The sequence below is a fragment of the Pseudomonas ekonensis genome (assembly GCF_019145435.1).
GTDB lineage: Bacteria > Pseudomonadota > Gammaproteobacteria > Pseudomonadales > Pseudomonadaceae > Aquipseudomonas > Aquipseudomonas ekonensis.
Map to the genome: position 1 here is coordinate 2,058,358 of NZ_JAHSTS010000002.1, position 57,035 is coordinate 2,115,392.

At 66.1% G+C, this 57,035-nt stretch carries 52 protein-coding genes (2 of these 52 only partly in view); 34 read left to right on the top strand and 18 right to left on the bottom strand.

Annotated elements, in window-relative coordinates; all coding sequences use genetic code 11:
- Window positions 1-431, top strand: partial view of a protein adenylyltransferase SelO gene (selO, locus tag KVG96_RS22315; protein ID WP_217893964.1) — the end only. Its footprint begins 1,033 nt before the window's first position; 431 of the gene's 1,464 nt are visible here — the last part of the coding sequence; its start codon lies off the left edge, out of view; its stop codon occupies window positions 429-431.
- 6 nt (window positions 432-437) lie between these two features.
- Here the strand turns inward: selO and mazF are convergent, their stop codons facing one another.
- Window positions 438-800 (bottom strand): type II toxin-antitoxin system toxin MazF, encoded by a 363-nt coding sequence (gene mazF, locus KVG96_RS22320; RefSeq protein WP_217893965.1) that lies wholly within the window; start codon window positions 798-800, stop codon window positions 438-440.
- Window positions 800-1,069, bottom strand: a complete 270-nt coding sequence (gene mazE / locus KVG96_RS22325) for a type II toxin-antitoxin system antitoxin MazE (RefSeq protein ID WP_217893966.1) — start codon at window positions 1,067-1,069, stop codon at window positions 800-802. Before mazE ends, mazF begins: the two co-directional genes overlap by 1 nt.
- Window positions 1,070-1,306: 237 nt before the next feature.
- Here mazE and trxC point away from each other — a divergent pair, with 237 nt between their 5' ends.
- Window positions 1,307-1,741: a thioredoxin TrxC gene (gene trxC / locus KVG96_RS22330; protein WP_217893967.1), complete on the top strand. Its 435-nt coding sequence runs from the start codon at window positions 1,307-1,309 to the stop codon at window positions 1,739-1,741.
- Between the two features lie 46 nt (window positions 1,742-1,787).
- On the opposite strand, the gene KVG96_RS22335 is transcribed toward trxC, so the two are convergent.
- Window positions 1,788-2,558 (bottom strand): ParA family protein, encoded by a 771-nt coding sequence (locus tag KVG96_RS22335; RefSeq protein WP_085585361.1) that lies wholly within the window; start codon window positions 2,556-2,558, stop codon window positions 1,788-1,790.
- 364 nt (window positions 2,559-2,922) lie between these two features.
- On the opposite strand from KVG96_RS22335, the gene KVG96_RS22340 reads away from it, so the two are divergent.
- The 21 genes from KVG96_RS22340 (at window position 2,923) to KVG96_RS22440 (ending at window position 21,915) form a co-directional block, all read left to right on the top strand.
- Window positions 2,923-3,648: a beta-ketoacyl synthase chain length factor gene (locus KVG96_RS22340; protein ID WP_217893968.1), complete on the top strand. Its 726-nt coding sequence runs from the start codon at window positions 2,923-2,925 to the stop codon at window positions 3,646-3,648.
- The gene (locus KVG96_RS22345) at window positions 3,624-4,433 is read left to right on the top strand and encodes a lysophospholipid acyltransferase family protein (protein WP_217893969.1); all 810 of its coding nucleotides are present in this window, start codon (window positions 3,624-3,626) and stop codon (window positions 4,431-4,433) included. The genes KVG96_RS22340 and KVG96_RS22345 overlap by 25 nt, the downstream gene beginning before the upstream one ends.
- Entirely contained in the window at window positions 4,414-4,674 is a 261-nt protein-coding gene (locus KVG96_RS22350; protein ID WP_217893970.1) for a phosphopantetheine-binding protein, read from the top strand. Before KVG96_RS22345 ends, KVG96_RS22350 begins: the two co-directional genes overlap by 20 nt.
- An 8-nt stretch (window positions 4,675-4,682) precedes the next feature.
- The gene (locus tag KVG96_RS22355) at window positions 4,683-4,937 is read left to right on the top strand and encodes an acyl carrier protein (protein ID WP_007947135.1); all 255 of its coding nucleotides are present in this window, start codon (window positions 4,683-4,685) and stop codon (window positions 4,935-4,937) included.
- Window positions 4,934-5,479: a COG4648 family protein gene (locus KVG96_RS22360; protein ID WP_085585369.1), complete on the top strand. Its 546-nt coding sequence runs from the start codon at window positions 4,934-4,936 to the stop codon at window positions 5,477-5,479. Before KVG96_RS22355 ends, KVG96_RS22360 begins: the two co-directional genes overlap by 4 nt.
- Complete coding sequence (locus KVG96_RS22365) at window positions 5,476-7,179, top strand: acyl-CoA synthetase family protein (protein WP_217893971.1); 1,704 nt, start codon at window positions 5,476-5,478, stop codon at window positions 7,177-7,179. Before KVG96_RS22360 ends, KVG96_RS22365 begins: the two co-directional genes overlap by 4 nt.
- Window positions 7,172-7,906 (top strand): glycosyltransferase family 2 protein, encoded by a 735-nt coding sequence (locus tag KVG96_RS22370; RefSeq protein WP_217893972.1) that lies wholly within the window; start codon window positions 7,172-7,174, stop codon window positions 7,904-7,906. Before KVG96_RS22365 ends, KVG96_RS22370 begins: the two co-directional genes overlap by 8 nt.
- Complete coding sequence (locus KVG96_RS22375) at window positions 7,903-8,850, top strand: lysophospholipid acyltransferase family protein (RefSeq protein WP_217893973.1); 948 nt, start codon at window positions 7,903-7,905, stop codon at window positions 8,848-8,850. Before KVG96_RS22370 ends, KVG96_RS22375 begins: the two co-directional genes overlap by 4 nt.
- Entirely contained in the window at window positions 8,831-10,375 is a 1,545-nt protein-coding gene (locus KVG96_RS22380) for an HAL/PAL/TAL family ammonia-lyase (RefSeq protein ID WP_217893974.1), read from the top strand. Before KVG96_RS22375 ends, KVG96_RS22380 begins: the two co-directional genes overlap by 20 nt.
- Window positions 10,368-10,793 carry an acyl-CoA thioesterase gene (locus KVG96_RS22385; RefSeq protein WP_217893975.1) on the top strand — a complete coding sequence of 142 codons (426 nt, stop codon included), beginning with the start codon at window positions 10,368-10,370 and terminating at the stop codon, window positions 10,791-10,793. Before KVG96_RS22380 ends, KVG96_RS22385 begins: the two co-directional genes overlap by 8 nt.
- On the top strand, window positions 10,790-11,392 hold the full coding sequence (locus KVG96_RS22390; RefSeq protein WP_217893976.1) for an outer membrane lipoprotein carrier protein LolA: 603 nt from the start codon (window positions 10,790-10,792) through the stop codon (window positions 11,390-11,392). The genes KVG96_RS22385 and KVG96_RS22390 overlap by 4 nt, the downstream gene beginning before the upstream one ends.
- Window positions 11,376-13,733: an MMPL family transporter gene (locus KVG96_RS22395; protein WP_217893977.1), complete on the top strand. Its 2,358-nt coding sequence runs from the start codon at window positions 11,376-11,378 to the stop codon at window positions 13,731-13,733. The genes KVG96_RS22390 and KVG96_RS22395 overlap by 17 nt, the downstream gene beginning before the upstream one ends.
- A complete protein-coding gene (locus KVG96_RS22400) occupies window positions 13,730-14,893 on the top strand; it encodes a cation:proton antiporter (RefSeq protein WP_217893978.1) in 1,164 nt (387 codons plus the stop codon). The genes KVG96_RS22395 and KVG96_RS22400 overlap by 4 nt, the downstream gene beginning before the upstream one ends.
- On the top strand, window positions 14,880-16,127 hold the full coding sequence (locus tag KVG96_RS22405) for an NAD(P)/FAD-dependent oxidoreductase (protein ID WP_217893979.1): 1,248 nt from the start codon (window positions 14,880-14,882) through the stop codon (window positions 16,125-16,127). Before KVG96_RS22400 ends, KVG96_RS22405 begins: the two co-directional genes overlap by 14 nt.
- On the top strand, window positions 16,124-16,849 hold the full coding sequence (locus tag KVG96_RS22410; protein ID WP_217893980.1) for a class I SAM-dependent methyltransferase: 726 nt from the start codon (window positions 16,124-16,126) through the stop codon (window positions 16,847-16,849). The genes KVG96_RS22405 and KVG96_RS22410 overlap by 4 nt, the downstream gene beginning before the upstream one ends.
- An 89-nt stretch (window positions 16,850-16,938) precedes the next feature.
- On the top strand, window positions 16,939-17,421 hold the full coding sequence (locus KVG96_RS22415; protein WP_217894266.1) for a hypothetical protein: 483 nt from the start codon (window positions 16,939-16,941) through the stop codon (window positions 17,419-17,421).
- Complete coding sequence (locus KVG96_RS22420) at window positions 17,418-18,614, top strand: beta-ketoacyl-[acyl-carrier-protein] synthase family protein (protein WP_217893981.1); 1,197 nt, start codon at window positions 17,418-17,420, stop codon at window positions 18,612-18,614. The genes KVG96_RS22415 and KVG96_RS22420 overlap by 4 nt, the downstream gene beginning before the upstream one ends.
- Window positions 18,611-19,090 (top strand): hotdog family protein, encoded by a 480-nt coding sequence (locus tag KVG96_RS22425; RefSeq protein WP_217893982.1) that lies wholly within the window; start codon window positions 18,611-18,613, stop codon window positions 19,088-19,090. The genes KVG96_RS22420 and KVG96_RS22425 overlap by 4 nt, the downstream gene beginning before the upstream one ends.
- Complete coding sequence (fabG, locus tag KVG96_RS22430) at window positions 19,083-19,811, top strand: 3-oxoacyl-ACP reductase FabG (protein ID WP_217893983.1); 729 nt, start codon at window positions 19,083-19,085, stop codon at window positions 19,809-19,811. Before KVG96_RS22425 ends, fabG begins: the two co-directional genes overlap by 8 nt.
- Complete coding sequence (locus tag KVG96_RS22435) at window positions 19,811-21,037, top strand: beta-ketoacyl-ACP synthase (protein WP_217893984.1); 1,227 nt, start codon at window positions 19,811-19,813, stop codon at window positions 21,035-21,037. The genes fabG and KVG96_RS22435 overlap by 1 nt, the downstream gene beginning before the upstream one ends.
- Before the next feature lie 440 nt (window positions 21,038-21,477).
- Window positions 21,478-21,915 (top strand): excinuclease, encoded by a 438-nt coding sequence (locus tag KVG96_RS22440; protein WP_217893985.1) that lies wholly within the window; start codon window positions 21,478-21,480, stop codon window positions 21,913-21,915.
- A 53-nt stretch (window positions 21,916-21,968) separates the two neighbouring features.
- Here the strand turns inward: KVG96_RS22440 and KVG96_RS22445 are convergent, their stop codons facing one another.
- Window positions 21,969-22,874: a LysR family transcriptional regulator gene (locus KVG96_RS22445; RefSeq protein WP_217893986.1), complete on the bottom strand. Its 906-nt coding sequence runs from the start codon at window positions 22,872-22,874 to the stop codon at window positions 21,969-21,971.
- A gap of 118 nt (window positions 22,875-22,992) precedes the next feature.
- Here KVG96_RS22445 and KVG96_RS22450 point away from each other — a divergent pair, with 118 nt between their 5' ends.
- A complete protein-coding gene (locus KVG96_RS22450) occupies window positions 22,993-24,267 on the top strand; it encodes an MFS transporter (RefSeq protein WP_217893987.1) in 1,275 nt (424 codons plus the stop codon).
- 125 nt (window positions 24,268-24,392) lie between these two features.
- Here KVG96_RS22450 and hemE read toward each other — a convergent pair whose 3' ends face one another.
- From hemE to KVG96_RS22505, 11 genes are all read right to left on the bottom strand, one after another.
- Window positions 24,393-25,460 (bottom strand): uroporphyrinogen decarboxylase, encoded by a 1,068-nt coding sequence (gene hemE, locus KVG96_RS22455; protein WP_217893988.1) that lies wholly within the window; start codon window positions 25,458-25,460, stop codon window positions 24,393-24,395.
- Between the two features lie 180 nt (window positions 25,461-25,640).
- Window positions 25,641-27,059 carry an FAD-dependent oxidoreductase gene (locus tag KVG96_RS22460; RefSeq protein ID WP_217893989.1) on the bottom strand — a complete coding sequence of 473 codons (1,419 nt, stop codon included), beginning with the start codon at window positions 27,057-27,059 and terminating at the stop codon, window positions 25,641-25,643.
- A gap of 127 nt (window positions 27,060-27,186) precedes the next feature.
- A complete protein-coding gene (gene gltB, locus KVG96_RS22465) occupies window positions 27,187-31,632 on the bottom strand; it encodes a glutamate synthase large subunit (protein WP_217893990.1) in 4,446 nt (1,481 codons plus the stop codon).
- A gap of 350 nt (window positions 31,633-31,982) precedes the next feature.
- Window positions 31,983-33,596 (bottom strand): AAA family ATPase, encoded by a 1,614-nt coding sequence (locus KVG96_RS22470; protein ID WP_217893991.1) that lies wholly within the window; start codon window positions 33,594-33,596, stop codon window positions 31,983-31,985.
- A 10-nt stretch (window positions 33,597-33,606) separates the two neighbouring features.
- Window positions 33,607-34,707, bottom strand: coding sequence for a 3-dehydroquinate synthase (gene aroB / locus KVG96_RS22475; protein WP_217893992.1), 1,101 nt, complete (start codon window positions 34,705-34,707; stop codon window positions 33,607-33,609).
- 131 nt (window positions 34,708-34,838) lie between these two features.
- Window positions 34,839-35,357, bottom strand: a complete 519-nt coding sequence (gene aroK / locus KVG96_RS22480; RefSeq protein ID WP_085585417.1) for a shikimate kinase AroK — start codon at window positions 35,355-35,357, stop codon at window positions 34,839-34,841.
- Between the two features lie 4 nt (window positions 35,358-35,361).
- Window positions 35,362-37,428, bottom strand: coding sequence for a type IV pilus secretin PilQ (locus KVG96_RS22485; RefSeq protein WP_217893993.1), 2,067 nt, complete (start codon window positions 37,426-37,428; stop codon window positions 35,362-35,364).
- A 13-nt stretch (window positions 37,429-37,441) separates the two neighbouring features.
- On the bottom strand, window positions 37,442-37,966 hold the full coding sequence (locus tag KVG96_RS22490; RefSeq protein ID WP_217893994.1) for a pilus assembly protein PilP: 525 nt from the start codon (window positions 37,964-37,966) through the stop codon (window positions 37,442-37,444).
- Entirely contained in the window at window positions 37,963-38,604 is a 642-nt protein-coding gene (gene pilO, locus KVG96_RS22495) for a type 4a pilus biogenesis protein PilO (RefSeq protein WP_217893995.1), read from the bottom strand. Before pilO ends, KVG96_RS22490 begins: the two co-directional genes overlap by 4 nt.
- Complete coding sequence (locus tag KVG96_RS22500) at window positions 38,601-39,167, bottom strand: PilN domain-containing protein (RefSeq protein WP_217893996.1); 567 nt, start codon at window positions 39,165-39,167, stop codon at window positions 38,601-38,603. The genes pilO and KVG96_RS22500 overlap by 4 nt, the downstream gene beginning before the upstream one ends.
- On the bottom strand, window positions 39,167-40,231 hold the full coding sequence (locus tag KVG96_RS22505; RefSeq protein ID WP_217893997.1) for a pilus assembly protein PilM: 1,065 nt from the start codon (window positions 40,229-40,231) through the stop codon (window positions 39,167-39,169). The genes KVG96_RS22500 and KVG96_RS22505 overlap by 1 nt, the downstream gene beginning before the upstream one ends.
- A gap of 219 nt (window positions 40,232-40,450) precedes the next feature.
- Here KVG96_RS22505 and KVG96_RS22510 point away from each other — a divergent pair, with 219 nt between their 5' ends.
- Window positions 40,451-42,889 (top strand): penicillin-binding protein 1A, encoded by a 2,439-nt coding sequence (locus KVG96_RS22510; protein ID WP_437180525.1) that lies wholly within the window; start codon window positions 40,451-40,453, stop codon window positions 42,887-42,889.
- 237 nt (window positions 42,890-43,126) lie between these two features.
- Here the strand turns inward: KVG96_RS22510 and KVG96_RS22515 are convergent, their stop codons facing one another.
- The 3 genes from KVG96_RS22515 to rpmE form a co-directional block, all read right to left on the bottom strand.
- The gene (locus KVG96_RS22515) at window positions 43,127-44,395 is read right to left on the bottom strand and encodes a malic enzyme-like NAD(P)-binding protein (protein ID WP_217893999.1); all 1,269 of its coding nucleotides are present in this window, start codon (window positions 44,393-44,395) and stop codon (window positions 43,127-43,129) included.
- Between the two features lie 182 nt (window positions 44,396-44,577).
- The gene (locus tag KVG96_RS22520; RefSeq protein ID WP_217894000.1) at window positions 44,578-45,360 is read right to left on the bottom strand and encodes a thermonuclease family protein; all 783 of its coding nucleotides are present in this window, start codon (window positions 45,358-45,360) and stop codon (window positions 44,578-44,580) included.
- 41 nt (window positions 45,361-45,401) lie between these two features.
- Window positions 45,402-45,620 (bottom strand): 50S ribosomal protein L31, encoded by a 219-nt coding sequence (gene rpmE, locus KVG96_RS22525; RefSeq protein WP_085585435.1) that lies wholly within the window; start codon window positions 45,618-45,620, stop codon window positions 45,402-45,404.
- Between the two features lie 203 nt (window positions 45,621-45,823).
- Here rpmE and KVG96_RS22530 point away from each other — a divergent pair, with 203 nt between their 5' ends.
- The 9 genes from KVG96_RS22530 to phaC (KVG96_RS22570) all read left to right on the top strand — a co-directional run.
- Complete coding sequence (locus KVG96_RS22530) at window positions 45,824-48,043, top strand: primosomal protein N' (protein WP_217894001.1); 2,220 nt, start codon at window positions 45,824-45,826, stop codon at window positions 48,041-48,043.
- A 176-nt stretch (window positions 48,044-48,219) separates the two neighbouring features.
- Window positions 48,220-49,956 (top strand): arginine--tRNA ligase, encoded by a 1,737-nt coding sequence (gene argS / locus KVG96_RS22535; RefSeq protein ID WP_217894002.1) that lies wholly within the window; start codon window positions 48,220-48,222, stop codon window positions 49,954-49,956.
- 1 nt (window position 49,957) lies between these two features.
- Window positions 49,958-50,674 (top strand): SPOR domain-containing protein, encoded by a 717-nt coding sequence (locus KVG96_RS22540; RefSeq protein WP_217894003.1) that lies wholly within the window; start codon window positions 49,958-49,960, stop codon window positions 50,672-50,674.
- Between the two features lie 267 nt (window positions 50,675-50,941).
- Complete coding sequence (gene hslV / locus KVG96_RS22545) at window positions 50,942-51,472, top strand: ATP-dependent protease subunit HslV (protein ID WP_007968352.1); 531 nt, start codon at window positions 50,942-50,944, stop codon at window positions 51,470-51,472.
- Window positions 51,473-51,525: 53 nt separating this feature from the next.
- Window positions 51,526-52,863 carry an ATP-dependent protease ATPase subunit HslU gene (gene hslU / locus KVG96_RS22550; RefSeq protein WP_217894004.1) on the top strand — a complete coding sequence of 446 codons (1,338 nt, stop codon included), beginning with the start codon at window positions 51,526-51,528 and terminating at the stop codon, window positions 52,861-52,863.
- 188 nt (window positions 52,864-53,051) lie between these two features.
- Entirely contained in the window at window positions 53,052-53,423 is a 372-nt protein-coding gene (locus KVG96_RS22555) for a gamma-butyrobetaine hydroxylase family protein (RefSeq protein ID WP_217894005.1), read from the top strand.
- Between the two features lie 258 nt (window positions 53,424-53,681).
- Entirely contained in the window at window positions 53,682-55,361 is a 1,680-nt protein-coding gene (phaC, locus tag KVG96_RS22560) for a class II poly(R)-hydroxyalkanoic acid synthase (RefSeq protein ID WP_217894006.1), read from the top strand.
- A 99-nt stretch (window positions 55,362-55,460) separates the two neighbouring features.
- Window positions 55,461-56,315, top strand: coding sequence for a poly(3-hydroxyalkanoate) depolymerase (gene phaZ / locus KVG96_RS22565; protein ID WP_085585449.1), 855 nt, complete (start codon window positions 55,461-55,463; stop codon window positions 56,313-56,315).
- Between the two features lie 126 nt (window positions 56,316-56,441).
- Window positions 56,442-57,035 carry the 5' portion of a class II poly(R)-hydroxyalkanoic acid synthase gene (gene phaC / locus KVG96_RS22570; protein WP_217894007.1) on the top strand. 1,089 nt of this gene lie beyond the right edge of the window, so only the first 594 of its 1,683 coding nucleotides appear in the window; the start codon lies at window positions 56,442-56,444; the stop codon falls past the right edge of the window.

Below are 57,035 nucleotides of genomic sequence, written 5' to 3' on the forward strand. Positions count from 1 at the left end.
AGGACGGGGACCAGGCATTGCTCGAACAGTTGCTGCAACTGATGCAGAACAGCGGCGTCGACTACACCCTGTTCTTCCGCCGCCTGGGCGAAGAGCCGGCGGAACAGGCCGTCGCCCGGCTGCGCGACGACTTCGTCGACATCAAGGGTTTCGATGCCTGGGGCGAACGCTATGTCGCCCGCGCTGCGCGGGACGGCGACACCGGCCAGGAACAGCGCCGGGCGCGCATGCACGCGGTCAATCCGCTGTATACCTTGCGCAACTACCTGGCCCAGCGGGCCATCGAAGCGGCCGAGGCCGGCGACTATTCAGAGGTTCGCCGGCTGCACGCGGTGCTGAGCAAGCCGTTCGAGGAACAGCCGGGTATGGAAAGCTACGCCGAGCGGCCGCCGGAGTGGGGCAAGCATCTGGAGATCAGTTGTTCGTCGTGAGCCGTTTCATTCCAGAGGGTCGATGGCGCTCACGACACGAGCGACGATGTCCGCCATCGTCACGTCGTCCAACCGCTCGATGAACCTGGCCGACCCTTCACGCACACGCTGCTCGATATCGAAACTTCGCACCTGGTTGCACACCGCCACACCATTGGTCTCATGGCCGTTGACGGTCACGGTCAGGCCAGTGCTGCGGGCAAAGTTGCCGCCGCTGGTCACCGGGACGGTCATGCTGACGCCCAATGCGTTGATCTCGCGCGGCGTGATAACGACAAAGCGGTGGCGGTTCATCATTTCCCTTCCGGCCACGGGATTGGGATCGATCCAGTACACATCCCCCCGCTGCGGGGGCTGCCTGCGCACCATCAACCCAATTCCCGCCCGATCGGACTGCCTTCCCGGGCTTCGGCCGTCTGAGCATTCAACTCTTGAAGCTGCTCGCCCCCCTCAAGCAGCTCAGACAACCGGTAGCGTTTACGTGCGGGTGGATCCACCGGACGGGCAATCAGTTCGCCATCCACCACATTCAGTTCAAGCTGCGCACCCACTTCAAGGTGCATGAGCTTGAGCAGTGTCGGCGGTATCGTGATGATCGCCGCCCCACCTTGGCGACGGATCCTGGAAGTTACGGACATGGCGTCACTCCGTTCCGAGAAGAAGGAGTCATTGGACTCCCAAAAAGTGCAACAAAAGTAGCACGCTGATTCAGGCAAAGCGATCTCCTGGCGATAGACGCACAAAACGTTCAGGTACCTTGCAGCGTAGTTTTGATCCGAGCCGGGAACCGGTTGAAACTGTGAGCAGTTGCGACATTGATAATTCGCACTCGCGACACCAGTTAATGCTCACCGAACGCCTATCGAAGAATTCCCATGACTGAAGCACTCCTCATCCCCTGCCCCACCTGCAACGGCCTCAACCGCATCCCCGCCGAACGCTTGGGCGACCGGCCCAAATGCGGGCGCTGCAAGGCCGATGTCCTGCTGGACAAGCCTTTCGAGCTGAATCAGGGCGACTACGCCAGCCAGATCAAGGGCGACCTGCCGCTGCTGGTGGACGTGTGGGCGGACTGGTGCGGGCCGTGCAAATCGTTTGCGCCGGTGTTCGAGCAGGCCGCCGCGCAACTGGCGGGCAAGTGCCGGCTGGCCAAACTCGACAGCGAGGCCAACCAACAGTTGGCGGCGCAGTTGGGGATCCGTTCGATCCCGAGCCTGATCCTGTTCAGGAACGGCAAGGAAGTGGCGCGCCAGAGCGGCGCGTTTCCGCTGCCGCAACTGATGGCCTGGCTGCGCAGCCAGGGCATCTGACACCCGTCCCGACCATGCAGGAGCGAGCAGGCTCGCTCCTGCCGTTTCAGGCGTCGGTCAGCAGGTTGTGCAGCTCGACGAACTGCTGGGTCAGCTTGTGCCGCGGGTCCAGGTGGATCAACGGGATGCTGGCCTGGTGCGATTCACGCATCTTGACCGAACTGGCCAGGTACACCGGCAGCACCGGCAGGCCCTCGGCAATCAGCTCGTCGAGCATCTGCTGGGGCAGGCTGGCCCGGGCCTGGAACTGGTTGACCACGATGCCTTCCACCTCCAGCGCTTCGTTGTGGTCGTCCTTCAGTTCTTCGATCTCCGCCATCAGGCCGTACAGCGCCTGGCGCGAGAAGCTGTCGCAATCGAAGGGGATCAGCACGCGGTCAGCGGCGATCAACGCCGATACGGCATAGAAGTTCAAGGCCGGCGGGGTGTCGAGGTAGATCCGGTCGTACTCGCCGTCCAGTTCTTCCAGCAATTTTCGCAGCTTGTTGATCTTGTGCTTGGCCTCAAGCTTGGGCTGCAGGTCGGCAAGCTCCGCGGTGGCGGTGATGACGTGCAGGTTGTCGAAGGGAGTCTCGTAGATGTCCACCTGGTTCTTCTTCGAGAACGGCCCCGACGAGAGCGTCTGCTTGAAGAAGTCGGCGATGCCCATCGGGATGTCTTCCCCGGTGAGCCCGGTCAGGTACTGGGTCGAGTTGGCCTGGGCGTCGAGATCCACCAACAGCGTGCGATAGCCTTCGCTGGCGCTGACCGCCGCCAGATTGCAGGCAATGCTGGATTTGCCCACGCCACCTTTCTGATTGAACACCACGCGCCGCATGACTAGACCTCCGTCCATCAAAGAATGACCGAGTGTAGATGCGCCTGCCCCTGCTTCGCTACCTTCGCCGAAGCGGACTACAAGGTCATACGCAAATAGCCGACAACATTCCCGCAGACTCTGCCCGCTCACGCTGACTTGGCTGACAGACACGGCTTGCGCAATCTGGAAAATAACCACCGACAGTCTGCAATGCGCACCATTCGGTACGTTGTGCTGTACAAAATGTAACCAACATTTGCTACACACTCGTCGCACCGGGATAATGCGCGCCACCCGGCGCCAGGCGCCGCGCCTACGGCACCCCAAGCCCGGCCGCGGCATCGGTCGAACCGCGTCAATGAAGCCCGCAGGGGCGGGATGAATGTCCGTGATCAACTTCAACATCGCCCAATGGCGCGCATGGGCTCCGGGGCTCGACAGCGAGCAGGCCTGGCTGGACTGGAGCCGGCGGCCGGTCGTGCCCGAGGCCAGCGACGCCGCGCCCGATGTGTCGTTCCTGCCGGCCATGCAGCGCCGCCGGCTCAGCCGTCTGGCACGGATGGCGTTCAGCGTCGGCTGGCCCCTGGCCGAAGGCCGGGACGAGCTGCCGCTGGTGTTCGTGTCGCGGCACGGCGAAACCCCTCGCACCTTCGACATCCTCAGCGACCTGGCCACGGAACAGCCGCTTTCGCCGACCCAGTTCAGCCTGTCGGTGCACAACGCGATCATCGGCCTGTGGTCGATCATGCGCGGCGAAACCAGCGAGATGACCGCGCTTGCCGCCGCCGGCGACGGGCTGGAGCACGGCATGCTCGAAGCCTGCGCCCTGCTTGACGAAGGCGCTCCGGCCGTCCTGCTGGTGATCGCCGAAGAGCAGCCGCCCCAGGCCTATTCGGCGTGGATCGACGACGTGCCGTTTCCCTACGCCCTCGGCCTGCTGCTGACGCCGGGCACCGGCTGGCGGCTGACGCTGAACAGCGCCCCGCAAGCGCTGTCCAAAGCGCACTGGCCCCACGCGCTGAACCTCGTGCAGACCCTGCTCGGCCAGCAAACCCTCTGCCAACATGCCTGGAAAAATCGAGTATGGACCTGGCAACGCAACCTGTGACCGGAAAACACCGCGACGCCTACCTCTGGCGCCTGCTGGCCACTGCCGCAAGCTTCGCGTTGTTCGGGCTCGGCGGCCTGTGCCTGCGCCTGCTGGTGTTTCCGTTGCTGGCCTGCCTGCCGGGCGACGCCCAGGCCCATCGCCGGCGCGCGCGCCAGACCGTCAGCCGGCTGTTCTGGTTTTTCGTGCGGTTCATGGCCCGCACCGGCGTGCTGACCTACGACATCCAGGGCGCCGAACGCCTCGGCCGGCCCGGCCAGATGATCATCGCCAACCACCCGTCGCTGATCGACGTGGTGTTCCTGATCGGCCTGGTGCCCCACGCCAACTGTGTGGTGAAACAGAGCCTGTGGACAAACCCCTTCACCCGCGGCCCGCTGCGCCGCACCGGCTACATCAGCAACGACGGCAGCCTGGAAATGCTCGATGCCGCCGCCGACGCCCTGAAGGACGGCCAGCCCCTGATCATTTTCCCCGAAGGCACCCGCACCCGCCCGGGGCAGCCGCCGGCCTTTCATCGGGGGGCCGCGGCCATCGCGCTGCGCGGTGCCAGACTTCTCACACCGGTGATCATCAAGGTCAGCCCCACCACGCTGACCAAGGCCGAACCCTGGTATCGGATCCCCAGCCGCCGCGTGCATTTCAGTTTTCGCGTCGGCGCCGATATAGACCCACAGACCTTTGCCGCGCAGGGGCCCGCACCCCAGGCCTCGCGCAAGCTAAACGATCATTTGCACCAATTTTTCATTAAGGAGCTCGCCGAAGATGAGCGATCTGCACCGTGAGATAAAACGGCTGATCATCGATGCCCTGGGCCTCGAAGACATCAGCGTCGACGACATCGACGACGACATGACGCTGTTCGGCGAGGGCCTGGGCCTGGATTCCGTCGACGCCCTGGAACTGGGCCTGGCCATCCAGAAGAAGTACGGCATCAAGATCGACGCCGATGCCAAGGACAACCGCAACCATTTCGCCAACGTGACCAGCCTCGCGGCTTTCGTCACGGCCAAACAGGCAGCTTGAGACCCACCATGCAAACTCGTGACGACATCTTCAACACCCTGCGCGACGCCCTGGTCGAACTGTTCGAACTGGATCCGGCCCGCGTGAGCCTGGAGTCGAACCTGTACCAGGACCTGGAAATCGACAGCATCGACGCCGTCGACCTGATCGATCACATCAAGCGCCAGACCGGCAAGAAAATCGCCGCCGAGGAATTCAAGTCGGTGCGCACCGTCAGCGACGTGGTCGAGGCGGTCTACCGTCTGGTTCAGCCGGCCGCATGAGCCGACTGATCGGCCTCGGCCTGCTGCTGGCGGGTCTGCTGTACCCCTTTGCGGTGTATTTCGGCATGGAGCACTTTGCGCCGTGGCAGTTCGGGTTGCTGCTGGGCGGCCTGTGGCTGGCCCGGGCGCTGACCGGCCGGCGCAAGCCCGGCAGCCTGTGGATGGCCGCCACGGCCATCGGCTTCTGTCTGGTGCTGGCGGTGTTCGACAGCCCGCGCCTGCTGCGCTGGTATCCGGTGCTGATCAGCGGCTTCATGCTGGCGCTGTTCGGCCTGAGCCTGAAGTACGGCCCGCCGATGGCCGAGCGCCTGGCGCGCCTGCGCGAACCGCACCTGCCGCCCGCCGCGGTGCGCTACACCCGCCGGGTCACCGTGGCCTGGAGCGTGTTCTTCTTCTGCAACGGTTTGTGCGCCGCCCTCCTGACCCTGTGGGCGCCGCTGCATTGGTGGATGTTGTACACCGGCCTGATCTCCTACGGGCTGATCGGCCTGATGTTTGCCATTGAATGGCTGATACGACAACGGGTAAGAGGCCGTACATGAACTGGACTAGACTTGAGCAACTGTTGCTCAAGGAACTGCCGGCCCGCGCAGTCGCCTGCGCACCGGCGCTGAACCACGCACAACTGTGCCGGCAGGCCCTGAGCCTGGCCGCCGGCCTGCAGGCCCGGGGCGTGCGGCAGATCGCCGTGCACCTGGAGGACGCCGCCGAACTGGCCGTTGCGCTGCTCGGCGCCTGGCGCGCAGGCGTCGGCGTGCTGCTGCCTTCGGACCTGCAGGCCCAGACCCGCCAGCGCTGGTCGGACGACGTCGACCTGTGGCTGACCGACCAGGCCGGCGACCCGCACCTGAACGATTTCGACCATTCGCCCCTGAGCGCCACCGAGCTCGACCTCGACCGGTGCCGGCTGAGCCTGTGCACCTCCGGCTCCAGCGGCGAACCCAAGCGCATCGACAAGACCCTGCGCCAACTGGCCAACGAGGTCGAAGCCCTCGAACGGCTCTGGGGCACGGACCTGGGTGACGCCTGCATCATCGGCAGCGTGGCCACCCAGCACATCTACGGCCTGCTGTTCCGCGTGCTTTGGCCGCTGTGCGCCGGACGCCCGTTCGTGCGCCGGCAACTGCCGTTCCCCGAAGACCTGCAGCGCACCAGCCGCGAACACCCGTCCTACGCCTGGGTCGCCAGCCCGGCCCTGCTCAAGCGCATGGGCGACAACCTCGACTGGCCGGCCCTGAGCGCGGTGCGCCGGGTGTTTTCCTCCGGCGGTGCATTGCCGCCGGACGCCGCGCAGGACCTGCACCGGCGCCTGGGGCAGTGGCCGACGGAAATCCTCGGCAGCTCTGAGACCGGCGGCATCGCCTGGCGTCAGGGCGAACCGCTCTGGCAGCCGTTCCAGGGCGTCAAGCTGAGCCAGGACAACGACGGCGCCTTGCTGATCGCCTCGCCTTACCTGCCCGCCGGCCACATCGAACACACCGCCGACGCCGCGCGCATGGCGGCCGATGGCCGGTTCGAGCTGCTGGGCCGGCTGGACCGGATCGTGAAACTGGAAGAGAAGCGCATCTCCCTGCCGATGCTGGAACAGGCACTCACGGCCCACGACTGGGTCGCCGAAGCGCGTCTGGGCGTGGTGCAGGAGAACCGCGCCTCCCTCGGCGCCCTGCTGGTGCTCAGCGAGCAGGGATTGCACACCCTGCGCGAGCACGGCCGGCGCCACCTGACCGACACCCTGCGCCGACACCTGAGCCCGCACTGCGAGGCTTTGGCCCTGCCCCGGCGCTGGCGGTTGCTGCGGCAATTGCCCCTGAACACCCAGGGCAAACTGCCCCAGACCGACGTCGACGCGCTGCTGCTGGCGCCCCGGCCAAAGGCGCCGGAGGTGCTTGAGCAACTCGAAAGCGACGGCGAATGGAGCCTGCAACTGGCGGTGCCGCCGGACCTGGCCCACTTCAGCGGCCACTTCCCCATGGCCCCGGTGCTGCCCGGCGTGGTGCAGGTGGAATGGGCGTTCAACCTCGCCCGCCACTGCATGAACCTCGGCGGAACGTTCGCCGGCATGGAAGTGCTCAAGTTCCAGCAACTGGTGCGCCCCGGCGACGAGATCCAGCTGCACCTGCGCTTCGATCCCGAGCGCGGCAAGGTCTACTTCGCCTACCGCAACGAGACCGCCACCTGCTCCAGCGGCCGGATCCTGCTGGGCGCCGCCCGCCCTTCCCCAGCGGAGGACCGGCATGCATAACCCCTGCGCGGTCATCCCCGTCTACAACCACGAAACCGCCGTCACCACGGTGGTCGACGCCCTGCTCGCCCACGGCCTGCCGTGCATCCTGGTGGACGACGCCAGCCACCGCGCCTGCGCCCGGGTGCTCGACGCGCTGGCCGGGCGCGAGCGGGTTCACCTGGTGCGCCTGACCGCCAACCAGGGCAAGGGCGGCGCGGTGATGACCGGCCTGCGCGAAGCGGCGCGGCTGGGGTTCACCCACGCCTTGCAGGTGGACGCCGACGGCCAGCACGACCTGCAAGACGTCGCCCGGTTCATCGAAGCCTCCCGCGCGCTGCCCGGCGCAGTCATCTGCGGCTATCCGCTGTACGACGCCAGCGTGCCCAAGGGCCGTCTGTACGCACGCTACCTGACCCACGCGATGGTGTGGATCAACACCCTGTCGCTGCAGATCCGCGATTCGATGTGCGGCTTTCGCGTGTACCCGCTGGAACCGACGCTGGCGGTGATCGACTCGGCGCGGATCGGCAAGCGCATGGACTTCGATTCGGACATCCTCGTGCGCCTGGCGTGGCGCAACCGGCCGATGCACTGGCTGCAGACCCGCGTGCACTACCCGCTGGACGGCGTGTCGCACTTCCGGCTGTTCCACGACAACCTGCTGATCTCGGGCATGCACACGCGGCTGTTCTTCGGCATGCTCCTGCGTGCGCCGGCGATCCTCTGGCGACGGTGGCGGACATGAGCGCCGAGACCGAAAACAAGCACTGGGCCGACCGCCAGGAGCGCGGCAGCTTCCTGCTGATGAAATTCACCGCGTTCGCCGCACGGCTGCTGGGCCGGCGCCTGCTGAGCCCGCTGCTCTACGGCATCGTCCTGTATTTTTTCCTGTTCGGCCGCAGTGCCCGGCAGAGCGCCTGGCAGTACCAGCGGCGCCTCGCCGACTGGAGCGGGCGCAGCGAGCTGCGCCCCGGTCTGTGGCGGGTGTTCAGCCAGTTCATGGCGTTCGCCGATGCGATGCTCGACAAGCTCGACGTGTGGCACGGCAAGATCGGCCTCGAACAGATCGAGATCGTCGACCCGGCGCTGCTGCGCCACCAGATGCGCGGCAAGCGCGGACAACTGCTGGTCGGCTCGCACCTGGGCAACCTGGAAGTGTGCCGGGCGCTGGCGGAGATCGGCGAGAAGGTCACCATGAACGTGCTGGTGCACACCAAGCACGCCGAACAGTTCAACCGCCTGCTGGGCGAAGCCGGGGCCACCAACCTGCGGCTGATCCAGGTCAGCGAGCTGGATCCTGTGATCATGCTGCAGCTGCACGAACGCCTTGAGCGCGGCGAATGGCTGGCGATCGCCGGCGACCGCGTGCCGCTGCACGGCGGGCGCAGCGTGACCGTGGACTTCCTCGGCCACCCGGCTGCGTTCCCCCAGGGGCCGTGGCTGCTGGCCGGGCTGCTCAAGTGCCCGGTCAATCTTCTGATGTGCCTGAAGCGGCCCGACGGCCGCTACCGCCTGACCCTCGAACCCTTCGCCGACAGCGTGGAATGGAAGCGCAGCGAACGCGAACAGGTCATTCATCAGTGGGCATCCCGCTATGCCCGGCGACTGAGTCACTATTGCCTCGAAGCACCGCTGCAATGGTTCAATTTCTACCCATTCTGGAAAACCGATGACCACGCCAACCCCTGAGCCGGTAACCTTCGGCGAACGCCCCTTGCGCATCGAAGACGTGCTGGCCCTGGCCGAACGCCGGGCGCCCGCGCAGTTGCAGAGCGACGCCGACTACCGCCGGCGCATCGCCAAGGGCGCGCAGTTCCTCGACTCGCTGCTGGACAAGGAAGGCGTGATCTACGGCGTGACCACCGGCTACGGCGACTCCTGCGTGGTCGCGGTGCCTCTGCACCACGTCGAGGCGCTGCCGCAGCACCTGTTCACCTTCCACGGCTGCGGGCTGGGCAAGCTGCTCGACGCCCAGGCCACCCGTGCGGTGCTGGCGGCGCGCTTGCAGTCGCTGTGCCACGGCGTGTCCGGGGTGCGGGTCGAACTGCTGGAGCGGCTGCAGGCGTTTCTTGAGCGCGACATCCTGCCGCTGATCCCGGAAGAGGGCTCGGTGGGCGCCAGCGGCGACCTGACGCCGCTGTCCTACGTCGCGGCGACCCTCTCCGGCGAGCGCGAAGTGATGTTCCGCGGCGAACGCCGCCAGGCGGCCGACGTGCACCGGGAACTGGGCTGGACGCCGCTGGTGCTGCGGCCCAAGGAAGCCCTGGCCCTGATGAACGGCACCGCCGTGATGACCGGCCTGGCGTGCCTGGCCTTCGCCCGCGCCGATTACCTGCTGCAACTGGCCACCCGCATCACCGCGCTCAACGTGGTGGCGCTGCAAGGCAATCCGGAGCACTTCGACGAGCGCCTGTTCGCCGCCAAGCCGCATCCGGGGCAGATGCAGGTCGCCGCGTGGCTGCGCCAGGATCTGGCCATCGACGCGCCGACCGCGCCGCTGCACCGTCTGCAGGACCGCTACTCCCTGCGTTGCGCGCCCCACGTGCTCGGTGTGCTGGCCGACAGCCTGGGCTGGCTGCGCGGGTTCATCGAGACCGAACTCAACAGCGCCAACGACAACCCGATCATCGACGCCGAGGCCGAGCGGGTGCTGCACGGCGGGCACTTCTACGGCGGCCACATCGCGTTCGCCATGGATAGCCTGAAGAACCTCGTGGCCAACGTCGCCGACCTGCTCGACCGCCAGCTCGCCCTGCTGGTGGACGAGCGCTACAACCACGGCCTGCCGAGCAACCTGTCCGGCGCCGACGCCGAACGGGCGATGCTCAACCACGGTTTCAAGGCCGTGCAGATCGGCGCCAGCGCCTGGACCGCCGAAGCCTTGAAGAACACGATGCCGGCCAGCGTGTTCTCGCGTTCCACCGAATGCCACAACCAGGACAAGGTGAGCATGGGCACCATCGCCGCCCGGGATGCGATCCGCGTGCTGGAGCTGACCGAACAGGTGGCCGCCGCCACGCTGCTCGCCGCCCAGCAGGGCGTGTGGCTGCGCGGCCGGGCCGAGGACGCGCGGCCGTTGCCGCCGGCGCTGGCCGCGATGCACGAAGCGCTGGCCGAAGACTTTGCCCCGGTGATCGAAGACCGTGCCCTGGAAGGCGAACTGCGCCTGTGCCTGCAACGCATCGGCGAACGCCGCTGGAGGCTGCATGCGTAGCGCCGGGGTGCTTCATGCCGATGCGGAAGTGGTCGTGCCGTTCTTCGACGTCGATTCCATGCACGTGGTCTGGCACGGCCATTACGTCAAATACCTGGAAGTGGCGCGCTGCGCGCTGCTGGACAAGATCGGCCACAACTACAATCAGATGTCCGACTCGGGCTACGCCTGGCCGGTGATCGACCTGCAGCTGCGCTACGTGCGCGGCGCGGTGTTCGGCCAGCGGCTGAACGTGCGCGCCAGCCTGGTGGAATGGGAAAACCGGTTGAAGATCCATTACCTGATCACCGACGCCGTGACCGGCGAACGCCTGACCCGCGCAAGCTCGGTGCAGGTGGCGGTGGAGATCGGCAGCCGCGAGATGCAACTGGCGTCACCGAAAATCTTCACCCAAGCCGTGGAAAGGATGCTGCGATGACCGTTCCCTTCAAATGGCTCGGCGCTTTGGCGCTGCTGGCCGTGACGACGCTGGCCAATGCCTTCGACCTGGAACAGCTGCGCGATCAGCTGGCCAAACCTGACGTGATCCATGGCCGCTTCATCCAGGAGAAGCACCTGCGCGCGCTGCCCAAGCCGCTGGTCAGCCAGGGCAGTTTCGTCCTGGCCAGGGACCACGGCCTGCTCTGGCTGCTGAAGACCCCGCTGCAGCAGGACTACCGCATCACCGCCCAGGGCATTGCCCGGCGCGATGGCGGCGGCTGGCAGATGCTGCCGGACAAGAGCGCCGGCGCCGAGCAGAACCGGCTGTTCCTCGCCGTGCTGCAAGGCGACAGCAGCGGCCTGCAACGGGATTTCGAACTGGCCCTGAGCGGCGACGCCGACCAGTGGAAACTGACCCTGACCCCCCGTTCGGTGCTGCTCAAGCAGGTGTTCGACCGGATCGACATCGGTGGCGGCGCCTTGGTGCAGACCATCGAACTGCAGGAAACCCAGGGCGACAGCACCGTGCTGCGCATGCAGGACAGCACCGCCGGCCAACCGCTGAGCGACGCGGAGCGCCATGACTTTGCCCCGTGAACGCACGCCGGGCGAACGCCGGCTGCCCTGGCTGTTCCTGATCCTGCTGCTGGCGGTCGTCGCCCTGGGCGCCTGGCAATGGCGCAACGGCGCGCCGCTGTCGGCCAACCTGATGGAACTGGTGCCGGGCACCCACCCCGACGCGCTGGAGCTGCAGGCCGAACAGCGCATGCAGGAGCCGCTCAACCGCGAGATCCTGGTGCTGGTGGGCCACGCCGACCGCCGGCAAGCCGTCGCCATGGCCCAGGCCCTGGGCGAGCGCTGGCAGGCCAGTGGCCTGTTCGACAAGGTGCAGTGGAACCTTCAGGCCGACCTGCCCGCCCTGCGCGCACAATTGCTGCAAGGGCGGCTGGCGATGCTGTCGGCGGACGACCGGCAACTGCTGACCGAGCACCCGGATGCGTTCATCCAGCAACGGGTGCAGGCGCTGTTCGACCCCTTCGCCGGCTTCAGCCTGGTGCCCAGCCAGGACGACTGGCTGGGCCTGACCGGGCGAATCCAGAACAGCCAGCCCAAGCACGGCGCCGTGCAGCTGGACATCGGCAGCGGCGCGCTGGTCGCCGAGGCCGACGGCAAACAGTGGGTGCTGCTGCGCGCCCGCAGCACCGGCAACGCCTTCGACATGAACCTGCCGCCGCAGGTCGCCGCATTGCTGCAGCACAGCCGCGAACAGGCCGCGACGGCGGACGTGCAACTGCTGGCCGCCAGCGGCCTGCTGTACGCCGCCAGCGGCCAGCGGCAAGCCACACAGGAGATGACCTGGGTCGGCGGCGGCGCCACCCTCGGCATCCTGTTGCTGCTGCTGTTCGCCTTCCGCCGCTGGCGGGTGCTGCTGGCGTTCGTTCCGGTGCTGGCGGGCATGCTGTTCGGCGCAGTCGCCTGCGTGGCGCTGTTCGGCCATCTCCATGTGATGACCCTGGTGCTCGGCTCCAGCCTGATCGGCGTGGCGGTGGACTACCCGCTGCATTACCTGTCCAAGGGCTGGAGCCTCAAGCCCTGGCGCAGCTGGCCGGCCCTGCGCTTGACCCTGCCGGGGCTGACCCTGAGCCTGGTCACCAGCGCCATCGGCTACCTGGCCCTCGCCTGGACGCCGTTCCCGGCCCTGACCCAGATCGCCGTGTTCTCCGCCGCCGGGCTGCTCGGCGCGTACCTGTCGGCGGTGTGCCTGCTGCCGGCGCTGCTGGACAACGTCGAGCTGCGGCCGGCGCAATGGCCGCTGCGCCTGGCCGAACGGATGGTGGCGCTGCGCGAACGCCTGCTGGCGCACGCCAAGACACCTCTGCTGCTGGCGCTGCTGATCGCCTTCTGCACCGGCGGCCTGTTGCAGCTGGAGACCCGCAACGACATCCGCCAGTGGATCGGCGCACCGAAACGGCTGACCGACGAAGCCCAGGCCATCGCCCGCATCACCGGCTTCCAGCCCACCAGCCAGTTCTTCCTGGTGCGCGCCGCCAACCAGCAGGAACTGCTGGAGCGCCAGGCGGCGTTGAGCGAGCGCCTGCAGCAACTGGTCAACCTCGACAAACTGCAAGGCTATCTGGCCCTCGACCAGTTGCTCGGGCCGCCGGACCAACAGCAGCAGGTGCGCGAGGCCTTGGGCAGGCTGCCGCAGTTCTGGCAGCCGCTGATCGACCTCGGCGTGCCGCCCGAAGCGCTGCAGGCCGAGCTCGCCCGGTTGCAGGCCCTGCCCGCCGAGGACATTGACACCGCCCTGGCAGGCCCGCTCGGCGAGCCGTACCGCACCCTGTGGCTGGGCCCCACCGAAGACGGCGGCGTGGCGGCGATGACCAGCCTGCAAGGCCTGAACAACCCGGCGCTGCTGCGGGTGCAGGCGCGGGACCTGCCGGGCGTGGCGCTGGTGGATCGCCTCGGCGAACTGAACGACGTGTTCGCCGCCACCCAGATCAGCGCCGCCGAACTGAAGCTGGCCTCCTGCGTGCTGATCGTGCTGGTGCTGATCTTGCCGTTCGGCCTCGGCGGTGCGCTGCGCATCGTGTCCCTGCCGCTGCTGGCGGCGCTGTGCAGCCTGGCCAGCCTCGGCTGGCTCGGCCAGCCGCTGACCCTGTTCAGCCTGTTCGGCCTGTTGCTGGTGACGGCGATCAGCGTCGACTACGCGATCCTCATGCGCGAGCAGGTCGGCGGCGCCGCCGTCAGCCTGCTCGGCACCCTGCTGGCGGCGGCCACGACCTGGCTGTCGTTCGGCCTGCTGGCGGTGTCGAGCACCCCGGCGGTGAGCAACTTCGGCCTGTCGGTGAGCCTGGGGCTGGCGTTCAGCTTCCTGCTCGCCCCCTGGGCCGGCCGTCATGCCGCTGACGCCATCGCTGCGGAGCCGGCAGCATGACGGTCGCCGCGTTCTGGCTGACGGCCCTGGCGCTGTTCGCCGCGGCGACCCGTGCCGGCCGCTGCCTGGGCCTGATCCCGATCGTCAGCCAGTTGCTGCTGGCCAGCTTCGCCCTGCCGGTGCTGATGTACTTCTGGGTCGAACCGCAGTGGCACCTGAGCGGTGCGCAACTGATCGCGCCGGACTGGCTGAAACAACTCTACAGCCTGAGCTTCGCCCTGTTGCTGGGGCACATCCTCAGCGACGTGATCGACCTGCGCCTGGACCGCCAGAGCGTGAAGATCGCCGCGCCGAGCTTCGCCGTGCCGTTCGCCTGCGGCCTGGCGACCGCGCACTGGCTGCTGCCGGCGCAGCCGTGGATCAGCTCGCTGGCCATCGGCCTGGTGTTCGCCATCACCGCGATCCCGGTGCTGTACCTGTACCTGCGCCACATCGGTTACCCGCCGGCCGCCACCCGGCGCCTGGTGCAGACCGCCATCCTGATCGACCTGACCTGCTGGACGCTGTTCGGCCTGGCCCAGGGCAGCCTGCACCTGAGCAGCCTGCTGCTGCCGCTCGGGCTGGCCTGCGTGCCGGTGCTGCTGCGCCTGTTGCGCGTGCGCCGGCCGCTGCCCTACAGCCTCGGCTTCTTCGGGCTGCTGGTGGCGGCCGAACACTTCAAGCTCAACGCCCTGATCTTCGGCATCGGCTATCTGCTGTGCATGACCGCGCTCAAGATGCCGCTGGTGCTGCCGTTGCCGACACGCTGGATGAACCGCTTGCAGACGTGGTTCGCCATTCCGCTGATCCTCACCTTCGGCATCGTCCAGATCGACGTGCACAGCGCCTTCGCCAGCCTCGGGCCCGCGCAATGGGCGGCGCTGCTGGCGCTGCCGGTCGCCAGCAAACTGCTGGGCAACTGGCTCGGCCTGGGCTGGGCCGGCGCCTCGTTCGCGGGCGCCAGCCGCTGGCGCGAAAGCGTGCTGCTGAACATCCGCGGCCTGAGCGAGATCGTCTTTCTCAACCTGCTGCTGCAACAAGGCCTGATCAGCCCGGCACTGTACTTCGCGCTGATGCTGATGGGGCTGTTCGCCACATTGATGCCGGCCCTGACCGGCCTGCACCGCGCGTCCCTGAACCCCACCGCCGACCCGGCCAGGAGCCCACGTGCCGACCGTTGAAATGGAATCCCGTCAGGTGGCGGTGATCGGCGCCGGCCCGTCCGGCGCCATCGCCGCCGCGCTGCTCAAGCGCCAGGGACACGATGTGCTGGTGATCGAACGCCAACACTTCCCGCGCTTCTCCATCGGCGAGAGCCTGCTGTGCCATTGCCTGGACTTCGTCGAGGAGGCCGGCATGCTCGATGCCGTGAACGCCGCCGGGTTCCAGCGCAAGACCGGTGCCGCGTTCGCCTGGGGCGAGCGTTACAGTGCCTTCGACTTCAGTGACACCTTCACCGCCGGCAAACCGACCACCTTCCAGGTGCAGCGCGCCGGTTTCGACAAGCTGCTGGCCGACCAGGCCGCCCTGCAAGGGGTGGAGATCCGCTACGGCGAAGCCATCGCCGGCGTCGACTTCGACCGCCCGCGGCCGCAATTGACCGTGCAACGGGAGGACGGCGGCGAGTACCGCATCGAGGCGGATTTCGTGCTCGACGCCAGCGGCTACGGCCGGGTGCTGTCGCGCTTGCTGGCGCTGGAGGCGCCGTCGGACTTCCCGCTGCGCCAGGCGGTGTTCACCCACGTCGAAGACCGCATCGCCCACCCGGGCTTCGACCGCGAGAAGATCCTCGTCACCGTCCATCCAAGGCAACCGGACATCTGGTTCTGGACCATCCCGTTCAGCGACGGCCGCTGCTCGGTGGGCGTGGTGGCGGGCGCCGAACACTTCCAGGGGCACGAGGGCGACCTCGACGCCTGCCTGCGCGGCTTCATCGCGCAAACGCCGAGCCTGGCCGGCGTGCTGGAGCATGCCGTATGGGACACCCCCGCGCGCGCGCTGGGCGGCTACGCGGCCAACGTCAAGGCCCTGCACGGCCCGGGTTTCGCCCTGTTGGGCAACGCGGCGGAATTCCTCGATCCGGTGTTTTCCTCCGGGGTGACCATCGCGATGCGCTCGGCGAGCATGGCCGCCGGCCTGCTGCACCGCCAGCTGCTGGGCGAAACGGTCGATTGGCACAGCGAATTCGCCGTCCCCCTCCAACGCGGCGTCGACACGTTCCGCGCCTACGTTGAAGGCTGGTACGCCGGCACCTTCCAGGACGTGATCTTCCATGAGCACGCCTCCCCCGACATCCGCCGGATGATCTGCTCGATCCTCGCCGGTTACGCCTGGGACGGGCGCAACCCGTTCGTCAGCGAAGCGCGGCGCCGGCTGAAAACGATTTCCGAACTCTGCGCAAAGGACGCCCCATGAACTACTTGAGCGACAGTTACGTCGAGGAAACCCGTTTCGGCTTCTGGTTCCTGCGCAGCCACACCTGGCAGCACCATGTGCTGCGCGTGGCGATCAACGACCTGCGCGGGCTGTTCGAAGGCCCGCTGCCGGAGCGCCCGGTGCTGCTGGACGCCGGCTGCGGCCAGGGCAAGTCGTTCCGCCACCTGCACCAGACCTTCGCGCCGAAGCACCTGATCGGCCTCGACGCCGACCCGCACAGCCTCGCCCTGAGCGCCGAGGAGGCCGCCAGCCTGAACCTGGACGTCGAGCTGATCGGCAGCGACTGCGCCAGCCTCAAGGTGGCCGACAACAGCGTCGATCTGCTGTTCTGCCACCAGACCTTCCATCACCTGGTGGAACAGGAAAAGGCTCTCGCCGAGTTCTACCGGGTGCTCAAGCCCGGCGGTCACCTGCTGTTCGCCGAGTCCACCGAGGCCTACATTGATACATGGGTGATCCGCTGGCTGTTCCGCCACCCGATGCAGGTGCAGAAGAGCGCGGCGCAGTATCTGGAGATGATCCGCGGGCAGGGCTTCGAGTTCACCGGGCGCAACGTCTCGTACCCCTACCTGTGGTGGAGCCGGGCGAAGGATTTCGGCCTGCTCGAACGCTTCGGCCTGTGCCGACCCAAACCGTTCGGCCAGCGTGAGGAAACCTTGGTCAACGTCGTCGCCCGCAAACCGCTGGAGGTCGCCGACTGATGCTGTGCGTACCGTGTGGGCGCGGGCTCGCCCGCGAAGGCCGTGTGCCGGCCACCTCCGTTGCCGGGCTTTGGCGCGCCGTGTCCGCGCTGCTGCGCCTGTCCGCGCTCGCCGGCCTGGCCTTGCTGGGCGCCTGCGCCAGCCAGGCGCCGCTGCCGGCGGCCGAGCCGACGCTGCCTTTGCCGCTGCAACTGCACATCGAGCGGCAACTGGCCGGCCAACGCCAGGACTGGCTGCTGGTGATCCAGCGCGAAGGCGCCGCGGTCCGCTGGTCGATGATGGATCCCCTGGGCATTCCCCAGGCCCGTCAACGGCTGGTCGACGGGCACTGGCAGGCCGACGGCCTGCTGCCGCCCAACCCGGAAGCCCGGGAGCTGTTCGCCGCGCTGCTGTTCGCCCTGACCCCGTCCGCCGAACTGGCGCACAATTACCCCGCCGCCCGGCAGGACGGCGGGCAACGTTCCCTGCCGCCGCGCTGGGACATCCGTTACGCACAACCGTTGAGCTTCGAATTGAATCTGCCCCAAGGCCCGCACTACCGCGTGTCTCCGCTCGGTGAACCGACGCCATGACCGCCTACCTCAATGCCCTCGGCGTGGTCTGCGCCCTGGGCCGCGACAAGCCTGAAGTCGCCCGCAACCTGTTCGCCGGCGACTGCTCGGGCATGCGCCGCGAGGCCGGCTGGGTGCCGGACCGGGAACTGCCGGTGGCGGGCGTCCACGGCGACCTGCCCCCCGTCCCGCCGGCGCTGGCGGCGCACAGCAGCCGCAACAACCGGCTGCTGCTCGAAGCCGCCCTGCAGATCCGCGACGACATCGAGCAGGCGATCCGCACCTACGGCCCCGACCGCGTCGGCGTGGTGCTCGGCACCAGCACCTCGGGCATCGACGAGGCCAGCCAGGGCCTGGCCCGCTACATCCGCGAGCAGCGCTTTCCCGCCGACTACGACTACCGGCAACAGGAGCTCGGCGCTCCGGCGAACTTCCTGGTCGACTGGCTGCAACTGAGCGGCCCGGCCTATGTGATTTCCACCGCCTGCACCTCCAGCGCCCGCGCGCTGATGAGCGCCCGCCGCCTGCTCGATCTGGGCGTGTGCGATGCGGTGCTGTGCGGCGGCGTCGACAGCCTGTGCAAGCTGACCCTCAACGGCTTCACGGCGCTGGAGGCGGTGTCGGGCGAACGCTGCAATCCGTTCTCGGCCAACCGCGACGGCATCAACATCGGCGAGGCGGCGGTACTGTTCGTGATGAGCCGCGAGCGCGGCGCAGGTCCTGCGATCGCGCTGCTGGGCGACGGCGCCAGTTCCGATGCGCATCACATTTCCGCGCCGGAGCCCTCCGGCCGCGGCGCGCTGCAAGCGATGCAAAAGGCCTTGGCCCGCGCTGGCCTGCAAGCCTCGCAGATCGGTTACCTGAACCTGCACGGCACCGCGACCCAGCACAACGACGCCATGGAAAGCCTGGCCGTCGCCAGCCTGTTTCCGGACGGCGTGCCGTGCTCTTCGACCAAGCCGATGACCGGCCACACCCTCGGCGCCGCCGGGGCGCTGGAGGCCGCGTTCTGCTGGCTGAGCCTGGCGGCGGCCGACCGCGAAGGGCGCCTGCCGCCGCACGTCTGGGACGGCCACGCGGATCCGGCGCTGCCGGCCCTGCGCTGGGTGACTGCGCACGACCGCCTGTCGTCCATTGCACCCCGCTACCTGATGAGCAACTCGTTTGCCTTCGGCGGCAACAACGTCAGCCTGATTATCGGAGACGCACCATGAACGACTGGCCGCTCGCCGAACTGCTGCCCCACGCGGGCGACATGATCCTGATCGACCGGATCCTCGGCTTCGACGACGAGCAGATCCGCACCTGCCTCACGGTCCGCCCCGACGGCCTGTTCAGCCTGCCCGACGGCAGCCTGCCGGCGTGGGTCGGCCTCGAGCTGATGGCGCAGAGCGTCGCCGCGTTCGCCGGCTGCCACGCCCGGCAAAAGGGCAACCCGGTGGAGCTGGGCTTCCTGCTCGGCACCCGCCGCTTCGAGTGCAATGTCGAAGCGTTCCCGGCCGGCAGCGAGCTGACCGTCCACGGCATCCGTTCGCTGGAGGACGACAACGGCATGGGCGTGTTCGAATGCCACATCGATGCCCCCGGCATCCACGCCAGCGCCCGGCTCAACGTGTTCCGCCCGCCGCAGCCGGCCGCTTACCTCGATCAAACAACCTCTGGACAGAAAAGGGAGTCGAACGATGACTGAATCCGTACTGGTCACCGGCTCCAGCCGTGGCATCGGCCGCGCCATCGCCTTGCGCCTGGCCCGCGCAGGCCATGACATCGTCCTGCATTGCCGCAGCGGCATGGCCGAGGCGCAGGCCGTGAAGGCCGAGATCGAAGCGATGGGCCGCAACGCCCGGATCCTGCAGTTCGACGTCTCCGACCGCGAGGCCTGCAAGGCCGTGCTGGAAGCCGACGTCGAAGCCCACGGCGCCTGCTACGGCGTGGTGCTCAACGCCGGCCTGACCCGCGACGGCGCCTTCCCGGCCCTGGGCGAGGACGACTGGGACGTGGTGCTGCGCACCAACCTCGACGGTTTCTACAACGTCCTGCACCCGCTGACGATGCCGATGGTCCGCCGCCGCGCCGCCGGTCGGATCGTCTGCATCACCTCGGTGTCAGGGCTGATCGGCAACCGCGGCCAGGTCAACTACAGCGCCTCCAAGGCCGGCGTGATCGGCGCGGCAAAGGCGTTGGCGATCGAGCTGGCCAAGCGCAAAATCACAGTGAACTGCGTCGCGCCGGGCCTGATCGACACGGCGATGCTCGACGAGAACGTGCCGGTGGAGGAACTGATGAAAATGATCCCGGCGCAACGCATGGGCACCCCGGAAGAAGTGGCCGGCGCGGTGAATTTCCTGATGTCGGCGGAAGCGTCGTACATCACCCGCCAGGTGCTGGCGGTCAACGGAGGCCTGTGCTGATGAAGCGCGTCGTCGTCACCGGCATGGCCGGCATCACTTCGCTGGGCAGCGACTGGGACACCATCGCCGGCAACTTCGCCGCCAACCGCAGCGGCATCCGCCGGATGGACGAGTGGGACCGGTTCAGCGAACTCAACACGCGCCTGGCCGGCCCTATCGATGACTTTTCGGTGCCGGCGCACTGGACGCGCAAGCAACTGCGCAGCATGGGCCGGGTTTCGCGCCTGGCCGTGGGCGCCGCCGAACAGGCGCTGGCCGACGCCGGGCTGCTCGGCGACGACTCGATCCGGGACGGCCGCCTGGGCGTGGCCTGCGGCTCGTCCACCGGCAGCACCGACGAGATCAAGGCGTTCGGCAACATGCTGCTCAACTCGGTGGCCGAAGGCCTGAACGCCAACTCCTATGTGCGGATGATGCCGCACACCACGGCGGCCAACATCAGCATCTTCTTCGGCCTCACCGGGCGCCTGATCCCGACCTCCAGCGCCTGCACCAGCGGCAGCCAGGGCATCGGCTACGCCTACGAGGCGATCAAGTTCGGCCGCCTGCCGATGATGCTCGCCGGCGGCGCCGAAGAACTGTGCCCGACCGAAGCCATGGTGTTCGACGCCCTGTACGCCACCAGCCTGAAAAACGACGCCCCGCACACCTCGCCGCGCCCCTACGACAAGGGCCGTGACGGCCTGGTGATCGGCGAAGGCGCCGGCATGCTGGTGCTTGAGGAGCTGGAACACGCCCTGGCCCGCGGCGCGCGGATCCACGCCGAGATCGTCGGCTTCGGCAGCAACGCCGACGGCCAGCACACCACCCGTCCCGAGCTGGTCACCATGCGCCGGGCCATGGAACTGGCGCTGGAAGACGCCGGCCTGGCGCCGGACGCCATCGGCTACGTGAACGGCCACGGCACCGCCACCGAACAGGGCGACATCGCCGAAACCCTGGCCACCAGCGGCCTGTTCGGCGAACGCATGCCGATCAGTTCGCAGAAGAGCTTCCTGGGCCACACCCTCGGTGCCTGCGGGGCGCTGGAGTCGTGGTTCAGCATCGAAATGCTCAACCGCGACCTGTACGTGCACACCCTCAACCTCGACGAAATCGATCCGCTGTGCGGCAAGCTCGACTACCTGCGCGGCGAATTCCGGCAAATGAGCCATGACTACGTGATGAACAACAACTTCGCCTTCGGTGGCGTCAACACGTCGTTGATCTTCCGCCGTTGGCGCTGAAAGGCGATCTGATGAAAGTGCAGTGGCGCCGGGAATGACAAAGGGCGCCTTGCGGCGCCCTTTCACAGACAGGTCGGCGTGTCATTGCCCATCACCCGTCTGGCTCTGCGATAGCTGCTTGCACAGGATCCTCAGAGTCTCACAAGCCCCTTGCGGGAACATCGACAGTATTGCCCGACAACCGATATCGGGCAACGGCTGGCATTTGGCCCCTAACCATCGGAAGACGGCCATGACACTCGTTTTGATGAAGGGCTGATTCTGGGCAAGACCGAAGACTTTCCCAACGACAGCTCCGTTACGCGAGATGTATCGCGGCAACACCAATACCGAATCCTTTCGCCAACACCATCTACACTCGCTCAATCAGGCCAGCTCAAACGCCTGTCGGAACGGCGGGCCTTTCACTCGCGGTTCTCTTTCGCGTCAAGGAGAAGACCATGCCCGTGAAAACCCTGATCGCCGCCGCTGTCCTCGGCCTGCTGCCGGGGGCCAGCCACGCCACCAACCTGATGTACATGCCGTTCGAGACCGTGCTGTCGGACGCGATCCGCGCCGGGCGGCTGGACGGCAGCGTGAAGTTCTACCTGACCGGCAACACGCCGCCGGGGGTTCAGCAGACGCTGCGCCGGGACGTGGTCAGCGATCTGGACACCAACGGGTTCAACAAGAGCGATCACGACTCGTGCGAATGGGTGCTGCAATCGAACCTGATCGCGCTGCAGGCCGAGGCCAAGCGCGTCGGGGCGAATGCGGTGACCAACATCGTGAGCTTCTACGACGGGCATGTGCGCAAAGACCTGAACACCTACGAATGCCGGGCCGGGGTGTTTGTGACGCGGGTCGCGCTCAAGGGGGATCTGGTCAGAGTGCCTTGAGCGGCCCCCACAAGATCCGGCGCAATCCCTGCTCGCGATCGACGGCGCAGCTGTCATGCATTCAGCGGTTCCACCTTGCGCGTCAGCAACTCCACAAACGCCTTGGCCATCGGCGATTTCTGATCCTTGCGCTGCACCAGCCACACCGCCGACACCGCCGCCGGGTCGAGCAGCGGGCGGTAGACCACGCCGTCGATGCGCATCCGCTGGAAAGACGCCGGCAGCACCGACACGCCCAGCCCTGCCGCCACCAGGCCGATGATGGTCATCGCCTCGCCGGCCTCCTGGGCGAAGTGCGGGCTGAAACCGGCGTCGCGGGCCAGGCTCAGCAGTTGCGCGTACAGGCCACTGCCGTAACTGCGCGGAAAAAACACGAACGGCTCCAGGGCCAGCGCCGACAGGAACAGGCCGTCCTCGCTGCCCGACGCGAGCGGATGCTTGGCGCCGAGCACCGCCACCAGCGGCTCGCGGGTCAGCTCCACCACGCTCAGCGAATCCGGCAGCCCCGCCAGCGGACGCATGATGCCGACCTCGATCGACTCGTCCAGCAGCGCATCGGCCACCATCGTGCTGCTCATCTCCCGCAGCTTCAGGTGCACCGCCGCAAAACGCTGGCGGAAGGCGAAGATCGCCTGGGGGATGGTCGAGTTGAACGGCGCCGACGAGGTGAACCCGATCTTCAGTTCGCCCAGCTCCCCCAGCTGCGCACGCCGGGCGACATCCGCCGCCTTGTCGACCTGGGCCAGCGCCAGCCGCGCCTCTTCCAGGAACAGCCGGCCGGCCTCGCTGAGCTCGACCCGACGGTTGGTGCGCTCGAACAGGCGGGCGCCGATTTCCTGCTCCAGCGCCTGGATCTGCTGGCTCAACGGCGGCTGGGAAATGCCCAGCGACTGAGCGGCGCGGCCGAAATGCAGCTCTTCGGCCACGGCGATGAAGTAGCGCAGGTGACGTAATTCCATGGCGGTTCCAATAGGTCGTCAAAGCTATCAAACAGGTCGAACAATATATTGGATAGAAACATTAGCCAGCTATATGATTTTTTCACTGCCCGCCTGCCCGTGCCCTCCGAGGTCTGAAGTGAAAACCGCCGTCGCCCCCCTGGCCCATGACATCCCTCCCGTCGCGAAAGACGACGTGGTGGCCGAACTGCAAGAGATCTACATCGAAAAAGGCACGCCGGCGTTCATGCGCACGGTGCTGGCGCTGTTCTGCGGCGGCTTCGCGACGTTCGCCCTGCTGTACTGCGTGCAGCCGATGATGCCGCTGCTGTCCAAGGAGTTTTCGGTCAATGCCGCGCAAAGTAGCCTGATCCTGTCGGTGGCGACCGCGCTGCTGGCCGCGGGCCTGTTGGTCACAGGTCCCGTGTCCGACCGCATCGGCCGCAAGCCGGTGATGGTGGCCGCGCTGTTCGCCGCTGCGCTGTGCACTATCGGCAGCGCCCTGATGCCTGGCTGGCACGGCGTGCTGGCCATGCGCGCGCTGGTCGGGCTGTCGTTGAGCGGCCTGGCGGCGGTGGCCATGACTTACCTCAGCGAAGAGATCCACCCGCAGCACCTGGGTCTGGCCATGGGCCTGTATATCGGCGGCAACGCGATCGGCGGGATGAGCGGGCGCCTGATCGTCGGCGTGCTCATCGACTTCGTCAGCTGGCACACGGCAATGCTGGTGCTCGGCGCCCTGGCGCTGATCGCGGCGGCGGTGTTCTGGCGGATCCTCCCCGAATCGCGCAACTTCCGCCCGCGCTCGCTGCACCCGCGCAGCCTGCTCGACGGTTTCCTGATGCACTTTCGCGACGCCGGCCTGCCGCTGCTGTTCCTGGAAGCTTTCGTGCTGATGGGCGCGTTCGTCACCCTGTTCAACTACATCGGCTACCGTTTGCTGGCCGAGCCGTATCACCTGGATCAGGCGTTCGTCGGCCTGCTGTCGGTGGTGTACCTGTCGGGCATCTACAGCTCGGCGAAGATCGGTTCCCTGGCCGACCGGCTGGGCCGACGCAAAGTGCTGTGGGCCACCATCGTGCTGATGTCCGCGGGCCTCGCCCTGACGATGGCCACGCCGCTGGCGCTGGTGATCACCGGCATGCTGATCTTCACCTTCGGCTTCTTCGGCGCGCACTCGGTGGCCAGCAGCTGGATCGGCCGCCGCGCGACCAAGGCCAAGGGCCAGGCCTCGTCGCTGTACCTGTTCAGCTACTACGCGGGATCAAGCATCGCCGGGACGGCGGGCGGGGTGTTCTGGCACCTGGGCGGGTGGAACGGGATCGGCCTGTTCATCGGCGCGCTGTTGCTGGTGGCGCTGCTGGTGGCGCTGAAGCTGGCGAAACTGCAGCCACTCGGCGGCGTAAAGGCCTGACAGACCGCCAAAAGCAACGGTGGGAGCGAACCTGCCTGCGATAGCAGCGAGTCCGTCAGAACATGCGTATCTGACGCTCCGCCATCGCGAGCAGGCTCGCTCCCACCGTTCGTATCGGGTGTCGGTTACTCGTGATACTGCGCCGACAGCTCATGCACCGCCCGCAGGAACGCGCCGGCGTGTTCCGGGTCGACCTCGGGGGTGATGCCGTGGCCGAGGTTGAACACGTGGCCGCTGCCCTTGCCGTAGCTGGCGAGGATGCGCCCGACTTCGCTGCGGATCGCTTCCGGCTTGGCGTAGAGCACGGTCGGGTCCATGTTGCCTTGCAGCGCGACCTTGTCGCCGACACGGGCGCGGGCGTTGCCCAAGTCGCACGTCCAGTCCAGGCCCAGCGCGTCGGCGCCGGCCTCGGCGATGCTTTCCAGCCACAGGCCGCCGTTCTTGGTGAACAGGATCACCGGCACCTTGCGGCCTTCGTGTTCGCGGATCAGGCCGCTGACGATTTTCTTCATGTAGGCCAGGGAGAACTCCTGGTACGCCGCCGCCGACAGGTTGCCGCCCCAGGTGTCGAAGATCTGCACCGCCTGCGCGCCGGCCTTGATCTGGCCGTTGAGGTAAGAGGTCACCGACTGCGCCAGCTTGTCGAGCAGCAGGTGCATGGCCTGCGGGTTGTCGTAGAGCATCGCCTTGGTCTTGCGGAAGTCTTTCGACGAGCCGCCTTCGACCATGTAGGTCGCCAGGGTCCACGGGCTGCCGGAGAAGCCGATCAGCGGCACGCGGCCGTTCAGTTCGCGGCGGATGGTGCTGACCGCGTCCATCACGTAGCCCAGGTCCTTTTGCGGATCGGGGATCGGCAGGGCTTCGATGTCGGCCAGGGTGCTGACCACTTTCTTGAAGCGCGGGCCTTCGCCGGTCTCGAAGTACAGGCCCTGGCCCATCGCGTCGGGAATGGTGAGGATGTCGGAGAACAGGATCGCCGCGTCCAGTTGCGGATAGCGGTCGAGGGGTTGCAGGGTGACTTCGCAAGCGAACGCCGGGTTCATGCACAGGCTCATGAAATCTCCGGCCTGGGCACGGCTGGCGCGGTATTCAGGCAGGTAGCGGCCGGCCTGGCGCATCATCCACACCGGGGTGACGTCAACGGGTTGCTTGAGCAGGGCGCGGAGGAAACGGTCGTTCTTCAGGGCAGTCATGTCGGCATCCGGAAAAAAAGTGCGGGCATTTTCTCAGAGCGCGACGCAAAAGGCACGGATGCAGGTCAGCCTTTTGTCTATCGGGTCAATTTGTCGCATAAAGGCAGCGGCAAGTTTCAAGCTGCAAGCCGCAAGCGCCGTGGCTTGCAGCTTGCAACTTGTGGCTTGAGGCTGGGGTCTTCAGACCCCCAGGTAATCCAGGATCCCTTCCGCCGCGTTGCGGCCTTCGAAGATCGCCGTCACCACCAGGTCAGAACCGCGCACCATGTCGCCGCCGGCGAAGATCTTCGGGTTGCTGGTCTGGTGCTTGTACGGGCCCTTCTCCGGGGCCACGACGCGGCCCTGGCTGTCGGTCTGGATGCTGAACTGCTCGAACCACGGCGCCGGGCTCGGGCGGAAACCGAAGGCGATGACCACGGCGTCCGCCGGGATGATCTCTTCGGAGCCCGGGATCGGCTCGGGGCTGCGGCGGCCGCGGGCGTCCGGTTCGCCGAGACGGGTCTCGACCACCTTCACGCCTTCGACCTTGTCTTCGCCGACGATGGCGATCGGCTGGCGGTTGTAGAGGAACTTCACGCCTTCTTCCTTGGCGTTCTTCACCTCTTTGCGCGAGCCGGGCATGTTCGCTTCGTCACGGCGGTAGGCGCAGGTCACCGACTTGGCGCCCTGGCGGATGGAGGTGCGGTTGCAGTCCATCGCCGTGTCGCCGCCGCCGAGCACCACGACCTTCTTGCCTTTCATGTCGACGAAGTCTTCCGGCGACTTCTCGAAGCCCAGGTTGCGGTTGACGTTGGCGATCAGGAAGTCCAGCGCGTCGTAGACGCCCGGCAGGTCCTCGCCGGCGAAGCCGCCCTTCATGTAGGTGTAGGTGCCCATGCCCATGAACACCGCATCGTATTCGGCGAGCAATTGCTCCATGGTCACGTCCTTGCCCACCTCGGTGTTGAGGCGGAACTCGATGCCCATGCCGGTGAAGACTTCGCGCCGGTTGCTCAGCACGGTCTTCTCCAGTTTGAACTCGGGGATGCCGAAGGTCAGCAGGCCGCCGATTTCCGGGTTCTTGTCGAACACCACCGGGGTCACGCCGCCGCGCACCAGCACGTCGGCGCAACCCAGGCCCGCCGGGCCCGCGCCGATGATCGCGACGCGCTTGCCGGTCGGCTTGACCCTGGACATGTCCGGACGCCAGCCCATGGCGAACGCGGTGTCGGTGATGTACTTCTCGACCGAACCGATGGTCACCGCGCCGAAGCCGTCGTTGAGCGTGCAGGCACCCTCGCACAGACGGTCCTGCGGGCACACCCGGCCGCAGACTTCCGGCAGGGTGTTGGTCTGGTGCGACAGTTCGGCGGCCTGGAGGATGTTGCCCTCGGCCACCAGCTTCAGCCAGTTGGGAATGAAGTTGTGCACGGGGCACTTCCATTCGCAGTACGGGTTGCCGCAACCCAGGCAGCGGTGGGCCTGGTCGGCCGACTGCTGGGGCTTGAACGGTTCGTAGATCTCGACGAACTCTTTCTTGCGCTGACGCAACAGTTTCTTCTTCGGATCCTTGCGCCCGACATCGATGAATTGAAAGTCGTTACTGAGACGTTCGGCCATCTTCAAAAACCTCTTACACGACAGCCTCAAGCTACAAGCTTCAAGCTGCAGGAAAATCACATTAGTCCGATACAACGCGCACTGGCTTCAGCTTGCCGCTTGAAGCCAGCGGCTTGCAGCTGCGCCGTTATTGCGGACTTGCACGAGTACTGGAGAGCAGAGACTTCAAGCTCGCCGCCTTAGGCTTGACCAACCAGAAACGGCGCAGGTAATCGTCGAGGTTCTCGGCGAGTTCACGACCCCACTCGCTGTCGGTTTCCGCGACGTACTCGTTCAGCACGTTCTGCAGGTGGCTGCGGTAGGCCTCCATCGCCTCGCCGCTGATCCGCTGGATCTCCACCAGTTCGTGGTTGACCCGGTCAACGAAGGTGTTGTCCTGGTCGAGCACGTAGGCGAACCCGCCGGTCATGCCGGAGCCGAAGTTGTAGCCGGTCTTGCCCAGGACGCAGACGAAACCGCCGGTCATGTATTCGCAGCAGTGATCGCCGGTGCCTTCCACGACCGTGTGGGCGCCGGAGTTGCGCACGGCGAAACGTTCGCCAGCGGTGCCGGCGGCGAACAGCTTGCCGCCGGTGGCGCCGTACAGGCAGGTGTTGCCGATGATGGCGCTGTTTTGGGTCTGATAGGCGCTGCCCTTGGGCGGCACGATGGTCAGCTTGCCGCCGGTCATGCCTTTGCCGACGTAGTCGTTGGCGTCGCCTTCCAGGTGCATGTTCAGGCCGCCGGCGTTCCACACGCCGAAGCTCTGGCCCGCCGTGCCCTTGAAGCGGAAGGTGATCGGCGCCTTGGCCATTCCCTGGTTGCCGTGCTTGCGCGCGATTTCGCCGGAGATCCGCGCACCGATCGAACGGTCGCAGTTGCAGATGTCCAGGCTGAATTCGGCGCCGCTGAGGTCGTTGATCGCCGCGGTCGCCATCTCGACCATTTTCTCGGCCAGCAGGCCCTGGTCGAACGGCGGGTTGCGCTCCACGCCGCAGAACTGAGGCTTGTCCGCCGGCACGTGGTCGCTGCCCAGCAGCGGAGTCAGGTCCAGGTGATGCTGCTTCTCGGTCTGGCCTTCGAGCACTTCCAGCAGGTCGGTGCGGCCGATCAGTTCCTCAAGGGAACGCACGCCGAGCCTGGCCAGCCACTCGCGGGTCTCTTCGGCGACGTAGGTGAAGAAGTTCACCACCATGTCGACGGTGCCGATGTAGTGATCCTTGCGCAGCTTCTCGTTCTGGGTCGCCACGCCGGTGGCGCAGTTGTTCAGGTGGCAGATGCGCAGGTACTTGCAGCCCAGGGCGATCATCGGCGCGGTGCCGAAGCCGAAGCTTTCGGCGCCGAGGATCGCGGCCTTGATCACGTCGAGGCCGGTCTTCAGGCCGCCGTCGGTCTGCACCCGCACCTTGCCGCGCAGGTCGTTGCCGCGCAGGGTCTGGTGGGTCTCGGCCAGGCCGAGCTCCCACGGCGCGCCGGCGTACTTGATCGAGGTCAGCGGCGAAGCGCCGGTGCCGCCGTCGTAGCCGGAGATGGTGATCAGGTCGGCATAGGCCTTGGCCACGCCGGCGGCGATGGTGCCGACGCCCGCTTCAGCCACCAGCTTCACCGAGACCAGCGCCTGTGGGTTGACCTGCTTCAGGTCGAAGATCAGTTGCGACAGGTCTTCGATCGAATAGATGTCGTGGTGCGGCGGCGGCGAAATCAGGGTCACGCCCGGCACCGCATAGCGCAGCTTGGCGATCAGGCCGTTGACCTTGCCGCCCGGCAGTTGCCCGCCTTCGCCTGGCTTGGCGCCCTGGGCGACCTTGATCTGCAGCACTTCGGCGTTGACCAGGTATTCCGGGGTCACGCCGAAACGGCCGGTCGCGACCTGCTTGATCTTCGAGCTCTTGAGGGTGCCGTAACGCGCCGGATCCTCACCGCCTTCGCCGGAGTTGGAACGCGCGCCGAGGCGGTTCATGGCTTCGGCCAGGGCCTCGTGGGCCTCAGGCGACAAGGCACCGAGGGAGATGCCGGCGGAGTCGAAACGCTTGAGCACCGATTCCAGCGGCTCGATCTCGCTGAGGTCCAGCGGCTTGTCGAGGGTCTTGACCTTGAGCAGGTCGCGGATCATCGACACCGGACGGTTGTCCACCAGCGAGGTGTATTCCTTGAACCTGGCGTAGTCGCCCTGCTGCACGGCGGCCTGCAGGGTGTTGACCACGTCCGGGTTGTACGCGTGGTATTCGCCGCCGTGGACGAACTTCAGCAGGCCGCCCTGCTGGATCGGCTTGCGCGGGCTCCAGGCTTCAGTCGCGAGGGCCTTCTGCTCGGCTTCGATGTCGACGAAACGCGCACCCTTGATGCGGCTCGGCACGCCGCGGAAGCTCAGGTTGCACACTTCCTCCGACAGGCCGATGGCTTCGAACAGCTGGGCGCCGCGGTACGAGGCGATGGTCGAGATGCCCATCTTCGACAGGATCTTGAGCAGACCCTTGGTGATGCCTTTGCGGTAGTTCTTGAACACCTCGTAGAGGTCGCCCAGCACTTCGCCGGTGCGGATCAGGTCGCCCAGCACCTCATAGGCGAGGAACGGGTAGACCGCGGACGCGCCGAAGCCGATCAGCACCGCGAAGTGATGCGGGTCGCGGGCGGTGGCGGTCTCGACGAGGATGTTGGAATCGCAGCGCAGGCCTTTTTCGGTCAGGCGGTGATGCACCGCGCCGGTGGCCAGCGAAGCGTGGATCGGCAGCTTGCCCGGCGCGATGTGGCGGTCACTCAGGACGATCTGGGTGCGGCCCGCGCGCACGGCCTCTTCGGCCTGGTCGGCGACATTGCGGATCGCCGCTTCGAGGCCGACGCTTTCGTCGTAGTTCAGGTCGATGATGTGCCGCTCGAACCCCGGACGGTCGAGGTTCATCAGCGAACGCCACTTGGCCGGCGAGATGACCGGCGAGCTGAGGATCACGCGGGAGGCGTGCTCCGGCGACTCCTGGAAGATGTTGCGTTCGGCGCCGAGGCAGATCTCCAGCGACATCACGATCGCTTCGCGCAGCGGGTCGATCGGCGGGTTGGTCACCTGGGCGAACTGTTGGCGGAAATAGTCGTACGGCGTGCGCACGCGCTGGGACAGCACGGCCATCGGCGTGTCGTCGCCCATCGAGCCGACGGCTTCGTAGCCTTGCTCGCCGAGCGGACGCAGCACCTGGTCGCGCTCCTCGAACGTGACCTGGTACATCTTCATGTACTGCTTGAGCTGGTCGACGTCGTAGAAGGCCGAACCGTGGTCGTTGTCTTCCATGGTCGCCTGGATGCGCAGGGCGTTCTTGCGCAGCCATTGCTTGTACGGATGGCGGGACTTGAGCCGGTTGTCGATGGCGTCGGTGTCGAGGATCTGGCCGGTTTCGGTGTCCACGGCGAAGATCTGGCCAGGGCCGACGCGGCCCTTGGCGAGCACGTCCTCAGGCTGGTAGTTCCAGACGCCGATCTCGGACGCCAGGGTGATGAAACCGTTCTTGGTGGTGACCCAGCGCGCCGGGCGCAGGCCGTTGCGGTCGAGCAGGCACACCGCGTAGCGGCCGTCGGTCATCACCACGCCGGCCGGGCCGTCCCACGGCTCCATGTGCATCGAGTTGTACTCGTAGAACGCACGCAGGTCCGGATCCATGGTCTCGACGTTCTGCCAGGCCGGCGGAATGATCATCCGCACGCCGCGGAACAGGTCGATGCCGCCGGTGACCATCAGTTCGAGCATGTTGTCCATGCTCGAGGAGTCGGAACCGACGCGGTTGACCAGCGGGCCGAGCTCTTCCAGGTCCATCAGGTCGTTGGTGAACTTGGTGCGGCGGGCCTGGGCCCAGTTGCGGTTGCCGGTGATGGTGTTGATCTCGCCGTTGTGGGCGAGAAAGCGGAACGGCTGGGCCAGCGGCCATTTCGGCAGGGTGTTGGTGGAGAAGCGCTGGTGGAACACGCAGATCGCGGTCTGCAGGCGCTGGTCACCCAGGTCCGGATAGAACGCGGCCAGGTCGGCCGGCATCATCAGGCCCTTATAGATGATGGTCTTGTGGGAAAAGCTGCAGATGTAGTGGTCGGTGTCGGCGGCGTTGGCCACGGACGAACGGCGGCGGGCGCTGAACAGCTTGACCGCCATGTCCTGGTCGCTCAGGCCTTCGCCGCCGATGTACACCTGCTCGATCTGCGGCAGGCGCTCCAGGGCCAGGCGGCCGAGGACGCTGGTGTCGATCGGCACCTTGCGCCAGCCGATCAGCTGCAGGCCTTCGGCGAGGATCTCGCGGTTCATGTTTTCGCGAGCGGCTTCGGCCTTGGCCGGATCCTGATTGAAGAACACCATGCCCACGGCGTATTGCTTGGGCAGCTCGACGCTGAAGGCTTCCTGGGCGATGGCGCGCAGGAACGCATCAGGCTTTTGAATCAGCAGACCGCAACCGTCGCCGGTCTTGCCGTCCGCGTTGATCCCACCGCGGTGGGTCATGCAGGTCAGGGCCTCGATGGCCGTTTGCAAAAGGGTATGACTGGGCTCGCCCTGCATGTGGGCTATCAGGCCGAAGCCGCAGTTATCCTTGAATTCATCTGGTTGGTACAGACCTGCTTTCATAGACACTTTCTCACCAGGCTGCCTCTTTTCGAGGCAAATTTCTTTTCAATTCAACCACTTGCATCTCGCGCCGAACGTACGCCGGCTTTGCGGGGGCAAAAGGGTGGTCATTGTACACAGCGACACAGAGGCTCACAAATTTGACGACGAAATGTCGCAAATTCATGTCGCGTTTGTGAAATGTTTAAAGCGATCTGCTGTGCTAGTCAAAACTTTTTTAATTCTGACCGCAACGACTCAAAGACTACTGTGACGCAGACACCACAAGGCACGCGACCCTGGAAGGAAGCGCGCACTCGTGGAGATTTTGAGGTGCCGGGAGAGGCGGCCTGGGTAAGGCCGCCGAATCTTCAGCGAGTTGTAGCCAGTTCCTGTTGGACGCTGGCGACAGTGCGAGGCCAAGGTTTACCAGCCTGAACCTTCGCTGGCAAGGCCTTGATGGCAGAAACGGCCGCATCACGGTTGGCGAAGCTGCCATAGGTGATCACGTAGAGAGGCTTGCCGTTGAGGACTTTCTTGAAATAGCGGTACTCGCCGCCCTGCTCCTTGACGAAGCTTTGCGCGGTCGCCTCGGAGCTGGTGCCGAGGATCTGCACCACGTAGTTGCCCGGCGCCTGTCCGGCGTACCAGCTGCCGCCGGCAGCCTTGGCGACCGGCTTCTCAGCGGGCTTCTCGGCCGGTTTGGCGGCCGCCACAGGCTTGGCCGGCGCCGGGGCCGGGGCCGGTTTGGCCGCAGGCGCGACAGGGGCAGGCTTGGCGACGGCGACCTGGGTCGGGGCCGGCGCAGGCTTGGCCGCCGGCACGGGCACAGGTACAGGCACCGGGGTCGGCGCAGGGCCGGCCGGCACACCCGCCGGCGGCGCGGTGGTGGTCACGGTCGGCGGCGTGGCGCTGGAGCCTTCGACCGGCACACCGTCGTCGCCTTCGGTGATGCCGCCGGCCGCTTCGGCCAGCGGGCCGCGCATCACCGGCTGCGAGTTGCCGACCAACGGCAACGGCATCGGTTGGGTGTTGCCGTTGAACTCGACGGACGGAGCACCGCCCTGACCGCCCTGCCCCAACGGCAGCTGGGCCTGTTCGTTGGCCGGCGCGCCGGCGGTCGGCGCCTTGCTGCGGCCCGGCATCAGCCAGGCGGCGGCGACCGCGACCACGACCACGGCGGAAATCGCCAATACGTGTTTCTTCGGCATGTTGAACCCCATACTTGGACGCTTGACCGCAGTGCGGCTGGCGATCATGGCTTCGATCATCGCATCGCGGGCGACCTGGTTGATGTTGCCCGGCCAGCCCTCGGAGCTTTCGTGAATATCAGAGATCTGATCCGCGGTGAAAAGTTCGATGCCGCGGCCTGCGCCTTCGAGCCGCTGGTCGAGGTACTCGCGGGTTTCCTCTTCCGTGTACGGCTGCAGCTCGATCACATGGAAGCGCTCTTCCTCAAGCTGCAGCGCGTCGAGCTGGGCGATCAGCGACGACTCGCCGAACAGGAACACGTGCGGACGGCCTTCCGGCGCCCCGGCGCCCAAGGCCATCAGGGCCTCGAGGGCCGACTCGTCGAGCTGCTCGGCGTCGTCCACCAGCAGGTAGACTTCCTGACCGGTCAGCGCCAGCTGCACCACCTGGGCGAGGATCGCGTTGACCTCGGCCTGGGCCACGTCCAGCGCCTGGGCCACCTGACGCAGCACACCGGCCGCGTCGCCGGCGCCACGGGCCGAGACGACGACGCTCTGCACCGACTGCTTGTTGGTGCTGGCCACCAGCGCCTGGCGCAACAGGGTCTTGCCGCTCCCCTGGGGGCCGGTGACCACCAGCAGCAACTGGCTGTAGCGCGCCAGGTGATGGAGCTGGCCCAGCACCGGCTTGCGCTGGGCCGGGAAGAATTTGAAGCCCGGCACCCTTGGCGCGAACGGGTCGTGACTTAACTGGAAATGGCCGAGGAACGCCTCGTCGGCATGCAAACTGGTCATCGGAATCCTATCAACCTTTAAGCTGAGCCAGGGCGCGGTAATCCGCTCCCAGCGTGGCCTGTAGAACCTCTTTCGGATAATCGTCGGTCACCACCGCTTCGCCCATCCGGCGCAGCAGCACCAGGCGCAAGCGACCGTCGATCACTTTCTTGTCAATTGCCATGTGTTCGAGGAAATCGGCCTCGGTCATCTCTTCGGGCGGCACCACCGGCAGGCCGGCGCGCTGGAACAGGCGGATGCCGCGGTCACGCTCCTGGGCGCTGATCCAGCCCAGGCGCGCGGACATGTCCAGGGCCATGACCGTACCGGCGGCGACCGCCTCGCCGTGCAACCAGACACCATAGCCCATGTGGGTCTCGATGGCGTGGCCGAAGGTATGGCCGAGGTTGAGGGTGGCGCGCACGCCGGACTCCCGCTCGTCGGCGCCGACCACGGCGGCCTTGGCCGCGCAGGAACGCTCGATGGCGTAGGTCAGTGCCTGCGGGTCGAGGTTGCGCAGTTTGTCGACGTTGTCTTCGAGCCAGGTCAGGAACGGCTCGTCGCAGATCAGCCCGTACTTGATGACTTCCGCCAGACCGGCGGACAGCTCGCGCGCCGGTAAGGTCTTGAGCGAGGCGGTGTCGATCAGCACCACGTTCGGCTGGTAGAACGCACCGACCATGTTCTTGCCCAGCGGATGGTTGATCCCGGTCTTGCCGCCCACCGACGAATCGACCTGGGACAGCAGTGTGGTGGGGATCTGGATGAAATCGACGCCGCGCTGGTAGCAGGCCGCCGCGAAACCGGCCATGTCGCCGATGACGCCGCCGCCCAGGGCGATCACGGTGGTGCGGCGGTCATGCCGGGCGGTCAGCAGGCCGTCGAAGATCAGTTGCAGGGTTTCCCAGTTCTTGTGCGCCTCGCCGTCGGGCAGCACCACGGAGATCACCGAGTACGGCGCCAGGGTGCGGGTCAGACGCTCAAGATAGAGCGGCGCCACGGTCTCGTTGGAGACGATCGCCACTTGCCGCCCATGGATGTGCGGAGCCAACAGTTCAGGCCGGTCCAACAAACCTTCGCCAATATGAATCGGGTAGCTGCGCTCGCCCAGATCGACCTTGAGTGTCTGCATGTGTCCCCACAGTGAAGATGGCTGAATTATCGGATGTCCGCGGTCTTAGCCGGTATGACGCCGCCCGCACGCCATCCGCCACACCCCCGGCCATGACGGGACGCCGAGGATAGCGCATTTCGGGCGGCGCTTTAACGGGGCGGAAGCTGCTGCAGACGGTCGAGGATGTCGAGCACCACCAGGCGCGGTGGCCGCTCGTCGGTTTCCACCACCAGATCGGCGATCTCCCGGTACAGCGGGTCGCGGATCGCCAGCAGGTCGCGCAGGGTCTTTTCCGGATCGGCGGTGCGCAGCAACGGCCGGTTGCGGTCGCGTGACGTGCGCCCGACCTGCTGCTCGACGGAGGCGTGCAGGTACACCACCCGCCCGCCCTCGTGCAGGGCCTTGCGGTTGGCGTCGCGCATCACCGCGCCTCCGCCGGTGGCCAGCACCACGCCGTCGAACGCGCACAGCTCGGCGATCATCGCCTGCTCACGGTCACGAAAGCCGGGCTCGCCTTCCTTGTCGAAGATCCACGGGATATTGGCGCCCGTGCGCAGTTCAATTTCCTTGTCGGAATCTTTGAACGGCAGGCGCAGCTCTTTGGCCAGCAACCGGCCGATGGTGCTTTTTCCAGCGCCCATCGGGCCTACAAGAATCAAATTTCGCACAGAATCAACGACTCACAGCAATCGCCTGGTTATTCATGATACGCGGAGTGAGGAAGACCAGCAGCTCGGATTTTTTCTCCGAGACCACATCACGCCGGAAAAGGCGGCCAAGATACGGCACATCGCCAAGAAATGGCACCTTATCTACGACCTTGCTTTGAGTATTTGAGAAAACGCCCCCGATCACGATGGTTTCGCCGTCGTTCACCAGCACCTTGGCGTTGACCTCGTTTTTCTTGATCGGCGGCACGTCCTGCACCTTGTTCAGGTAGTCCGGTTCGTCCTTGGTGACCTTGACCTCCATGATGATGCGGTTGTCCGGGGTGATCTGCGGCGTCACCTCCAGCGACAGCGAAGCCTCCTTGAACGACACCGACGTGGCGCCGCTGGAGCTGGCCTCCTGGTACGGGATCTCGGTGCCCTTGAGGATCTTGGCGGTTTCCTTGTCGGAGGTGACCACTTTGGGCTGCGAGACGATTTCCCCGTTGCCGGTCTTTTCCATGGCCGTCAGTTCGAGGTCGAGCAGCACGTTGTCGGTGATGAAGGCGATGCCGATCCCCGAGGTGTTGCCGGTGGTGCCCATGTCGACGAACGGCGTGTTGGTGCTGGTGCTGCCCGGCGTGCCGATGGTGGTGGACGCACCGTTGGTCACGCCGGAGGTGTTCCAGTTGCCCTTGTTGCGGATCGACCCGCCCCAGCGCACGCCCAGGCTCTTGTCGTAATCGACGTTGGCCTCGACGATCCGCGCCTCGATCATCACCTGGCGCACCGGGATGTCCAGTTGCGCCACGATCCGCCGCAGTTCGTCGAGGCGGTCCTGGGTCTGGTAGGCAATGATGTTGTTGGTGCGCTCATCGACGGTGATCGAGCCGCGTTCGTCGACTTTCGCCTCGGCGCTGGTCACCGACTGGAACAGCTTGGCGATGTCCGCCGCCTTGGCGTAGTTGACCTGCAGCAGTTCGCGGCGCAGCGGCGCCAGTTCGGCGATCTGCTTCTGCGACTCGAGTTCCTGCCGCTCGCGGGCGGCGATCTCGTCGGCCGGCGCCACCAGCAGCACGTTGCCGATCTTGCGCTTGTCCAGCCCCTTGGTCTTGAGCACCAGGTCCAGGGCCTGATCCCACGGCACGTTCTGCAGGCGCAGGGTGATCCCGCCCTGCACCGTGTCGCTGGCCACCAGGTTGAGGTTGGTGAAGTCGGCGATCAGTTGCAGCACCGAGCGCACGTCGATGTCCTGAAAGTTCAGCGACAGCTTCTCGCCGCTGTAGCTGTTGCGGTCGGCGTTGCGCTTTTGCAGGTCATCGACCGTCATCGGCCGGATGCTGACAGTGAGCTTGTTGTCGGTCTGGTAGGTCGAGTACTCGTAGGTGCCGACGGGCTCGACGGTCACGGTCGCCCGGTCGCCGCTGACACTGGAGCTGACGAACTGCACCGGTGTGGCGAAGTCCTTGACGTCGAGGCGCACCCGCAGCGGGTCGGGCAGTTGGGTACGGGTGAAGTTGAGGACGATCTTGCCGTCGCGTTCCTGGATGTCCGGGGCGATGGCCGGGTCGGACAGGTCGATGACCACATTGCCCTCGCCGGCCGTGCCGCGCTGGAAGTCCACGCCCCGGATGGCCCTGGCCGTCGGGGCGTACGTCTTGGCCGGCGCGGGGCGCGATGCGGCCGTCGCTGGCCGGGGCGCCGTTTTGCGGGCGCCCTGGCCGACCACGACGAACAGCGTGTTGCCCTCGACCCGGGTGTCGTAGGGCACCAGCTGGGTCAGGTTGATGATCATCCGCGTCCGGTCCTTGGCCTCGACCACCGTGGCCGAGCGGGCATTGCCGCTGCCCAGGTCACGGGTCTTGTTCGCCAGCTGGCTGGAGACGCCCGGCAGGTCGAGGGCGATCCGCGCCGGCGAATCGGTGGTGTAGCCCTTGGGCTGCGGCGGCGGGCCGTCGAACGACAGCTTCAGCTCGACCCGGTCGCCCGGCAGCGCCGCCACGTCCAGTGCCTTGAGGGTGGCCGCACTGACCATCGGCGACAGCAGCGCTATCCATAGCGAAAGACCGAAGGTTGCGAAAATCCTGTTCATTGTTCGTCTTCCACTATGAGTGCTCTTTCAAAGGAATGGTGCGCGGCCGCTCCAGCCAGGCGCCCTCGCCGTCGGGAACGATCTCGACCACATCGACCTGGGAGGCGCTGATGGCGACGATGCGACCGTCGTTGCGCCCCAGGTAGTCGCCGACCTTCAGGCGGTGCACCCCGCCCGCCCCGCGCAGCAGCGCGAAGGAGCCGGAGGCGTTGGAAATCGTGCCGACCATCTCGAACTGCTCGATGTTGAAACCTTCGAGGTACTGCTTGACCCGGTTGGGGTCGGGCCGGACATTGCGCGAGCCGTGCCGCTGCCCCGCCAGGTCGACCCGCACCTGGCGGGAGAACGGGCTGCGCAGGCTCGCTGCGCTGTAGGTGAAGGTCGGATAGGCATGGAAGACCGGCGTCGGCTCGATCTTGCCCGGCGGGCGCTGGCGGATCTCGTTCATGTACGCGTCGAGGTCGCTGAAGTCGCCGCCCCCGCAGCCACCCAACCCCAACGCCAGGGCAAGCGGAATGAAACACCGGATCGGGCTCATGGCGTGGGCCCCTTGTCTTGCGGCTGTCCCTTGTCGTTGTAGCGGTAGGTCTTGGCCAGGATGCTCATGCGCAGCTTCGACCCGCCTTCGGGATTGGCCGGCGCGAGTTCGAAGTCGTGCAGGGTGACGATCCGGGGCAACCCGGCCACGCCGCTGACGAACGTCGCCAGGTCGTGATAGCCGCCGGTGACGGTGATCTGGATCGGCAGCTCGATATAGAACTGCTGGACCACCTCCGGCAGCAGCTTGATCTCTTCGAATTCGAGCCCGCTGCCAAGCCCCGTCCGGGTGATGTCCTCCAGCAGGCCCGGCACCTCGGTGTCGCTGGGCAGTTGACGCAGCAGCACGCCGAAGGAGTTTTCCATCTCCTTCATCTGCTGGGTGTAGAGCTCGAGGTTGGCCGCCATGTGCGCCTTGGTCGCGAACTGCTCCTTCAGCGTGGCCTCTTCCTCGCGCTTGAGCTCGAGCTGGTTCTCCAGGTCGCTGATGAAGAAGTTGTAGCCAAGCGCCAGCACCAGCACCATCAGCAACGCACCGGCCAGCCCCTTCACCGCGGTCGGCCAGGAGCCGATGTTGCCGGTGTCCAGGTCGTTGAAGTCGATGCTGCGCAGGCTGCCCAGCCATTCGGACGGTTTCATTGGACGTCCTCCGCCAGCTTGGGCCGGGTCTGGCGAACGGTCAGCTGGAAGGTGTTGGCCTGGTCCAGCTGCCCGGCGGTGGTCGCCTTCACTTCGTTGAGGACCGGCGCATCGAACCAGTCGGAGGCGTCGAGGTTGCGCATCAGGTCGGAGACGCGGTTGTTCGACTCCGCCGCACCGCTGATCGACAAGGTCTTGCCGACCATCTTCACGTCGGTGAAATACACCCCGTCAGGCAGGGTGCGGGCGAGCTGGTCGAAGATCCGCCCGCTGATCTGCCGGTTGCCCTGCAAGTCCTGGATGATGCGCATGCGCTCCACCAGTTGCTGACGGCGGGCCTTGAGTTCGCTGATCTGTTTGATCCGCTCGTCGACCAGGGCGATCTGCTTGCCGATGTATTCGTTGCGCGCCGTTTGCCGCTCGATGGCCGCGCCGATGATCTGGTCGGCGATCAGCACCGCGCCGACCGACCCGACCAGCACACCGGTCAACGCCAGCAGGAAACGCTTGCGCCGCTCTTCGCGGCGCTCCTCACGCCAGGGCAGAAGGTTGATCCGCGCCATCAGTCGAAACTCCTGAGCGCCAGCCCGCAGGCGATCATCAGGGCCGGCGCGTCGCTGGCCAGCGCCCCGGCGTTGACCTTGCCGCTCAACGCCATGTCGGAAAACGGGTTGGCGACCTGGGTCGGCGTGCCCAGGCGCTGTTCGATCAGGCTGTCGAGCCCCGGCACCGATGCCGTGCCCCCGGCCAGCAGGATGTGGTCGACCGCGTTGTACTGGCCGGACGCGAAGAAGAACTGCAGCGAACGCGACACCTGCTGCACCAGCGCCTCGCGGAACGGCTGGAGCACTTCGCCGACATAGTCGTCCGGCAGGCCGCCCTGCTTCTTCGCCAGCCCGGCCTGCTCGAAGGTCAGGCCGTAGCGGCGCTGGATCTCCTCGGTGAGCTGGCGCCCGCCGAACAGTTGCTCGCGGGTGTAGATGATCCGGCCGTTGTGCAGAACGCTCAGGGTGGTCATCGTCGCGCCGATGTCGACCACCGCGACCGTCAGGCGTTCCTGGGATTGCGCCAGCTGGGTGGCGAGCAGGCCGAACGAACGTTCCAGCGCATAGGCCTCGACATCCACCACCCGGGCCGTGAGCCCGGCCAGGGCCAGGGCGGCTTCGCGGACTTCGACGTTCTCCTTGCGGCAGGCCGCCAGCAGCACGTTGACCCGCTCGGCGTTGCGCGGCGACGCCCCCTGCACCTCGAAGTCGATGGCGACTTCGTCCAGCGGATAGGGAATGTACTGGTCGGCCTCGATCCGGAGCTGGTTCTCCATCTCGTCGTCGGACAGGCCGGCGTCCATCTCGATGACCTTGGTGATCACCGCCGAACCGGCCACCGCCACCGCCACGCCCTTGAGCCCCGTGCGCGCCTTCGCCAGCACCCGGGACAGGGCATGACCGACGCCTTCGAGCTCGGCGATGTTCTTTTCGACGACGGCGTTCGCCGGCAACGGCTCCACCGCGTAGGCCTCGACCCGGTAGCGCTCGCCCTGGCGGCTCAGCTCCAGCAGCTTCACCGACGTGGAGCTGATGTCGATCCCCAGCAGCGTGTTGGTCTTTTTGTTGAAGAGTCCTGGCACTGCCCAATCCCTATGACTATCCGTGACTTACGGACTCCGTTATGCGCCTTGCGTTCCCTCGCCCCGTCTTGACAGAAGCGCAAATGACGCCCCCAGCGGAAAAGTGCTTATAATGCCCAGCGATTTTTTCCGCTTTTACCGCCAGCGCGGGCCCTTCGTGCATGTCGCCGCAAGCCCGTCGCCAATTTCATTCTTTGCCCTGGATGTCCAAAAGCCTTGATTCGTCTGCTGAAATTTTTCGGTTGGTCCATCGTCGCCGTTTTCTGCGGACTGCTTTTAGGTCTCAGCGGCGCGTTCCTTTACCTTAGTCCGGGTTTGCCATCTGTGGAGGCGCTGAGAAGCATTCAGTTGCAGATTCCGCTCCGGGTGTACAGCAGCGACAACAAGTTGATCGCAGAATTTGGCGAAATGCGCCGCACGCCGATCCGTTTCGCCGACATTCCCCCCAATTTCATCAATGCGTTACTAAGTGCTGAAGACGACAACTTCGCCAACCACTACGGCGTCGACCCGAGCAGCCTGATGCGCGCCGCGACCCAGTTGCTCAAGAGCGGCCACATCCAGTCCGGCGGCAGCACCATCACCATGCAGGTGGCGAAGAACTTCTTCCTGACCAGCGAACGCAGCTTCTCGCGCAAGACCACCGAGATCCTCCTGGCCCTGCAGATCGAACGGCAACTGACCAAGGACGAGATCCTTGAGCTGTACGTGAACAAGATCTACCTGGGCAACCGCGCCTACGGCATCGAGGCCGCAGCGCAGGTGTACTACGGCAAATCGATCCGCGAGGTCAGCCTGGCGCAGATGGCGATGATCGCCGGCCTGCCCAAGGCCCCGTCGCGCTTCAACCCGCTGGCCAACCCTGCGCGCAGCAAGGAGCGCCGCGACTGGATCCTGGGGCGCATGTACAAGCTGGGCAAGATCACCGAGGCGGACTACACCGCCGCCGTCAACGAGCCGCTGAACGCCAGCTACCACGTGCCGACCCCGGAAGTGAACGCCCCGTACATCGCCGAAATGGCCCGGGCGGAAATGGTCGGTCGCTACGGCAGCGACGCCTACACCGAAGGCTTTCGCGTCACCACCACGGTGCCGAGCAACCTGCAGGAAATGGCCAACAACGCCCTGCACGAAGGCCTGATGACCTACGACCAGCGCCACGGCTACCGCGGCCCCGAGTCGCGCCTGCCGGGCAAGACCCGCGAGGCTTGGGCCAACGAGCTGACCAAGCAGCGCACCATCAGCAGCCTGGAGCCGGCCATCGTCACCCAGGTGGACAAGAACGGCCTGCAGGTGCTCACCCGCACCGGCGAAGAGCACGTCGCCTGGGACACCATGAAGTGGGCCCGGCCGTTCCTCAACACCAACAGCATGGGCGCCGCCCCGCGCCAGCCGTCGGACGTGGCGCAGGTGGGCGACCTGGTGCGCGTGCAGCGCCAGGCGAACAATTCGCTCAAGTTCAGCCAGATCCCTCAGGCCCAGGGCGCGCTGGTGTCGCTGGATCCGCAGAACGGCGCGATCCGCTCGCTGGTCGGCGGCTTCGCCTTCGAGCAGAGCAACTACAACCGCGCCATGCAGGCCAAGCGCCAGCCGGGTTCGAGCTTCAAGCCGTTCGTCTACAGCGCGGCGCTGGACAACGGCTACACCGCCGCCAGCCTGGTCAACGATGCGCCGATCGTGTTCGTCGACGAATACCTGGACAAGGTCTGGCGTCCGAAGAACGACACCAACACCTTCCTCGGCCCGATCCGCCTGCGCGAAGCGCTGTACAAGTCGCGCAACCTGGTGTCGATCCGCCTGCTGCAGGCGATGGGCGTCGGCAAGACCATCGATTACATCACCCGCTTCGGCTTCAACAAGCAGGACCTGCCGCCGAACCTGTCCCTGGCGCTGGGCACCGCGACGCTGACGCCAATGGAGATCGCCACCGGCTGGAGCACCTTCGCCAACGGCGGCTACAAGATCACGCCGTACATCATCGACAGGATCGAAAGCCGCAACGGCGACACCCTGTTCGTCGCCAACCCGCCGACAGTGCCGCAAGGCACGGCGGCCACCGACGGCATCGCCGCGCCGGCCACCCCGGCGTTCACCGTCAACGCGACACCGGGCGAAGCCCCCGGCAGCACTGTGGCGCCGCAGACGCCGGCGGTGGCCGAACGGATCGTCGACGGCCGCACCACCTACATCCTCAACAGCATGCTGCAGGACGTGATCAAGCTCGGTACCGGTCGCCGTGCCCTGGCCATGGGCCGCAGCGACATCGCCGGCAAGACCGGCACCACCAACGAATCGAAGGACGCCTGGTTCTCCGGCTACAACGCCGACTACGTGACCACGGTCTGGACCGGTTTCGACCAGCCGGAAAGCCTCGGCCGCCGGGAGTTCGGCGGCACCGTGGCGCTGCCGATCTGGATGAACTACATGTCCGCCGCCCTCAAGGACAAGCCGCCGCATGTCCAGGCGGAGCCGGAAGGCATCCTCAGCCTGCGGGTGGATCCGGTCAGCGGCCGCGCCGCCACGCCGAGCACGCCGGGCGCGTACTTCGAGCTGTTCAAGGCCGAAGACACGCCGCCGTCGGTCAACGAGATCGGCAATGGCGCCGTGCCGGGCAGCCCGCTGCCGGCGGACGAACAGGCGCCGATCGATTTGTTCTAGGGGGCAGCTAGAAGCTGCAAGCTGCAAGCTGCAAGCTGCAAGCTGCAAGCTGCAAGCTGCAAGCAAGAGCAAGAGCAAGAGCAAGAGCAAGAGCAACGCACCTCTACTTGCCGCTTGCCGCTTGAAGCTTGCCGCTTGAAGCTTGAAGCTTGAAGCTTGAAGCTTGAAGCTTGAAACCCAAACCGCCTCCATAAAAAACCCCAGCATTAGGCTGGGGTTTTTTATGGGCGGCTGCTTTTAACCGTTGAACACGTCATCCACGCTTTTCAGCGGGTAGTTCTTCGGATACGGCAGGGTCGCCACGCCGGTCTCGATGGCGGCCTTGGCCACGGCGTCGGAGACGACGGTGATCAGGCGTGCGTCCATCGGCTTCGGAATGATGTACTCACGGCCGAATTCCAGCGCATCGACGCCGTAGGCGGCGCAGACTTCCTTCGGCACCGGCAGCTTGGCCAGGTCCTTCAGGGCGTTGGCGGCGGCGATCTTCATTTCTTCGTTGATGCGCTTGGCGCGTACGTCCAGGGCACCGCGGAAGATGAACGGGAAGCCCAGCACGTTGTTGACCTGGTTCGGGTAGTCCGAACGGCCGGTGGCCATGATCACGTCGTTGCGGGTGGCGTGGGCCAGTTCCGGGGCGATTTCCGGATCCGGGTTGGAGCAGGCGAACACGATCGGGTTGGCCGCCATGCGCTTGAGCTGCTCGGCGCTCAGCAGGTTCGGGCCGGACAGGCCGACGAACACGTCCGCGCCTTCGATGGCGTCGTCCAGGGTGCGCTTGTCGGTGGCGTGGGCGAACACGGCCTTGTACTGGTTCAGGTCGTCACGGCCGGCGTGGATCACGCCGGTGCGGTCGATCATGTAGATGTTCTCGACCTTGGCGCCCATGCTCACCAGCAGCTTCATGCAGGAGATGGCGGCGGCGCCGGCGCCCAGGCAGACGATCTTGGCGTCGGCCAGGGTCTTGCCGGCGATTTCCAGGGCGTTGATCATGCCGGCGGCGGTCACGATGGCGGTGCCGTGCTGGTCATCGTGGAACACCGGGATGTCGCACTGTTCGATCAGGGCGCGTTCGATCTCGAAGCACTCGGGTGCCTTGATGTCTTCCAGGTTGATGCCGCCGAAGGTGATGGAGATGCGCTTGACGGTGTCGATGAAGGCTTGCGGGCTTTCGGAGTCGACTTCGATGTCGAACACGTCGATGCCGGCGAAGCGCTTGAACAGCACGCCCTTGCCTTCCATCACAGGCTTGGAGGCCAGCGGGCCGAGGTTGCCCAGGCCGAGAATCGCGGTGCCATCGGAAATGACTGCAACCAGGTTGCCTTTGCCGGTGTACTTGTAGGCCAGTTCGGGATCGCGGGCGATCTCGCGTACCGGCTCGGCTACGCCGGGGCTGTAGGCCAGCGACAGGTCGCGGGCGGTGGCGGTGGCCTTGGTGAGCTCGACACTCAGCTTCCCTGGACGAGGATTGGCGTGATATTCGAGAGCGGCAGTTTTCAGATCAGACATTTTGGCATTCCGCTTTTTACTGTTGGACAGACTGGTCAGCGAGGATACGCGCCTCGCAAAGTCCTCACAAGACTGCCCGGTCACCCCTGTCAAGCGAGCTGTCCTACGACTTTGGGCCAAGAGCCACGGCCCGCAAGGGCTTGACTGTTCACAATCGCCAGTAAAAATGTCTACAATTTTTTTCAGCGAGAAGACTGCAGCATGGCCGGATCCGTCAGCGGCAGCAGCCAGCGCGGCTGCCCCGGCGGCGATCCGCCGCGCCGGGAACGGTCGACCACCCAGCCACGGGCCTCGATCTGCCTGCCTTCCAGCCGTTGCAGCGCCGCGCCGTCGAAACGCTCGAGCAGATTGGGCGCAACGCGCAGTACAAGCGCGTCCTGCATTTCGATCAAGATTGCGCCCCGATTGCGCCGTACCGTGCTCACACGCCCGCGGACCACGGTAAAGCCCGAGCGGGCGATCTGCTCCGCTTTCAGTACAGGCGAGCGCTTCCACACGCCGCGGCCGGCCCGTCGCGCCTCGCGTTCGGCAGCCTGCTGACAGGCGACAAAATCCACGTTCGGCGCCACCGCCACCTGAAACCCGAGGCCGTCAGCGAGCATTTGCGCTTCGAGATTGACGCCGCCGAGGCTGAAAACGTGCGCCAGCGTCCGGCCATAACGGTCCCTGGACTCCTTGCCGGGCAGCAGACCGACGCGCCCGCCGCTGTCGGCCACCAGCGACGCCAGGCGTTGGCGCGCCGCCACGGCGAACGGCTCGTCGCTGCGGCCCTGCTTGCCCAGCTCCGGCGTGTTGAGCCCGATCATCCGCACGCTGCGCCCGTCGCTCAGGCGCAGGGTGTCGCCGTCCACCACTCGCTGCACCGCGACATAGGCCAGCCCGCCGGGCGCCGGGCAGAACGCCTGGGCGTCCGGCAGCCAAATCGCGGACACAAAAAAGGCGCCCGCAAGGGACGCCTTTTTCATCAGACCGGAAAAGCCTTGAAGGTTTTCCAGAATGAGCGGCCTTAGGCCTTTTTCGCGCCGAAAGCACCGAAACGGTCGGCGAACTTCTGAACGCGACCACCGGTGTCCAGAGTCTTCTGCTTACCGGTGTAGAACGGGTGGCACTCGTTGCAAACGTCGATCGGCAGCGCTTTGCCGTGAGTCGAACGGGTGACGAACTTGTTACCGCAGCTGCAGGTAACATCGATTTCAACGTAGTTTGGATGAATATCGGCTTTCATGGTGCTTTCCTCAGCTAGCGTGCCGCCACCCAACACTATTGTTGAATACCGCACGGAATTAGGGCGCGGATTCTACCAGACCTTGCCGATCACGCAAGCTGTCCCTTGAACCGACCGTCTGCTAGGCTCCCGGCCCATAGGCGACGCCCCACAGGTCATGTGCGCGACCGCTCCTTCCATTAGTCTGCCGATCGAGACCCCGCGTGCCCGACGCCATCTTGCGCCTCGCCTTGCCCTCCCCCCTGCGCCGCCTGTTCGACTACCGCGCTCCGGCCGGCGTGCCCCGCGACCGCCTGCAGCCGGGCATGCGCCTGCGGGTGCCGTTCGGCCGGCGGGAAATGATCGGGATCCTGGTGGAAATCAGCGACACCAGCGACGTGCCGGCCGACAAGCTCAAGCCCGCGCTGGCCCTGCTCGACGCCAGCGCGCCGCTGCCGCCGGCCCTGTTCAAGCTGTGCCTGTGGACGGCCCAGTACTATCAGCACAGCCTCGGCGACACCCTGAACTGGGCGCTGCCGGTGCTGCTGCGCCAGGGCGAGCCCGCCGAGGCCCGCCAGGAGCGCTTCTGGTCGGCGGCCCCCGGCGCCAGCCTCGACGACCCGCGCATCGCCCGCGCCCCGCGCCAGCGAGAGGCCCTGGCCACCCTGGCCCAGCATCCGCACGGCGTCGCCCACGGGCTGCTGGGCAAGCTGATGCTGAACAAGGACAGCCTCGACCTGCTGCTGGCCAAGGACCTGGTGCGGGTGGAGGTGCGCCGCCATGCGCCGGGCGTGCGCCACGAGCATTGGCTGGCGCAGCCGGAGCTGCCGCTCAACGCCGAACAGCGCGCAGCCTGTGAGGCGATCCGCGCCGGCTTCGACAGTTATCACGCGTTCCTGCTGGCCGGCGTCACCGGCAGCGGCAAGACCGAGGTCTATCTGCAACTGATCCGCGAAACCCTCGAAGCCGGCAAGCAGGCCCTGGTGCTGATCCCCGAGATCAACCTCGGCCCGCAGACCCTGGCGCGCTTCGAACAGCGCTTCAACGCACGCATCGCCCTGCTCCATTCGGCGGTCAACGACCGTGACCGCCTCGACGCCTGGCTGGCCGCCCGGGACGGCGAGGCCGACATCGTCATCGGCACCCGTTCGGCGCTGTTCACCCCGATGAAGAACCCGGGGCTGATCATCATCGACGAAGAGCACGACGGCTCCTATAAACAGCAGGAAGGCCTGCGCTACCACGCCCGGGACCTGGCGCTGGTGCGCGCGCGGCAAGAGAACATCCCGATCGTCCTCGGCTCCGCGACGCCTTCGCTGGAAAGCCTGCACAATGCCTACACCGGCCGCTACGGCCTGCTGCGCCTGAACGAGCGCGCCGGCGGCGCCAAGCAACCGCGCTTCCTGCGCCTGGACGTGAAGAGCCGGCCGCTGGACAGCGGCATCAGCGGCCCGATGCAGCAAGCCATCGGCCAGACCCTCGCCGCCGGCCAACAGGTGCTGGTGTTCCTCAACCGCCGGGGCTTCGCGCCGACCCTGCTGTGCCACGACTGCGGCTGGATGTCCGAATGCCAGCGCTGCGATGCGCGGATGACCGTGCACCAACGCTACGGCGAACTGCGCTGCCACCATTGCGGCCATGTCGAGCGCGTGCCGCGCCAGTGCCCCAAGTGCGAGCGGGTCGACCTGCGGCCGGTGGGCGCCGGCACCGAACGGGCCGAAGAGCGGCTGGCGATCCTGTTCCCCGACTACCCGGTGCTGCGGGTCGACCGCGACAGCACCTCGCGCAAGGACGCGATGAACCAGCTGTTCGCCACCATCCAGAAAGGCCAGCCGTGCATCCTGGTCGGCACCCAGATGCTGGCCAAGGGGCACCACTTTCCCCGGGTCACGCTGGTGTCGATCCTCGACGCCGACGGCGGCCTGTTCTCCGGCGACTTCCGCGCCAGCGAACGGATGGCGCAGCTCATCGTGCAGGTGGCCGGCCGCGCCGGACGGGCGGAGGAGCCGGGCAAGGTGATCATCCAGACCCACCTCGCCGACCATCCTTTATTGGTGCAACTGACCGAACAGGGCTACTTCGCCTTCGCCGAGCAGGCCCTGAGCGAGCGCCGCGCCGCCGGCCTGCCGCCGTTCGCCCACCTGGCGCTGCTGCGCGCCGAGGCGCACAAGCCGGGCCAGGCCGAAGCTTTTCTCGACGAAGCATGCAGCGAAGCCGAACGCATGCTGGCCGAGCAGAACCTCGGCGGCATCGAGCTGCTGGGGCCGGTGCCGGCGCCGATGGAGCGCCGGGCCGGGCGCTATCGGGCTCAATTGCTGCTGCAGGCGACGGCGCGGGCTCCGCTGCACCGGCTGCTGGCCGGTTGGCTGCTGGCGCTGGAGCAGATGCCGAGCGGACGCGCGGTGCGCTGGTCGCTGGATGTCGATCCGGTGGACCTGTACTGACAGACGGATCGCCATCGCAGGCCGATCCGCTGCCGCAAGGAATGGCGGCGCAATTGTCACCGCACATCCACATCCTGCCTGCTAAGGTTGGCAAGCCCGTCTTCGCAACGGATAATGCCCAGTTTTTCCACCCGCGCACCGATGCGCCGCCGCGCCAGCGGTCGAAAGAGACGACCATGAAAGACACCATTCGCCAGCTGATCCAGCAAGCCCTCACCCAACTCGTCAACGAAGGTGTGTTGCCTGAAGGCCTGTCGCCGGCGATCCAGGTGGAAAACGCCCGCGACAAGACCCACGGCGACTTCGCCAGCAACATCGCGATGATGCTGGCCAAGCCTGCGGGCATGAAGCCGCGCGACCTGGCGGAAAAACTCATCGCCGCCCTGCCGGCCGACGAGAACGTCACCAAGGCCGAGATCGCCGGCCCCGGCTTCATCAACTTCTTCCAGAACACCCAGGCCCTGGCCAACCGCCTCGACGCCGCCCTGGCCGACGCCCGTGTGGGCGTGCACAAGGCCGGCCCCGCGCAGCGCACCGTGGTCGACCTGTCGGCGCCGAACCTGGCCAAGGAAATGCACGTCGGCCACCTGCGCTCGACCATCATCGGCGACGGCGTGGCCCGCGTCCTCGAGTTCCTCGGCGACGAGGTGATCCGTCAGAACCACGTCGGCGACTGGGGCACCCAGTTCGGCATGCTGATGGCCTACCTGCAGGAAAACCCGATCACCAGCGACGAGCTGTCGGACCTGGAGAACTTCTACCGCGCCGCCAAGCAGCGCTTCGACGAGTCCGCCGAGTTCGCCGACCGCGCCCGCGGCCTGGTGGTCAAGCTGCAGGCCGGCGACGCCGAGTGCCTGGCGCTGTGGACCCGGTTCAAGGACATCTCGCTGTCGCACTGCCAGAAGATCTACGAGCTGCTCAACGTCAAGCTGACCATGGCCGACGTGATGGGCGAGAGCGCCTACAACGACGACCTGATCAACGTGGTCAACGACCTCAAGGCCGCGGGCATGCTGGTCGAGAGCAACGGCGCCCAGTGCGTGTTCCTCGACGAGTTCAAGAACGCCGACGGCGACCCGCTGCCGGTGATCATCGTCAAGGCCGACGGCGGCTACCTGTACGCCACCACCGACCTGGCGGCCGTGCGCTACCGCAGCGGCAAGCTCAACGCCGACCGCGCGCTGTACTTCGTCGACCAGCGTCAGGCCCTGCACTTCCAGCAAGTGTTCGCCGTGGCGCGCAAGGCCGGTTTCGTGACCCATCCGATGGAGATGGAGCACATGGGCTTCGGCACCATGAACGGCGCCGACGGCCGTCCGTTCAAGACCCGCGACGGCGGCACCGTGAAGCTGATCGATCTGCTGACCGAAGCCCGCGAGCGCGCCTACAGCCTGGTCAAGGAAAAGAACCCGACGCTGGCCGAGGACGAACTGCGCAACATCGCCCGGGTGGTGGGCATCGGCGCGGTGAAGTACGCCGACCTGTCCAAGCACCGCACCAGCGACTACAGCTTCAACTTCGACCTGATGCTCAACTTCGAAGGCAACACCGCGCCGTACCTGCTGTACGCCTACACCCGCGTGGCCGGCGTGTTCCGCAAGCTGGGCAAGGACTTCAGCGAAGTCGACGGCCGGATCGTCCTCGAGGCGGCGCACGAGCAGGAACTGGCGGCCAAGCTGGCGCAGTTCGGCGAAGTGCTGAACAACGTGGCCGAGAAAGGCACGCCGCACGTGCTGTGCACCTACCTGTACGACGTCGCCGGCCTGTTCTCCAGCTTCTACGAGAACTGCCCGATCCTCGCCGCCGACACCCCGGCGCAGATGCAGAGCCGCCTGCGCCTGGCCGCGCTGACCGGCCGTACCCTCAAGCAAGGCCTGGAGCTGCTGGGCCTGGAAACCCTGGAGCGCATGTAAGTTGGCTGCCAAGAAAAAACCCGCCCCCAAACGCGGCGCCAGCCGCTACCAGGCCCCGGCCAAGCAACCGATTCCGGGCTGGCTGTGGATGGCCATCGGCCTGACGGTCGGTGCGTTCATCGTGTTCCTGATGAAACTGGAGCCGGGCAAGGGCAGCGACACGGTCAAGCGCGAGAAGGTCGAGCAGCAGCAACAGCAGAAAGCCACCAAGATCGCCGAGGCCAACAAGACCCCGCCGAGCCCGACGCAACCGGTGAAGCCGAAGTACGACTTCTACACCCTGCTGCCGGAATCGGAAGTGATCGTGCCGCCGGACGCCGTGCCGGAGAAGACCTTGCCGACGCCCCAGGTGCCGGCGATCCCGACCACCCCGGTGACCCCGGCGGAAGCGGCGAAGATCGACACCGCGCGGGCCCAGGCGGCGCTGGCCGGCATCACGCCGCCGCCGGCCCCGCCGGTGGCGAAGGCGGCGCCGGTGACCAGGTTCTTCCTCCAGGCCGGTTCGTTCCGCAAGGAAGCCGACGCCGACAAGGTGCGGGCGCAGATCATCCTGCTGGGCCAGGCGGTGTCGGTGGAGTCCGGCACGGTGAAGGACGAGACCTGGTACCGCGTGCTGGTCGGCCCGTTCAGCAACCGCGAACAGCTGACCACCGCACAGAAGCAACTGGCGGGCAGCGGCTTCAGCAACTTGCTGTTACAACAACGTCAGAGCCGCTGACCCGGCACCCCTGTGGCGAGGGCGCTTGCTCGCGCTGTGGCGCAAGGCGCCCCCAAAACCTGCGTATCCGTGGCTTCAAAGCCACGGGGCCGCAGGTTTTGCGACTGCTGCGCAGTCGAGCGGGCGCAAGCTCCCTCGCCACAGATGATTGGCATCCCACCCCCGCACCGCTCGTCCGCTCACTGACCCCGCAGTTGAAATACCGACCTCCACCCCCATATGGGTGTGCATAAGGCATTTTCGCCCCGCTGCGTGGAGACTCTTCCCTTGACCACCATCGTTTCAGTCCGCCGCCACGGCAAAGTCGTCATGGGCGGCGACGGCCAGGTTTCCCTCGGCAACACCGTAATGAAAGGCAACGCGAAGAAGGTTCGCCGCCTGTACCACGGCCAGGTCATCGCCGGTTTCGCCGGCGCCACCGCCGACGCCTTCACCCTGTTCGAACGCTTCGAAGGCCAGCTCGAGAAACATCAGGGCCACCTGATCCGCGCCGCCGTCGAGCTCGCCAAGGAGTGGCGCACCGACCGTTCCCTGAGCCGCCTCGAAGCGATGCTCGCGGTCGCCAACAAGGACGCCTCGCTGATCATCACCGGCAACGGCGACGTCGTTGAGCCCGAAGACGGCCTGATCGCCATGGGTTCCGGCGGTGCCTACGCCCAGGCCGCCGCCAGCGCCCTGCTGAAGAAAACCGACCTGTCGGCCCGCGAAATCGTCGAGACCGCCCTCGGCATCGCCGGCGACATCTGCGTCTTCACCAACCACACCCAGACCATTGAGGAGCAGGATCTCGCTGAATGAGCCTGCCGCGCCTTGCGCCACGGCTTGTTTCTGCTTGAGGACCGTCAATCACCATGTCCATGACTCCCCGCGAAATCGTCCACGAACTCAACCGCCACATCATCGGCCAGGACGATGCCAAACGCGCCGTCGCGATTGCCCTGCGCAACCGCTGGCGCCGCATGCAGCTGCCTGAAGAGCTGCGCGTTGAAGTGACCCCCAAGAACATCCTGATGATCGGCCCGACCGGCGTCGGCAAGACCGAGATCGCCCGTCGCCTGGCCAAGCTGGCCAACGCGCCGTTCATCAAGGTCGAAGCGACCAAGTTCACCGAGGTCGGCTATGTCGGCCGCGACGTCGAATCGATCATCCGTGACCTGGCCGACGCCGCGATCAAGCTGCTGCGCGAGCAGGAGATGACCCGCGTGCGCCACCGCGCCGAAGACGCCGCCGAAGAGCGCATCCTCGACGCCCTGCTGCCGCCGGCGCGCATGGGCTTCAGCAGCGACGACGCGCCGACCCCGGACTCCAACACCCGCCAGCTGTTCCGCAAGCGCCTGCGCGAAGGCCAGCTGGACGACAAGGAAATCGAGATCGAAGTGGCCGAAGCCATGGGCGTCGACATTTCCGCGCCGCCGGGCATGGAAGAGATGACCAACCAGCTGCAGAACCTGTTCGCCAACATGGGCAAGGGCAAGAAGAAGGCCCGCAAGCTCAAGGTCAAGGAAGCGCTGAAGCTGGTGCGCGACGAAGAGGCCGGGCGCCTGGTCAACGAAGAGGAACTCAAGGCCAAGGCCCTGGAGGCGGTCGAGCAGCACGGCATCGTGTTCATCGACGAGATCGACAAGGTGGCCAAGCGCGGCAACGTCGGCGGCGCCGACGTGTCCCGCGAAGGCGTGCAGCGCGACCTGCTGCCGCTGATCGAGGGCTGCACCGTCAACACCAAGCTGGGCATGGTCAAGACCGACCACATCCTGTTCATCGCTTCCGGCGCGTTCCATCTGAGCAAGCCGAGCGACCTGGTGCCGGAGCTGCAAGGCCGCCTGCCGATCCGCGTCGAGCTCAAGGCCCTGAGCCCGGAAGACTTCGAGCGCATCCTCAGCGAACCGCACGCCTCGCTCACCGAGCAATATTGCGCGCTGCTCAAGACCGAAGGCCTGAACATCCAGTTCCAGCCCGAAGGCATCAAGCGCCTGGCGGAGATCGCCTGGCAGGTCAACGAGAAGACCGAGAACATCGGTGCCCGTCGCCTGCACACGCTGCTTGAGCGCCTGCTGGAAGAAGTGTCGTTCAGCGCCGGCGACCTGGCCAGCGCCCATGACGAGAAGCCGATCCTGATCGACGCCGACTACGTCAACAGCCACCTGGGCGAATTGGCGCAGAACGAAGATCTGTCCCGGTATATTCTGTAAAGCGGCAAGCTGCGAGCGACAAGCTGAGTTAAGCTTGTCGCTCGCAGCTTCTAGCTTCTAGCTTCTAGCTTCTAGCTTCTAGCTTCTAGCTTCTAGCTTCTAGCTTCTAGCTTCTAGCTTCTAGCTTCTAGCTTGTAGCTTGTAGCTTGTAGCTTGTAGCTTGTAGCTTGTAGTCAAAGGCTTTTTCCATGCTCCCCACCGACATCAAACTGCACAAAGCCTCCAAGACCCTGACGCTCACCTACGCGTCCGGCGAATCGTTCACCCTGCCCGCAGAGTTCCTGCGCGTGCACTCCCCCTCCGCCGAGGTCCAGGGCCACGGCAAACCGATCCTGCAGTACGGCAAGCTCCACGTCGGCCTGACCAAGTTGGAACCGGCCGGTCAGTACGCACTGAAACTGACCTTCGACGACGGCCATGACAGCGGACTGTTCACCTGGGAATACCTGCTCGAACTGGGGCGACGTTATGACGCACTCTGGGCCGATTACCTGGACGAACTCAAAGCCGCCGGCAAATCCCGCGACCCGGACGAGTCCGTCGTCAAGCTGATGCTCTAGCCCGTGGCTCGGGCGGTTTAGAGGGCATTTTCTAAATTCATCTGTTTGAATGCTCCGCTTGTGCGGCCCAGGACTGGCCGCTTGCGAAAAAAACCAATCTCGGGTAACCAATGGAACTGGCAGGTTCCCTGCAGTGTTCCACGCGCTGCAGAACTGCCCTGCAGAATCAACGGTCACCCGAGCGGCAGTACCTGGCACCGGCTGTGAGACTGCACAGCGAGGACCGGGTACTCGTCTCAGGACAATGGAGCGTCGTAGATGAGTAACAAGAACAACGATGACCTGAAGTACCAAGCCTCGGAAAACACCTTGGGGCTCAATCCCGTCGTCGGGCTGCGCGGAAAGGATCTGCTGGCCTCCGCCCGCATGGTGCTGACCCAGGCCATCCGGCAACCGATACACAGCGTCAAGCATGTCGCCCATTTCGGCCTTGAACTCAAGAACGTGCTGTTCGGCAAATCCGAACTGCAGCCTGCCGGCGACGACCGTCGCTTCGTCGATCCGGCCTGGAGCCAGAACCCGCTCTACCGACGTTATCTGCAAACCTACCTGGCGTGGCGCAAGGAGCTCCACGACTGGATCGACGACAGCAGCCTCTCGCCCAAGGACATCGCCCGCGGGCACTTCGTGATCAACCTGATGACCGAAGCCATGGCCCCGACCAACAGCGCGGCGAACCCGGCGGCGGTCAAGCGCTTCTTCGAGACCGGCGGCAAGAGCCTGCTCGACGGCCTCTCCCACCTGGCCAAGGACCTGGTGCACAACGGCGGCATGCCGAGCCAGGTCAACATGGGCGCGTTCGAGGTCGGCAAGACCCTGGGCGTGTCCGAAGGCGCGGTGGTGTTTCGCAACGACGTGCTGGAGCTGATCCAGTACAAGCCGATCACCGAGCAGGTGCACGAGCGCCCGCTGCTGGTGGTGCCGCCGCAGATCAACAAGTTCTACGTGTTCGACCTCAGCCCGGACAAGAGCCTGGCCAGGTTCTGCCTGCGCAGCAACGTGCAGACCTTCATCGTCAGCTGGCGCAACCCGACCAAGGAGCAGCGCGAGTGGGGCCTGTCGACCTACATCGAGGCCCTCAAGGAAGCGGTGGACGTGGTCACCGCGATCACCGGCAGCAAAGACGTGAACATGCTCGGCGCCTGCTCCGGCGGCATCACCTGCACCGCCCTGCTGGGCCACTACGCGGCCATCGGCGAGAACAAGGTCAACGCCCTGACCCTGCTGGTCAGCGTGCTCGACACCACCCTGGACACCGACGTCGCCCTGTTCGTCGACGAACAGACGCTGGAGACCGCCAAGCGCCACTCGTACCAGGCCGGCGTACTGGAAGGCAAGGACATGGCCAAGGTCTTCGCCTGGATGCGCCCCAACGACCTGATCTGGAACTACTGGGTGAACAACTACCTGCTCGGCAACGAGCCGCCGGTGTTCGACATCCTGTTCTGGAACAACGACACCACACGGTTGCCGGCCGCCTTCCACGGCGACCTGATCGAAATGTTCAAAAACAACCCGCTGACCCGCCCCAACGCACTGGAAGTGTGCGGCACGCCGATCGACCTCAAGCAGGTCACCGCCGACATCTTTTCCCTGGCCGGCACCAACGACCACATCACCCCGTGGAAGTCCTGCTACAAGTCGGCTCAGCTGTTCGGCGGCAAGGTCGAGTTCGTGCTCTCGAGCAGCGGCCACATCCAGAGCATCCTGAACCCGCCGGGCAACCCGAAGGCGCGCTACATGACCAACAGCGAAATGGCCGCCGACGCCGATGACTGGCAAGAGAACTCGACCAAGCACACCGACTCCTGGTGGCTGCACTGGCAGGCGTGGCAGGCCGAGCGTTCGGGCGAGCTGAAGAAGGCCCCGGCGAAGTTGGGCAACAAGGCGTACCCGGCGGGCGAAGCGTCGCCGGGCACTTACGTACATGAAAGGTAGCGGCAAGCCGTAAGCTGCAAGCTGCAAGCTGCAAGCCGGGCACGTTCTGCCTGAAGCTTGCAGCTTGTGACTGCTCCTTTCTGACCCGAAGGGTTTAACATGCCGCACCCGTTCATCTTCCGCACCGTCGACCTGGACGGCCAGACCATCCGCACCGCGGTGCGCCCCGGCAAGCCTCACTTGACGCCCTTGCTGATCTTCAACGGCATCGGCGCCAACCTGGAGCTGGTGTTCCCGTTCGTCGCGGCGCTGGATCCGGACCTGGAGGTCATCGCCTTCGACGTGCCCGGCGTCGGCGGTTCCTCGACGCCGAGCCGACCGTACCGGTTTGCCGGGCTGGCGAAACTCACCGCGCGGATGCTCGACTACCTCGACTACGGCCAGGTCAACGCGATCGGCGTGTCGTGGGGCGGCGCCCTGGCGCAGCAGTTCGCCCACGACTACCCCGAGCGCTGCAAGAAACTGGTGCTGGCGGCGACCGCCGCCGGTGCCTTCATGGTGCCGGGCAAGCCGAAGGTGCTGTGGATGATGGCCAGCCCGCGCCGCTACATCCAGCCGTCCCACGTGATCCGCATCGCGCCTCTGATCTACGGCGGCTCGTTCCGCCGCGACCCGACCCTCGCCGCCAGCCACGCGGCCAAGGTGCGTTCGGCGGGCAAGCTGGGCTACTACTGGCAACTGTTCGCGGGCCTGGGCTGGACCAGCATCCACTGGCTGCACAAGATCCATCAGCCGACCCTGGTGCTGGCCGGCGACGACGACCCGCTGATCCCGCTGATCAACATGCGCATGCTCGCCTGGCGGATTCCCAACGCCCAGCTGCACATCATCGACGACGGCCACCTGTTCCTGATCACCCGGGCCGAAGCGGTGGCGCCGATCATCATGAAATTCCTGGAGGAGGAACGTCAGCGTGCGGTGATGCATCCGCATCCGGCATCGCCGGGGGCATGACCGATCCGGCACGTTTTATGGAAGGCACGTGGCAGGACGCCGCGCAGGCAACAATCCGCAACAGCGTCTATGGTTCTCTGGTTCGGTGTGTTTGTGTTTGGCCTGAAGACGAAGGAGTGTTGACTCATGCGCGACAAACCAGCGACCGGCGTGGTGCCCAGCCCCGCCGTGTTCATCAATGCACAAAGCGCGATGACCGGGCTGCGCGGCCGCGACCTGATCTCGACCCTGCGCAGCGTCGCGGCCCATGGCCTGCGCAACCCGATCCACAGCGCACGCCACGCCTTGAGGCTAGGAAGCCAGCTGGGCCGCGTCCTGCTCGGTGAGACCCTGCACCCGATCAACGCGCAGGACACCCGCTTCAGCGATCCGGCCTGGAGCCTCAATCCGTTCTACCGGCGCAGCCTTCAGGCCTACCTGAGCTGGCAGAAACAGGTCAAGAGCTGGATCGACGAGAGCAGCATGAGCGAAGACGACCGGGCCCGCGCGCAGTTCGCCTTCAGCCTGCTCAACGATGCCGTGGCGCCGTCCAACACCCTGCTCAATCCGCTGGCGGTCAAGGAGCTGTTCAACTCCGGCGGGCAGAGCCTGGTGCGCGGCCTGGGCCACCTGATCGACGACCTGCTGCACAACGACGGCCTGCCGCGCCAGGTCTCGAAGCAGGCGTTCGAGATCGGCAAGACCGTCGCCACCACCACCGGCTCCGTGGTGTTTCGCAAC

Bases quoted from the DNA above. Each gene is read 5' to 3' on its own strand.
- mazF (WP_217893965.1), bottom strand. From the start codon at position 800: ATGGTGCGCAGGCAGCCCCCGCAGCGGGGGGATGTGTACTGGATCGAT.
- mazE (WP_217893966.1), bottom strand. From the start codon at position 1,069: ATGTCCGTAACTTCCAGGATCCGTCGCCAAGGTGGGGCGGCGATCATC.
- trxC (WP_217893967.1), top strand. From the start codon at position 1,307: ATGACTGAAGCACTCCTCATCCCCTGCCCCACCTGCAACGGCCTCAAC.
- KVG96_RS22335 (WP_085585361.1), bottom strand. From the start codon at position 2,558: ATGCGGCGCGTGGTGTTCAATCAGAAAGGTGGCGTGGGCAAATCCAGC.
- KVG96_RS22340 (WP_217893968.1), top strand. From the start codon at position 2,923: ATGTCCGTGATCAACTTCAACATCGCCCAATGGCGCGCATGGGCTCCG.
- KVG96_RS22345 (WP_217893969.1), top strand. From the start codon at position 3,624: ATGGACCTGGCAACGCAACCTGTGACCGGAAAACACCGCGACGCCTAC.
- KVG96_RS22350 (WP_217893970.1), top strand. From the start codon at position 4,414: ATGAGCGATCTGCACCGTGAGATAAAACGGCTGATCATCGATGCCCTG.
- KVG96_RS22355 (WP_007947135.1), top strand. From the start codon at position 4,683: ATGCAAACTCGTGACGACATCTTCAACACCCTGCGCGACGCCCTGGTC.
- KVG96_RS22360 (WP_085585369.1), top strand. From the start codon at position 4,934: ATGAGCCGACTGATCGGCCTCGGCCTGCTGCTGGCGGGTCTGCTGTAC.
- KVG96_RS22365 (WP_217893971.1), top strand. From the start codon at position 5,476: ATGAACTGGACTAGACTTGAGCAACTGTTGCTCAAGGAACTGCCGGCC.
- KVG96_RS22370 (WP_217893972.1), top strand. From the start codon at position 7,172: ATGCATAACCCCTGCGCGGTCATCCCCGTCTACAACCACGAAACCGCC.
- KVG96_RS22375 (WP_217893973.1), top strand. From the start codon at position 7,903: ATGAGCGCCGAGACCGAAAACAAGCACTGGGCCGACCGCCAGGAGCGC.
- KVG96_RS22380 (WP_217893974.1), top strand. From the start codon at position 8,831: ATGACCACGCCAACCCCTGAGCCGGTAACCTTCGGCGAACGCCCCTTG.
- KVG96_RS22385 (WP_217893975.1), top strand. From the start codon at position 10,368: ATGCGTAGCGCCGGGGTGCTTCATGCCGATGCGGAAGTGGTCGTGCCG.
- KVG96_RS22390 (WP_217893976.1), top strand. From the start codon at position 10,790: ATGACCGTTCCCTTCAAATGGCTCGGCGCTTTGGCGCTGCTGGCCGTG.
- KVG96_RS22395 (WP_217893977.1), top strand. From the start codon at position 11,376: ATGACTTTGCCCCGTGAACGCACGCCGGGCGAACGCCGGCTGCCCTGG.
- KVG96_RS22400 (WP_217893978.1), top strand. From the start codon at position 13,730: ATGACGGTCGCCGCGTTCTGGCTGACGGCCCTGGCGCTGTTCGCCGCG.
- KVG96_RS22410 (WP_217893980.1), top strand. From the start codon at position 16,124: ATGAACTACTTGAGCGACAGTTACGTCGAGGAAACCCGTTTCGGCTTC.
- KVG96_RS22420 (WP_217893981.1), top strand. From the start codon at position 17,418: ATGACCGCCTACCTCAATGCCCTCGGCGTGGTCTGCGCCCTGGGCCGC.
- KVG96_RS22425 (WP_217893982.1), top strand. From the start codon at position 18,611: ATGAACGACTGGCCGCTCGCCGAACTGCTGCCCCACGCGGGCGACATG.
- fabG (WP_217893983.1), top strand. From the start codon at position 19,083: ATGACTGAATCCGTACTGGTCACCGGCTCCAGCCGTGGCATCGGCCGC.
- KVG96_RS22435 (WP_217893984.1), top strand. From the start codon at position 19,811: ATGAAGCGCGTCGTCGTCACCGGCATGGCCGGCATCACTTCGCTGGGC.
- KVG96_RS22440 (WP_217893985.1), top strand. From the start codon at position 21,478: ATGCCCGTGAAAACCCTGATCGCCGCCGCTGTCCTCGGCCTGCTGCCG.
- KVG96_RS22445 (WP_217893986.1), bottom strand. From the start codon at position 22,874: ATGGAATTACGTCACCTGCGCTACTTCATCGCCGTGGCCGAAGAGCTG.
- hemE (WP_217893988.1), bottom strand. From the start codon at position 25,460: ATGACTGCCCTGAAGAACGACCGTTTCCTCCGCGCCCTGCTCAAGCAA.
- KVG96_RS22460 (WP_217893989.1), bottom strand. From the start codon at position 27,059: ATGGCCGAACGTCTCAGTAACGACTTTCAATTCATCGATGTCGGGCGC.
- gltB (WP_217893990.1), bottom strand. From the start codon at position 31,632: ATGAAAGCAGGTCTGTACCAACCAGATGAATTCAAGGATAACTGCGGC.
- KVG96_RS22470 (WP_217893991.1), bottom strand. From the start codon at position 33,596: ATGACCAGTTTGCATGCCGACGAGGCGTTCCTCGGCCATTTCCAGTTA.
- aroB (WP_217893992.1), bottom strand. From the start codon at position 34,707: ATGCAGACACTCAAGGTCGATCTGGGCGAGCGCAGCTACCCGATTCAT.
- KVG96_RS22485 (WP_217893993.1), bottom strand. From the start codon at position 37,428: ATGAACAGGATTTTCGCAACCTTCGGTCTTTCGCTATGGATAGCGCTG.
- KVG96_RS22490 (WP_217893994.1), bottom strand. From the start codon at position 37,966: ATGAGCCCGATCCGGTGTTTCATTCCGCTTGCCCTGGCGTTGGGGTTG.
- pilO (WP_217893995.1), bottom strand. From the start codon at position 38,604: ATGAAACCGTCCGAATGGCTGGGCAGCCTGCGCAGCATCGACTTCAAC.
- KVG96_RS22500 (WP_217893996.1), bottom strand. From the start codon at position 39,167: ATGGCGCGGATCAACCTTCTGCCCTGGCGTGAGGAGCGCCGCGAAGAG.
- KVG96_RS22515 (WP_217893999.1), bottom strand. From the start codon at position 44,395: ATGTCTGATCTGAAAACTGCCGCTCTCGAATATCACGCCAATCCTCGT.
- KVG96_RS22520 (WP_217894000.1), bottom strand. From the start codon at position 45,360: ATGAAAAAGGCGTCCCTTGCGGGCGCCTTTTTTGTGTCCGCGATTTGG.
- rpmE (WP_085585435.1), bottom strand. From the start codon at position 45,620: ATGAAAGCCGATATTCATCCAAACTACGTTGAAATCGATGTTACCTGC.
- argS (WP_217894002.1), top strand. From the start codon at position 48,220: ATGAAAGACACCATTCGCCAGCTGATCCAGCAAGCCCTCACCCAACTC.
- hslU (WP_217894004.1), top strand. From the start codon at position 51,526: ATGTCCATGACTCCCCGCGAAATCGTCCACGAACTCAACCGCCACATC.
- KVG96_RS22555 (WP_217894005.1), top strand. From the start codon at position 53,052: ATGCTCCCCACCGACATCAAACTGCACAAAGCCTCCAAGACCCTGACG.
- phaC (WP_217894006.1), top strand. From the start codon at position 53,682: ATGAGTAACAAGAACAACGATGACCTGAAGTACCAAGCCTCGGAAAAC.
- phaZ (WP_085585449.1), top strand. From the start codon at position 55,461: ATGCCGCACCCGTTCATCTTCCGCACCGTCGACCTGGACGGCCAGACC.